Origin of the sequence: Oscillibacter valericigenes (assembly GCF_021531435.1) — a bacterium.
In the GTDB taxonomy this organism is placed as follows: domain Bacteria; phylum Bacillota; class Clostridia; order Oscillospirales; family Oscillospiraceae; genus Oscillibacter; species Oscillibacter valericigenes_B.
The window spans coordinates 1-54,479 of the sequence record NZ_JAFBIS010000011.1 but is presented as its reverse complement, the minus strand read 5'-3'; the positions used below and the strand labels follow the sequence as shown (position 1 = coordinate 54,479).

The window sequence follows — 54,479 nt, the reverse complement described above, 5'->3', positions numbered from 1 at the left end:
ATTGTACTGCGCTATTTTGGACTATTTGTCCTATTCTATACAAAAAAGAGGTGGCCCCCTCCGGGGTCACCTCTCGCTGTGCGCCAACCGCCACCGCAGGCCGGAATAGCGCTTCTGCTGCTTGTCGTTTGCCGCCATGGACCGGATGGCCGCGTCGTCGCCTACCACGATCAGCAGCTCCCGGGCCCGGGTCAGGGCGGTGTACAGCACGCCCCGCACCATCAGCGACTGGGCCGCGGGCATGGCCGCCATCACCACGCAGCGGTACTCGCTGCCCTGGGCCTTGTGGACGGTCATGGCATAGGCCAGGTCGATCTCGTTCAGCATCTCCACGCCGTAGGTCGCCGCCCGGCCGTCGAACTCCACCGCCAGCCACTCGCCGGAGGGGTCGATCTGCAGAATTTTCCCCACGTCGCCGTTGAAAATGCCGGTGCCGATGGTGCCGTCCTCCCGGCCCCAGACCACGTTGTAGTCGTTCCGGGTCTGCATGATGCGGTCGCCCTCACGGAACAGCCTGTCCCCCCATTGAATTTCCCGTTTGTCCGGTCCGGCGGGGTTCAGGGCCTCCTGAAGGCAGCGGTTGAGGCTGATGGTGCCGCTGGCCCCTTTCCGGGTGGGGGTCAATACCTGGATCTGGTCCGCCGGGATGCCCATTTTCTCCGGCAGGCGGGTCCTGCACAGCTCCACGATGGTAGATACCGTTCGCTCGCCGTCCCTGCGGCACATGAAGAAAAAGTCTCCCTGGTCGTTGGTCAATCGGGGCGGCTGGCCCAGATTGACGGCGTGGGCGTTGCGGATGATGGCGGACTTCTCCGCCTGGCGGAACACCTCCCGCAGGAAAACCGTCTCCACCCGCCCGCTGCGGATGAGGTCGGAGAACACGTTGCCCGCCCCTACGGAGGGCAGCTGGTCGGCGTCTCCCACCAGCACCAGCCGGGTGCCGGGCCGCAGGGCCCGCAGCAGGGCGGAAAACAGCGTCAGGTCCACCATGCTCATCTCGTCCACGATGACGGCGTCGGTCTCCAGCGGCTCCTTTTCCGTTTTGGTAAACGCCACCTGCTGGGTGGCCTCGTTCCAGCTCATCCCCAGCAGCCGGTGGACGGTCTGGGCCTCCCGGCCCGTCAGCTCGCTCATGCGCTTGGCTGCCCGCCCGGTGGGGGCCGCCAGCACGATGTCCAGCCCCATTTTTTCAAACAGCGCCACGATGCCCCGGACGGTGGTGGTCTTGCCGGTGCCGGGGCCGCCGGTGAGGATAACCACCCCGGTCCTCGCCGCCAGCTCCACCGCCTGCCGCTGCTGGGGCGCGTAGGTGATGCCCTGCTCCGCCTCGATTTCCGAGACGGTCTTGCCGGCCTGGGGGCTTCTGTCGGCGTCCACCGCCAGCAGGCCGTTTAAGCGCACGCAGGCGGACACCTCCGCCTCCCACAGCCGCCGGAGGTAGCAGGCCTCCACGTTGGCCACCGGCTCCTGCACCACGGCCCGGCGCTCGATAAGCTCGTCCAGGGCGCCCTCCACCAGCTCCTCGCCGCAGTCCAGAAGCTGGCAGGTGGCCGCCACCAGCTTTGACCGGGGCAGGAACACATGGCCGTTGTTCTCGTTGTGGCTCAGTTCAAAGGTCACCGCCGCCCGCAGCCGCTCGCCGCAGTCGGCGGAAAAGCCCATACTCATTGCGATCTCGTCGGTGGCGGAAAACTCCACGCCGCAGTCGTCGGAGGACAGGAGATAGGGGTTCTCCCGCACCTTCTCCAGCGCCGCGTCGCCGTAGACCTGCCGCAGCCGCATGGCCAGCACCGGGGGCAGCTGGTACTGGGCCAGGAAAGCCATCAGCCGCCGCAGCCCCATGGCCTGCCGGAAGCTGGCGGCGATCTCCTGGGCCTTCTTCTCCGTGATGCCGCGGATAGAGGTCAGCCGCCCCGGGTCCTGCTCCAGAATGTCCAGCGTCTCCGGACCGAAGCGGTCCACGATGCGCCGGGCGGTGGCGGGGCCCACGCCCTTGCACACCCCGGAGGACAGGTAGTCGAAGATCTCCTCCTCGTCCTCCGGCAGGCTCCGCTCCAGCTCCACCGCCCGCAGCTGCTCGCCGTGCTGGGGATGCTGCTCCCACACGCCGGAGACGGTCAGATGCTCCCCCGGCGCGGCGCAGGGGATGCATCCCACCACCGTGATCACCTCGCCCTCCTCGGTGAGGAGGCGGAGCACCGTATAACCGTTTTCGGCGTTTTGAAAAATGACGCTATGTACCGTGCCCTCCCAGGTGACCAGTTCTTCCATGTCTCATCCTACTTTACTTGAAATGTTTTCGCGTCCACCAGTTCCGCGTTTTTCTCCCGTTCGGCGAGATACGCCGCCAGCTCCCGGGCGTCCTCCGTCATGCCGCAGTCCGCCAGCACGATTTTGGCCCCCGGCAGCCGTCCCTGGACCCGCCGCAGCTCCCGCACGTCGTTCTCCATGGCCAGCGCCTCCCCTTTCAGGGGCAGCACCAGCAGGAGCCCCGGCACTGTGGGCCGCCCGGCGTGGAGCAGGGCTCCGGACAGCAGCCAGACCACGGTGGTCATGCCCACCGCCGAGAAAAACGCCAGAATGCCATCCTGTAACAATGTCATGCCGCATCACCTCGGGACAGTGTATGCGGATTTCAAAACAGAGGTTCCCCCGGCAGGGACAAGTTCACTTCTGAGATTCCTTCTCCTCCAGCAGCTTGTCCAGCTTCTTTTCCACTCTGTCCAACTTTACCAAATTGTATATGAGCAAAGCTGTCAGAACCGCAAATGGCAGGAGATTCAAAATGCTCTGAACCGGCCCCAAATCCGAAAAAAGCAGCAACAGCAATATCACCGCAGCGGCAATACCGATCCAGGTCACAACACGGCTTTTCATTGACAGGCCCTCCTCAGTTCTCCCGGGTGATGCCCAATTCCGCCAGAATCGCTTCTTCTCTCTCCCGCATCTGTTTCTTCTGCGGCCCCTCGTCCAGGTGGTCGTAGCCCAGCAGGTGCAGCACGGAATGGGTCACCAGGTACGCCAGCTCCCGGCGCTGGGAGTGGCCGTACTCTTTCGCCTGGGCCGCCACGTGCTCCATGGAGATGACCATGTCCCCCAGGGGCACCAGCCCGGTGCCGGGGTCCGCGTCCTCCTCCGTTGGCAGCTCGCCGGGGGCAAGGTCAAACTCCGGGAAGCTCAGCACATCCGTGGCCCGGTCCACCTCCCGCATCTCCCGGTTGATGGTGTGGATGTTCCCATCATCGGTCAAAAGCACGTCCACCTCGCAGGGGAAGTCCACCCCCTCCGCCGCCAGGGCGGTACGGATGACCTTGCGGATAAAGGCGCAGCGGCTCTCGCCGGCCGCTCCCGGCACATCGGCGGTAATGGGAATGTAATGCCGTTTCATATCGCTGCCTCCTCTGCCAGTTTGTCCAGTGTCTCTCCGGCCACCCGGTACACGGTCCAGTCCTCCATAGGCTCCGCGCCCATGCTTTTATAAAAGTCGATGCTGGGCTTGTTCCAGTCCAGGCACCACCACTCCAGCCGGCCGCAGCCCTCCTCCTTCGCGATGGCGGCAAGGCGGCACAGCAGGGCCTTGCCATAGCCCCTGCCCCGGTACTCCGGCAGGACGAACAGGTCCTCCAGATAGACACCGGAGCGCCCCAGAAAGGTCGAGAAATTATGGAAGTACAGGGCAAAGCCCACTTCCCTGCCGTCCTCCAGCACGAACAGCACTTCCGCGCCCTTCTTCTCAAAGATCCAGCGGCGCAGCGTCTCCTCGTCGGCCACCACCTGATCCTCCAGCTGCTCATAGGCAGCCAGTTCCCGGATAAAGCGCAGGATCAGCGCCGTGTCCTCCGGGCACGCCCCGCGAAACGCGGCCCGGCTCATTTTCTGCCCTTTCCGCCGTTTTTGGCGTTTTCGTAGTCCTCGTAGGCCTGCACGATGCGCTGGACCATGACGTGCCGCACCACGTCGGCGTTGGTCAGCTCGCAGATGCCGATGCCCTCCACGTTTTTCAGCACCCGCATGGCCTCCCGCAGACCGGAGGGCTTGCCGTCAGGCAGGTCGATTTGGGTCACGTCGCCGGTGATGACGATCTTGGAGCCGAAGCCCAGACGGGTCAGGAACATTTTCATCTGCTCCCGGCTGGTGTTCTGGGCCTCGTCCAAAATGATGAAGCTGTCGTCCAGGGTCCGGCCCCGCATATAGGCCAGGGGCGCCACCTCGATGTTGCCCCGCTCCAGGTATTTCTGGTAGGTCTCCGCCCCCAGCATGTCGAACAGGGCGTCGTACAGGGGCCGCAGGTACGGGTCGACCTTGCTCTGCAGGTCGCCGGGCAGGAAGCCCAGCCGCTCACCGGCCTCCACCGCCGGGCGGGTCAGGATGATGCGGTTCACCTGCTTGTCCCGGAACGCCTGGACAGCGGCGGCCACCGCCAAGTAGGTCTTGCCGGTACCCGCCGGGCCCACGCCGATCGTGACCGTGTTTTTCAGCACGGATTTGATATATTCCTTCTGGCCGATGGTCTTGGGCTTCACCGGCCGGCCCTTGGCGGAGATGCACAGCACGTCGCCGGTCAGCTCCGTGATCTGTTCCTCCTTGCCCGAGCGGACCAGGCCGATGACATAGCGCACGTTCTGTTCGCCGATGGCCTCGCCCCGGCTGGACAGGGTCAGCAGGGCCTGGATGGCCTTGCAGGCCAGCATAGTGTTCTCCGCATCGCCGTCCACCCGCAGTTCGCCGTCCCGGTTCACCACCGTGACGTCAAATTCCTGCTCCAGCAGGCGGATGTTCTCGTCAAACGAGCCAAAGATATTCACGGCCTGTTCCAGCCGCTCAATGCTGATCCTCTGTTCCAAAACTGTATCACTCCTGTGTATCTTCCGTATAGATAGGAACGCTCTCCCCGATCTCCTCCTCGCACTCCGCCGTCAGGGTGACGGTCAGGGTATCCCCCCGCTGACGGGAGGAACACAGCGTGGACCGCACGGTGCCGTAAGGCTCCACCATGCGCTGGAGCTGCTCCGTCAGCACCTGCTCCGCCGCCCGTTCCGCCTCCACCGGGGAGCGGGCCTGGGGCGCCGTCTCATAAAAGCGGCAGGTTTCCGTCACCACCGTCACCGGCAGCGGGATGCCAAAGAGGGACCAGGGATGCCTTTCGGTTATTTTATCATATTTCTCCCCTTCGATGCTACTGTTTCGGAAGAATTTTACGCGGCGGGTCCCCAGGATCAGGGAGACGCAGGTCTTTTCCTTTCCCGTGTACTGCTTTGTCCGGGCCGTCAGGGGCACTTCCGTGGTCAGAGTGTACCAGGTCCTGGCCCGCACCTTGCCCATGCCCGCCAGGATACGGGCGCCGAAGGTGTCCGTGTCCGCCACGCCGGAGATGAGGAGCTGTCCCTTTTCCACGGAGGTCCCCGGCAGCACACAGGTCACGCCGTCCAGCGCCCGGACCTCCAGCACCAGCCCCGCCCGCCGGGCCACTACGTTGCTGGGCGTCTTTTCGTCCACGATCTCCGGCGGCAGCACCCGCTCCCGCACCTGGACGTTGGCCCGGCAGCCGGAGACATTCACGGCGATCCAGCTCAGCTCCGGGATGTCCAGCAGCACATGGTTGCGGATGTCCTCCCCGTCCAGGGACAATCCGAAGGACCCCAGCCCCACGCCGTTTTTCTCCAGGGCCCGGAGGATGCGCTCGGTGGACACCGTCTCGTTGCCCTCCACCCGGAAATCCCACACGAAAAAGGAGCCCACGAACAGGCCCAGTCCGCAGGCCACCAAACCGGTGACCAGGGCCGTCCGGTGGCGGAACCGCCGGAGGAAGAAGGGCGCTCCCTCCCGGCCCACCACCGTCAGCTCACAGTCCAGCTTTTCTGCCGCCCGGCGGAGCTTCCCGTAGTCGCTGCGGCTCAGGCGGCAGGTAAAGGCGGTGGGGGATTCCCACTCCAGGTCCCAGAACGCCAGATCCCGGGCGCCGCACAGGTTCAGCACCCGCTCCGGGAACGCGCACTCCGCCCGGACGCGCACCTGTCCCCGGAGGCGGTTGATCAGTTCCTGCATCATCCGTCCGCTCCCAGCCACTCCACGGCGTCGATGCGGCCACCGATGCGCAGCTCCCCCGCCGTCATAGCCAGCAGCGTCAGGTTCGCCCCCCGGATGCGCAGCACGCCGGCGGAGGTATTGGCGTCCACCAGGTCCTGGCTGTACGCCAGGATGCCGGTGTGGTGCTCCAGGTAAAGCTGGCGGCTGCCCACCATCTCCAGCCGGGGCAGGCCCGCCACCACGTCCGCCGGCAGGTCGAACAGCTCCGCCACGGTGCTGAGAACGCCGCCCTCTTTGTCTCTCCGATTCCGTTCCATATACTCACCTCTGCTGCAACTCTATGACGCGGCAGTCCTAAACTTGCCCGGCGGCGCATAGAAATCTGGCGGTGATGTATATGAAAAACCGTTGGCGGCGGGACGCCTGCCTGGTGCTGTGCGGCGTGCTGCTGTGGCTTTTACGGGACGTGCAGCACGTCCGGACAGCGGCCGCCCGGGCCCTGTCTCTCTGCGCCGGGACGGTCATTCCCTCCCTGTTTCCCTTTCTGGTGATCTCCGGCCTCCTGATCGCCCTGGGCTTCGGGGAGTGGCTGTCGCCCTACCTGTCCGGGCTGATGACGCCCCTGTTCCGCCTGCCGGGGCAGGCCAGCGGTCCGCTGCTGCTGGGACTGGTGGGCGGCTACCCCATCGGCGCCCAGTCGGCGGCGGAGCTGTACCAACAGGGGCTTTTGACAAAGAACGAGACGGAGCGGCTGCTGGCCTTCTGCAACAACTCCAACCCCATCTTTCTCATCAGCGTCCTGGGCAGCGGCGTGTTCGGCAGCGTCCGGGTGGGGGTGTGGCTGTGGCTCATCCATCTGCTCTCCGCCCTGCTGACGGGCCTCCTGTTCCGGGGCGGCAAGGCCCCCGCCCGCAGGGAGAAAGTGCGGGCCGTCTCCTGCCGCACCGTGTCCCTGCCCGCCGCGGTGGTGTCCTCCGTCCGCTCCGCCGCCAATGGGATGCTGTCCGTCTGCGCCTTCGTCACCCTCTTTTACGTGCTGGTCAGCCCCCTGGCGGCCCGGGGAGGCCACCTGTCCGCGGTGCTGGTGGGAGCCGTGGAGTTGTTCTCCCTGACGCCCCTGCTGACGCCGGACGCCTTCGGCTTTGTTCTCTCCGCCGCCTGCGCGGGCTGGGGCGGGCTGTCGGTCCTGTGCCAGACGGCGGCGGTGCTGGACGGCACCGGGCTGCGCCTGGCCCCCTGCGCCCTGGGAAAAGCTCTTCAGGCCCTTTTCTCCGCAGGTCTGGCCCTGGCCCTCTCCGGCTATGTGCTGGGATAAAAAATACCCTCTGCCGTCATTTCCGACAACAGAGGGTATTTTTGATTGTGCGGTTTACACTTTGGAATAGCCGAAACTGTTCACCACCGCGTCCAGCGGGATACCCCTGCGGCAGAGCGGACAGGCTTCCGCCGGGTAGCTGGCGTAGTCCGGCAGGTCGGCGCAGTCAAACAGCGCCGACACCAGGATGCCGTCCAGCTCCGTCCGGTGGCTGTAAATGGCGGCGATCCCCGCCACAGTGCCGCCGTAGTAGCGGATGCACTCCATGCCCCGGCGGGCAGTGCCGCCGGTGGTCAGGGAGGCCGCCAGGATCAGCACGTTCTTCCCCTCGATCATAAAGCGGGCGTTGTCCCGGAAGAGGATCTTGCCGTCGGCGTTCACCTCCGCCCGGAGGATATAGATGTCCCGCCCCTCGTTGATGGAGCAGTACCCCGCCTGGGTCAGCTCCCGGGCCAGGCAGGTGCCGATGACCCTGGTGCCGTCCAGACACAGGATGGTATCCACCATCGTGTTAGACAGATGGTGCTCCACAAGCTGCTGGGCCACGGCCTCCGCCTCTTTCAGGCTGGCCTTCTGAGCCGTCACGTCGATGAAGTAGTTGGTATGGCTGTGGCTGGTGGCGAAGTGGCCCCGGGCCACATTCAGCGTCACATCACCCACACAGACGGGAAGCTTGAAAAATTTCGGTTCCATAAGCGGCTCCTTCCTGTTTTTTCAGCGCTGTCCCTTGTCGTAGGGAATACCCTCGGCTTTGGGAGCACGGGATTTTTTTGAGGTAAACGCCAGCACCACCAGGGAGATGATGTAGGGCAGCATGTTGTACACGGAGCTGGGCAGGTTCAGGGCCTTGAGGAAATCAAAGCCGGTGTACACATTGCCCAGGGCCCGGAAGAAACCGAACAGCAGCGCCGCCAGGGCGATGCGGGTGGGCTTCCACTGGCCGAAGATCATGACCGCCAATGCCAGGAAGCCGAAACCGGCCACGCCGTTTTCAAACTTCCACTCGCTGACGCCGGCGGTGATATACACGATGCCGCCCAGTCCGCCCAGCATACCGGAGATCAGCACGCCGGCGTAGCGCATCCTGTACACGTTGATGCCCACGCTGTCCGCCGCCTGGGGATGCTCACCGCAGGCCATGAGCCGCAGGCCGAAGCGGGTCTTGTACAGCACCACATAGGATACCACCAGGGCGATGAGGGCCATCAGCATGAACCAGTTGAACTCAAAGCCGCCGATGTTCACCAAAAACGCCTTTTTCGCGTTGATGTACTGGATAGTGGAGGACACGTTGTCCACGCTCTCGGCGGTGTTCATGGCCTTGACGAACACGGTGGCGGCGGCGGTGCCCAGCAGGTTCATAGCGGTGCCCACCAGGGTCTGGTCCGCCTTGAAGTTGATGGCGGCCACGGCCAGCAGCAGGGAGTAGATCATGCCCAGCAGGATGGCGGCCAGCACCACCAGCAGGATCATGGCGAAGGCGGGCGTGCTGTCCGGCAGGAACTTCATCATCAGCGCGCCGCCCAGGGCGCCCATGACCATGATGCCCTCGAGACCGATGTTGATGACGCCGGAGTGTTCGGAGAAGCAGCCGCCCAGTGCCACCAGCACCAGAACGGAGGCAAAGATCAGCGTATATTGCAGCAGCAGGATCATTTCGCCTTCCCTCCTTCCTCAGCGGCCTTCTTTTCCTCCCGGCGGTCCAGCCAGTTGTTCAGCGCGAACTTGAAGAACAGCACGAAGCCGCACAGGTAGATGATGAGAGCGGAGATAAAGTCGGAGATCTGGGCGGAATACATGGTCTTGTCCACGTAGGCGCCGCCGTTGGTGATGTGCTGGATGAAGTAGGAGGAGAGGATGGTCCCCAGGGGGTTCAGGCCGCCCAGGAAGGCGGCGGCAATGCCGTTGAAGCCCATGCCGGGGATGGAGGACTGGGTGCACTGCCACTGCTCGAACCCGGTGAGGAACAGCATGGCCGCGCCCATACCGGCAAGGCCGCCGGCGATGGCCATGGTCAAAATCAGGTTCTTGTTCTCCCGCATACCGCAGTATTTGGCGGCGAACTTGTTGCAGCCGGTGGCCTTCAGCTCATAGCCCAGCCTGGTCTTTTCCAGCAGCACCCAGATCGCCACGGCCGCCAGCACCGCCAGGGGGATGGCGATGGTCACATACTGGTTGTCGTTGAACCAGGCCATGCAGAAGGCGGGCAGCTCCGGGAGGATGGCGCCGGGATTGGTGCTGGCAAGCGTCATGGTATAGGGGCTGGCGCTCTCCTTCACCCGGGTCAGCAGGGTGTTGACCATGTAGAGGCTGATCCAGTTCAGCATGATGCAGGAGATGACCTCGTTGACGTTGCAGTAAGCCTTCAGCAATCCGGAGATGGCGCCCAGGACCGCGCCGGCTGCGACGGCCGCCAGCAGGCACACATACCAGGGCATATGCCAGGCCAGGGCGCAGTAGAGGCTGGCGCCCGCGCCCACCACATACTGTCCGGCGGCGCCGATGTTAAACAGGCCCACCTTGTAGGCGAAGAGGACGGACAGGCTGCACATCAGCAGCGGCGCCGTTTTCACCAGGGTGCTGCCCAGGTATTTCAGCTGGGCATTCCGGCGGGAATAGGTCATAAAGTTCTTGACGATGGTGGTGATGGCCTCGCCTGCTCCGGCGGGATTGATGAGCAGCAGCACCACATAGCCCACCAGCAGTCCGATGAGGATGCACAGCAGGGACGCCAGCAGCGACTGCACCGCGTTGTTCCGCAGCAGGGAACGCTTGTGTTCTTTCATGGCTTATGCTCCCTCCCTTTTCGCGCCTGCCATGTACAGGCCCAGTTCTTCTACGGTGGTGGTCTTGGGGTCCAGCTCGCCCACGATCTCACCCTCGTACATGACCAGGATGCGGTCGGACAGGGACATGACCTCGTCCAGCTCTAGGCTCACCAGCAGCACGCCCTTTCCGGCGTCCCGCTGGGCCACGATCTGCCTGTGGATATACTCGATGGCGCCCACGTCCAGGCCCCGGGTGGGCTGGACGGCGATCAGCAGCTCCGGGTCCTTGTCGATCTCCCGGGCCACGATAGCCTTCTGCTGGTTGCCGCCGGACATGCTCCGGGCGACGGTGACGGGGCCCTGGCCGGAGCGGACGTCATACTGGTCGATGAGCCGCTCGGCATAGTCCCGGATGGCCTTCCGCTTCAAAAAGCCCGCCTTGCTGACGAACTCCGGCTCGAAATACCGCTGGAGCACCATGTTGTCCTCCAGGGTGTAGTCCAGCACCAGGCCGTGCTTGTGCCGGTCCTCGGGGATGTGGCTCATGCCCATGGTATTGCGCTTGCGGATGGGGGCGCGGGTGATGTCCTGGCCCTCCAGGGTGATTCTGCCGCCCTTCAGGGGCTCCAGTCCGGTGAGGCCGTAGACCAGCTCCGTCTGGCCGTTGCCGTCGATACCTGCGATGCAGACGATCTCGCCCGCCCGGACCTGGAAGCTGACGTTTTTCACCGCGTTGTTGCCGTGGGATTTGGAGGCCACCGTCATGTCCTCCACCTCCAGGATGGTCTTTCCGGGCTTGGCGGGCTCCTTGTGGACCACGAATTCCACATCCCGGCCCACCATCATCCGGCTCAGCTCCTCCCGGGTGGTGTCCTTGATATTGACGGTGCCGATGTACTTGCCCTTGCGGAGGACGGAGCAGCGGTCCGCCACCGCCATGATCTCGTTGAGCTTGTGGGAGATGAAGAGGATGCTCTTTCCCTCCGCCGCCAGGTTCCGCATGATCTGCATGAGCTCCTCGATCTCCTGGGGCGTCAGCACGGCGGTAGGCTCGTCGAAGATCAGAATTTCGTTGTCCCGGTACAGCATCTTCAAAATTTCGGTGCGCTGCTGCATGCCCACGGTGATGTCCTCCACCAGGGCGTCAGGGTCCACGCGGAGGCCGTATTTCTCAGACAGGGCCAGCACCTTCTCCCGGGCCTCGGCCTTCTGGAGGAAGCCGTGCTTGCAGGGCTCCACGCCCATGATGATGTTGTCCAGAACGGTGAAGCACTCCACCAGCTTGAAGTGCTGATGGACCATGCCGATGCCCAGGGCGTTGGCGTCGTTGGGGTCCCTGATCTCCACGGCCTGCCCGTCCTTCTTGATGACGCCCTCCTCGGGTTGGTACAGGCCGAACAGCACGCTCATCAGCGTGGACTTTCCGGCGCCGTTTTCGCCCAGCAGGGCGTGGATCTCGCCCTTTTTCAGCTGCAGCGTGATATTGTCATTGGCCACGATGCCGGGGAAACGCTTGGTGATGTTCAGCATTTCAATGGCATAGGTCTGTTCCAATTTCCACGACCTCCCCCTGATTGCCTGACGGCAAATATGATGATATTTTATTGTACTATATCCGGCCCTATAATTCAAAAGAAATTTCCACTTTTGCACAAAAAAAGAGGACGGGAATGACTCCCGTCCTCTTTGACGCAGGGGTAACTTACTTGATGTTGCCGTACTCGTTGACAGTGATGGCAACGCCGGGCATGGCGGAGATGTCGTTGGAGACGGTGATCTTGCCGTCGAACATATCCTTCACCAGGGCCTTGTAGTCGTCCTGAGAGAAGCCGTCGCCCCACTGAGTGGAGGACATGGGGATCTGGACATAGTTGGCCTCGGGATCGTCGCCGGACACCAGGCCCAGGGTCTCGATCTTGCCGCCGTAGCTGCCCCAGTTGCCGGCAGCGACCTCAGAGAGCATGTGCTCCACGGTGGGAGCCAGGCCCTTCATGGCAGAGGTAACGGTCATGCCCTCGCCGTAGCCGCCGTCGATGATGCCGGCCTGGTCCACGTCAACGCCGATGACCTTGCCGTCAACCTTGGCGGCAGCCTCAGCAGCGGAGGAGTAGATGCCACCGCCGCAGGCGAACACGACTTCCACACCCAGGTTCTGATACCAGTTGTCCATGTAAGCGGTGATGTCGGCGTCGCCATAGAACTGGTTGCCGTATGCATACTCCACGGTAACGGCGGTGCCGGTCTCAGCGGCAGCGGCGTCAGCACCCTGGACGAAGCCGTAGCCGTAACGAACGACGGCGGGAACGGCCATGCCGCCCAGGAAGCCCAGGTGGGCATAGCCCAGCTTCACAGCGGCGTAGCCGGCCATGTAGCCGCACAGCTCTTCCTGGTAAACAGCGCAGTAGACATTGCCGGGCAGGGTGTAGTCACCCAGGTCGCCCTCGCCCACGTCCAGAGCGATAAAGGTGATGTCGGGATACTCGTCAGCCACCTGGGTGATGGTCTCACCGAAAGCGTAGCCGGGCATCACAACAACGGTGTAACCCTCGTCCACAGCGGACTCCACCATGGCGACACGCTCCGCAGTGGAGTCACCGGCGGGCTTGAAGTAGCTGAACTCCACGCCGTTGGCGTCGCAGTAAGCCTTGCAGGCCTCATAGGTGGTCTGGTTGAAAGACTGGTCGGTGATGTCACCGTAGTCGGTGATCATGGCCACGCTGAAATCAGCACCGGCTTCCTCGGCGGGCTGCTCGGTTTCGGCGGGCTTCTCTTCCGCGGGCTTCTCCTCCGTCTTGGAACCGCCGCAGGCGACCAGAGACAGGGACATGACCAATGCCAGAATCAACGCAAGAAACTTCTTCATTGGGATCTACCTTCCTTCAAAATAGTTTTCTCCGGCAGCGCCGGAGGACGACCCCGAAAGGTCGAGGCCATTATATCAATTCTCTACACCGATTTCAACAGGGTTTCCGGAATGTTTTCCCTTTTGTCATATTTTTGAAGCCTTCGCCATCTCCACGGCGGTCTCCAGCGCAATTACCATCATCTGGGTAAAAGTAGACTGCCGGTCGGCGGGGGGCAGCTCCTCGCCGGTGACCAGGCTGTCGGAGATGGTGCAGATGGTCAGCGCCCGCTTGCCCGCCTCGGCAGCGTTGCAGTAGAGGGCGGCGGTCTCCATCTCCACGGCCAGCACGCCCATGGCGCCCCAGTCCAGCGTCCGGCCCGCCTTGTTGTAAAACGCGTCGGAGGACAGCAGGTTCCCCACCGGCGGCTCCACGCCCATCCGCCGGGCCGCCGCCACAGCGGTCTCCAGCAGTCTGAAATCCGCGATGGGCGCAAAGGTGCCGGGCAGGCCGTACTGCTTTGCGAAATTGGAGTCTGTGCAGGCGCCCTGGGCCATCACCACATCCCGCAGCTTCAGCTTTGGGGAGATGGCCCCGGCGCTGCCCACCCGGATGATGTTGTCCACATCGTAGAAGTGGAACAGCTCATAGGAGTAGATGCCGATGCTGGGGATGCCCATGCCGGAGGCCATGACGGACACAGGGGTGCCTTTGTAGCTCCCGGTATAGCCCTGGATGCCCCGGACGTTGTTCACCAGCTCCGCGCCCTCCAGGAAGGTTTCCGCGATGAATTTGGCCCGCAGGGGGTCGCCGGGCATCAGAACGGTCTTGGCGAACGCGCCGGGCGCGGCTTCATTGTGGGGAGTACCCATGAATTTTCAACCTCCATACGTAAAATGCAATGAAATCTGTTTTCCGCCGCGACATGCGCGTGGCGGAAAACACCTCTCAGTCTGCAAGTGTGCGAGCGCAGCGAGTGCGCGCAGCAGACTGCATCCTTCAAAAAAGTGCTTACACTTTTTTGATGTTACTCCATGGCTTTAACGGCCTTCACGATGCGGCTGGTGCCCAGGCGGGAGGCGCCCAGAGCGATGAAGTCCTCCGCGTCCTGAATATTCGCAATACCGCCGGCGGCCTTGATCTTCACGTTGGGGCCGACGTGCTTGGCAAACAGGGCCACGTCCTCCCGGGTAGCGCCGCCGCCCCCAAAGCCAGTGGAGGTCTTGATGTAGTCCGCGCCGGAGGCGGTGACGATCTCGCACATTTTGACTTTCTCCTCGTCGGTGAGGAAGCAGCACTCGATGATGACCTTCAGCAGCTTTCCTTTGCAGGCTTCCTTCACGCCCTTGATCTCCGCCAGCAGGTCGTCCCACTTTTTGTCCTTTACCCAGCCGATGTTGATGACCATGTCCACCTCTTCCGCGCCGTTGTCCACAGCGTCGGCGGCCATGAAGCACTTGGCGGCGGTGGTGTCGTAGCCGTTGGGGAAGCCGATGACGGTGCAGATGGGCAGCTTGCCCGCCACATACTCCGCCGCCTGCTTCACATAGGAAGCGGGGATGCACACGCTGGCGCAGCCGTACTTCATGCCGTCGTCGCAGATGGCCCGGATCTCGTCCCAGGTGGCCGTCTGGGTCAGCAGGGTGTGGTCGCACTTGCTCAAAATGTCTTTCAGTTCCATTTGAGAAATCTCCTTTATCATAAAATAGCAGGTTTGGTCTGGTATCTTTCTGGAATCAAATTATAGCAGACCTTCCCCCCGCTGTCCAGCGCAGCGGCAGTTTCCGGCCTTGCCAAGCCGTTCCGCCGGTGTTAAAATAACGCTGTACTACATATTTGGAGGCATCCCCATGAAAAAACGCTTTTTTGCCCTGCTGTGCGCCCTGGTCCTGCTGGCAGGCGCCGTTCCCGCCGCTTCCGCTCTGGAGGGAGAGGCGGCCCGCGCCGCCGACACCCTGGCCGCTCTCAATATCGTCCGGGGAGACTACGCCCTGGACGCCCCCGCCACCCGTGCCCACGCCGCGGTGCTGCTGGTCCGTCTGGCCGGTGCCGAGCAGGAGGCCTCCCGGCAGGCCGTCACCGCCCGCTCTCCCTATTACACCGCCCCGGCTTACGCCCGTTCCTCCATCGCCTATGCCGCCGCCCGGGGCTGGATCACCAGCCTCACCGCCCAGTCCTACCGTCCCGACGAGCCCGTCACCGCCGACGCCTGGTGCTCCATGCTGCTGCGGATGCTGGGATACAGCGACAGATCCGGCGATTTCACCCCCTCCGGCGCGGCGGTCTTTGCCCAGCGCATCGGCCTGCTGTCCCAGCCTCTCTCCGGCGAGCTGACCCGGGGCCAGCTGTTCCAGTCCATCCGGGACGCCCTGACCTTCTCCTACAAGGACGGCTCCGCAACCGTGGCGGAGCGGCTGGTGGAGCGGGGCACCGCGTCCCAGGCCACTGTCAGCGCCCTGGGCCTGCTGGACCGGGAGCTGACCGCCCGGCAGGTGGCGGACCGCCACATGGCCGCCGTGTTCTGTCTGGACAAATATGACACCCAGGCGGAGATCGACAAGGGCACGCCCTCCGGCAACGCCAGCGGCTTCTTCATCTCCTCTGACGGCCTTGCCGTCACCAATTACCACTCCATTGACGGCACCATCTACGCCACCGCCACCCTCTCCACCGGCGAGACCTTCCCCGTGGAATCCGTGGTCTGGTACGACCCGGACATTGACCTGGCCGTCCTCCGCATCTCTCCCACCTCCACCGACGGCAAAACCGCCTCCGCCTTTGCTTACCTGGAGCTGGCGGGCACGGCGGACATCCGCTCCGGCGACACGGTGTACACCCTGGGCAACCCCCTGGGTCTGGGCCTGGCGGTCAGCTCCGGCATCATCAGCGCCACGAACCGGGATGTGTACCGGTACGCCCTGCCCTGCGTGATGAACACCGCCGACATCTCCCAGGGCAGCAGCGGCGGCGCCCTGCTGAACGTCTACGGCCACGTCATCGCCGTCACCTCCGGCGCCTATACATACGGCAACAACATGTATCTGGCTGTCCCGGCGGACCCTGTCATGGAAGCCGACCTCACCGTCCCCGGCCTGACGCTGGAAGAGGTGGCAAAAATCGAATACAGCGAATAACGGGCAAAAAGGGGCGTCCCCCACCACGGGGACGCCCCTTTTTTAATGGCTCAAAATAAACTGTTCCAGCTCCTCCGCCGTCCGCACCACCGCCACGGCGCCGGCCTCCGCCAGCTCGCCGGGGGCGGCGTAGCCGAAGAACTCCACGCCCACGCAGTCGATGCCGCACTCCTTGGCGCCCAGCACGTCGAACTTCCGGTCGCCCACCATCAGAACAGCGGGTTTGTCCGCCTCCGACAAGCCCAGGCGACGCATGGTCTCCCGGATGACGTCAGTCTTTTCCCAGTCGCCCACAGGCGGGCTGCCGGTGATGGTCTCCATGGAGGGGGCGAATCCGAACTTCTCACAGATCGACACGCAGATCTCCTCCAGCTTGGAGGACGCCAGGGCCAGCACATATCCCTTTTCCTTCAGCCGTGCGCACAGCTCCGCCATCCCCGGCGCGGCGGCATTTTCAAATTTGCCGATGGGCGCGTACCGCTCCCGGAACAATTCGATGCCCCGGATGGCTTTCTCCGTGTCAAAGCCGCAGTAGCGCATGAAGGAGTCCTGCAGCGGCGGGCCGATGAACTTGATGAGGATGTTCTCCGGCGGGACCGGCTCCCCCAGCTTCTCAAGGGCATACCGCAGGCAGTTGAGGATGCCCTCCTTGGAATCGGTCAAAGTGCCGTCCAAATCGAAAAAAATGTAATGATACATGATGATTCTCCCTTTCTGTCGGGGAGATTTTATCATCATTTCTGCGGCTCCGCAAGGGGGCGGCGGGCATTTTTCCACAGCCACGCCAAAACCAGAAGGATCCCCGTGGCCCAAAGGATGCCCTTTGCCGCGCCGTCCAGATCCATATGGGCATACAGCAGCAGAGCTCTCTTTCGCTCTCGCGAGAACGAATTGAGTGCCATGTACGCTTGCCACTTCGGCACCTCCAGGCACCACCGCAGCACACACAGCCCCGCCGAAGCGCACCAGCCCGCCAGGGTAATGCCAAAATATGGGCGGGGCAGTAGCGGCTCCCTCTCCCCGTACCGTTTCAGCAGCAGCCGCAGCACTCCGTACAGCACCGGCAGCAGCAGGAGCCAAAGGCTCCACATCCCCCGTTCCTTGAGGATTTGAAAAACCTCAAAATATGGCTGGTCATACATTTCCTCTTTCCACAGCAGATTTCCCAGCCACCTGAAATTTCCGAAACGATACACCGCCGCATACAGCAGAGCGGCTCCCATAGGCAGCAGCAGCCGCAGCCGCGGGGCCAGGCGGTATCCGCCGCTGCTCCAGCCCACCCAGACTGCCAGCAGGCTGGCCGCCATCAGCAGCGGGCAAAGCGTCCAGTCCCCCCGGTACCACACCGCAGCCATGGCGCACACCATCGACAGTGCGGCCCCCAGCCGGAACCGGAATTCGTCCCGGCGGTTCAGGTACTTCTGTACCTCCGTGGGGCCGCCGTTCTCCGGCTGTCCCCGTTTCACGCGCTCCCCTGCCAATATGTCGTCGGCGGTGACGCCGTACAGCTCCGCCAGGGCGGGCAGGACGGTGATGTCCGGAAATCCGCCGCCGGACTCCCACTTGCTGACGGTTTTGTTGGATACTCCCAGTTGGTCGGCAACCTCCTGCTGGGTCATCCCCCTTGTCTTTCGCAGCATTGCCAGATAGGTCCCGGTCTTTTGGGCGTCCACAGCCTCACGCTCCCTTTCGGTTTTCTGTTTTGATGATACACCACTCCGGGAGATATGGCCATCCCCCGTTCCGGGATTTTATCTACGAAGCGTGGATATTCCCGGAAAAGCCCCTTGTATTCTTTGAAACAAGCGGCTATAATCAAAGCGTTTTCGACGTCATTTTTGCAAAAGGAGTTTTTGCTGTGATCAGTCTTTTGCTGTTGAAACAGATCGCCCAGTTATTTCTGTCTATCTTCCTGGGCTGGGTGCTGGTCAAGACCAGGATCCTGAAGCCGGAGGACAGCCGCGTTTTCTCCCTGCTGTCCCTCTATGGCGTAATGCCCTGTATCATCATCAGCTCGTTCCAGCTGGACTACTCTCCGGAGATCGTACACGGGCTGCTGCTGGCTCTCGGCTCCGCGCTGGGAGTCCATATCATCTGCTTCCTGCTCACCGCCCTGCTGAAACGCCCCCTGCGCCTGAATACCATCGAACAGGCCACTTCCATCTACTCCAACGCCGGCAATCTGATCATCCCCATCGTCATCGCCCTCTTCGGCAAGGAGTGGCTCATCTACACCAGCGCCTTCACCATCGTCCAGATACCTCTGTTATGGAGTCATCTCCGCTTCCTCGTCAGCGGCGAGAAGTCCTTTTCCCTGAAAAAGCTTCTCTGCAATGTGAACATCATTTCCATTCTGATCGGCCTTTTCCTGTTCCTGTGCCGGGTCTCCCTGCCCTCCGTTCTGATTGGCGCCATGGATTCCATCGGCGGAACGGTGGGCCCCCTCTCCATGGTCATCGCCGGCATGCTGATCGCCGGCATGGACCCCCGGCGGCTTCTGACCCCCGGCGTCTGGAAAGCTACGGCCCTGCGTCTCGTGGGATACCCGCTGGTGGTCCTGGCCATTCTGAAGCTCGGCGGCTTTGCGGCCCTGGTCCCCAACGGGGAGACGATCCTCCTCATCAGTTTCCTGGCCGCCTGCGCCCCCTCTGCCGCCACGATCACCCAGATGGCTCAGGTCTACGGCCGCGACGCGGAATACTCCAGCGCCATCTACGCGGTGACGACTCTGCTGTGCATCATCACCATGCCGCTGATGGTAACGCTGTACCAGCTCTGAATACCGGCTCATACCAGACTCCCATGAAAAGTAGACAAAGTCTGCTTTTCATAGCGCGTCAGCGCGTCGGAGTCTGCATGAGACGGCATCTGCGCTCTTTGCGCAGATGGGCGGCGCTTTAAGCGGCGCCTTTCCAATAAAAAGTATCTGCTTTTTGTTGGAAAATAGTATCAAAAAAAGAGAGCAGGACGTTCGTCCTGCCCTTTTTATGTGCCTTTTGACTCTTGCTTAGAAGTACCGCTTCAGCAGGCCGGCGAAAGCCTTGCCGTGGCGGGCTTCGTCGCGGGCCATCTGTCTCGCCGACGGGCAGGCCGCTTCGCGTCCTATGGGGGAAGCCTTGAAAAATAAGGTTTTTTTCGTGTTTCTGTCTATTCAGTTTTCAACCTGAAATGCCGTAGCAATGTGGAAATCTTCCACATCAACTTCCACAGGAGGGCTTTGTTATGGCACAAAACGATACTGGTATTTATCAACTTGACGGCGGCGGATGGGGCTTTCGCTATACAGTTTCAGTCAATGGCAAAAGAAAAGATGTAAAAAGAGTTCGGGACGCAAACGGGAACCCAATGAAAACAAAGCGGTCTGCTATCCTCGCAAGAGCCGAAGCCATCAAAGAAGAGCAAACTCCAAAAGCAAAACAAATTAGCAGGAAAACCGTCAAAGAAGTGTATGAGGAATACTGTGGAAACGGCAGGAAAGACAGAGCCTACCGAACCAAACAAAAGCAGGACAGCCTTTGGAATAATCACCTTTGTGCGAAATACGGCAAGCGGTTCGTGGATGAAATTACGGCGGCGGAGGTCAATGATTATCTCTCCGATCTTTACTATGTGGAAGGTTTTTCGTATCAATACACCGAAGCCTTTTTGAAAATGTTTTACCTGATCTTCGGGCAAGCCTATTCCCGCAATTATCTGGAAGTAGATACCTACAACAAACTCTGTGTAAATAAAGACACCCGCATCAAAATGCCAAAGATGAAGACAGAGGATGATACCGATATTGTGGCGTTCAGCCGTGAGGAACTTGTTCTTCTGGATGATTATTTCAAAGGCACAAACGCAGAGACCGCTTACCTGCTGGGACGCTATTGCGGTCTGCGTATCAATGAAGCCTTTGGCCTGAAATGGGAAAATGTCGATTTGGAGAACGGCACAATTATCATCGACAGGCAAATGCAGTATCAGGATGGCCTTATCAAATTAGTTTCTCCCAAAACCCGCAATTCCAAACGGACGATCTTCCTTTGTCCCACGCTTCAAGAGCATTTGAAAAAGAAGTTCCAACAGAGGGCGGAAGACGAAAAGCAGTTTGCTGAATTGCGGAAGCAGAAAACACGGTTCATTGATGATCTGGACGGCAGGAAAATCCCCTCTACGGATTTGGTGGGCCGGGCGTAAAATTTTGTGTAAGCGATTTTCGACAAAGTCAAGAATGGTGCTGGAAAGCAGGGCGGATTCTGGCCTGAATCCCTTGATTACCGAAAGCCATGGCGGTCAGAACGGTATGCGCGCCGACGCGGCGTGAATGCCGGTCTGGCCGCTGTGGCATACTAGGACAAGGGAGTCAGCCTATAGCCCGGTCGGCGAACATGATCTCCAGCTGGCTGAGCACCAGATCCCAGTTCTGGTATCTGGCGTGCCAGTGCTTCACGATGCGCTGTGAGGCCAGATACAGCATCCGGCGCAGGGAGTCGTCATTCGTGAAGGAAGGCTTGTTCTTCGTGATTTGCCGGAACTGGCGGTTCAGGCCCTCGATGATGTTCGTCGTGTATATGATTTTCCGAATCTCCACGGGGTATTCGAAGAACGTGCTTAAAACCGGCCAGTTTTCCTCCCAGCTTTTCACGCAGGAGGGGTACTGCTTACGCCAGGTCTCCGCGAAGGTCTGCAGATTTTTTTCGGCTTCCTCCAGCGTGACGGCTCCGTAGATCTTCTTTAAATCCGCAACGACTTTTTTGATGTCCTTGTAGCTGACATATCTGGTGGAACTGCGCACCTGGTGGACGATGCAGCGCTGCAGCCGGCTTTTGGGGAAGACAGCCTCGATAGCCTGCATCATCCCACACAGGCCGTCCGTGCAGAACAGATATACATCCAAAACGCCCCTGCTTTTGAGGTCATTCAGCACATTCAGCCAGAATTTGCTGTTTTCGTGCTCTCCGATCCAGACGCCCAGGATGTCCTTCCTGCCGTCCATGGTGACGCCCAGGGCCACATAGGCAGCCTTGGTCACATACCGCCGATCCTCCCGCACTTTGTAGCGAATGGCATCCATGAACAAAAACGGATACACCGGCTCCAGAGGACGATTCTGCCAGGCTGTGACTTCCGGCATGATCTTTTCGCTGATCTTCGTTACCAGCTCCGGAGAGATCTCCACGCCGTACAGTTCCTTGATCTGCTCAGCGATATCCCGCTGGCTCATGCCGCAGGCGTACAGCGCCAGGATTTTATCTTCCATCCCGTCCGCATTCCGGTCATACTTGCCGATGATCTTGGGCTCAAAAGAACCGTTCCGGTCACGAGGAACCTTGATGTCTACCTCGCCCAGCTGGGTTTTGACGGTTTTCTTCGTGTAGCCATTGCGGTAGTTTCTGGGGGTGCCCTCCGGCTCGCCTGAACGCTCACAGCGCTCTCGACCAAGCTCCTCATCCATCTCCACTTCCATGACGGTCTGGATGACGTCCCGGAACATTTCCTTCATGGCATCCAAGATCTCCGTTGTGCTGGTAAAGTGCTGGCTCTGAACGTATTCCTTTAACAAATCCTGTGGTACTGGCTGCATAATCTTCGTCTCCTTCGTCTTGAATGTTTGTTCTCATTCTTGACGTAGTCGAAGATTTTCATACTGTCGAGGTTCGTCGATTACACAGAATTTTCGGCGGTCTCATTTGGTGAATTGTCTGCCCGACGGAACACTTCAAACCGTCAATTCTATGAAATACCCGTCCCGTGAAATCAAGGCCAAATTAGGCATCAATTTCAAATATCATTTTCTCCGGCATACTTACGGAACCTTAATGGCGGAAATGAATACTCCCACGCACTTGCTCTGTAATCAAATGGGACACGGACACATCCATACGACCCAGAGATATTACATTGCGGTTTCCAAAAGTGGAATTGAGATTTTACAGGGCAATTTGAATTGTCTTTGATTTGCGAGGAGCATCTTGGAACATCTTTTTACATCTACGAACAAAAGGGAAGGTGATTGAACACCTTCCCTTCATCTTTACTCGTCTTGATACATCTCCGCAGCCTTTTGAAGAAACTTTTTCATTCCCTCAACTGCTGGCTCCGGGCTTAATATCTTCATTGATTTTCCAAAAGTAGCAACCCACGCATAAAACGGTGGGCTTAACTCAACAGGCACATTGATGGTGAAATGGCTATCGTCATAGGGAACCATCATTGTATCCTTGCCAAATTGATCTATAACAGCATCCGCCAGCCGATTATGAACCCGTATCCTCACATTGTAGGCTTCTCCGTGATACATACTGAATACTTTTGCCCTTTGGTCGGTCAGGTTTTTCTTGTCGTATTCATCCTTGCCCTCTCGTTTATCCAATAGCGGGCGAGAAATACCCTCCATTCTATCCACTCGGTATGTCCTGAACTTTTTGCCGTCGTAGGCATAAAGATAATAATTGCCATCGTTCCACATCAGGGCGTAGGGGCTGACAATAATTCTTTCACCGCTCTTGGAATAGGTTTGCGGATTATCCTTGTTGGGGGTGTAATGGAAATAGCGGAACGCAATCTTGCGGTCTGCGGCAATCGCTTCGTGGATATGATCAGCGTCTTTCACAACGCTTTCATTTAGACTGCGGACACGCCCGGCAACATACGCCTGACGGTTCAGGGTGTCCTTTGTGTAGTTGTCCGCCATTTTCTTAATTTTGTTTGTGATCTCCCTTGCTTTTTCTTGCGTGATGAACTTGGAAGACTGAATGCTATCAACCATCAACCGCAATTCATACGGTTCAAATTGAGGCTTTGTGATGTAGTAGCCCCATTTCTTGGGATTGTATTCTACTGGAACGCCGAAGTCTATTTGAAGCCGTAAAATGTCATTATAGATGGTCTTTGGGGTGGCATCAATCCCCTTGGAGGCAAGATACTCAACAATGTGGTTTGCGTTCTTCGGATGCTCCTTATTGGTATAGGTATAGAGATAATCCCGGATGTAAAGCAGTTTCACCCCTTGTTTTGAGGATCATCCTTGCCCTTGTGCCATACTTTCCGCCTCCCATGCTGTTTTCACGATTATACCACGCCAACAGGAAAAAGAAAAAGGGCAGGATGAGCCTGCCCTTTAAGTATGATTTTCAATCTCTTCTTCTATCCTGGCAACCAGTTCGCTGGGCCGAATATCTAGAGCCAATGCGATTTTCCACAGCGTTTCAAAATTTGCCTGTTTCGTCCCATTTTCGATCATTGTCAGGTGGGTGCGTGCAATTCCCGCAAAGCCGCTCAACACATCTTGGGAAATTCCCTTTTCTTTGCGGAGGTCTCTAATTGCCTTTCCAACAGCAAAGTTATCGAACTGCACACAATCACCTCTTTTCTCTTCCATAGTTTAAGAGAAAAAGAAGTAATTTAAGTCTGCGATAATAGACATTTATGGAATAATATGCTATTATGATATTTACATCAACATAGGAGGTTTCGTCATGAAAAAGAAATTCTTGTGTCTTATGCTTACTCTTGTTATGGTTTTCAGTTTAGTTCCCTCTGCTGTTGCCGCAAATGATGAAGCAACACAGGCCGCCCAGACCCTGTACGAGCTGGGTCTGTTCAGGGGAACAGGCACCAATCCCGATGGCACCCCTATTTTTGCTCTGGAACAAACCCCCACCCGTAATCAGGCGGTTATCATGCTGGTACGTTTGCTAGGCAAGGAAGAAGAGGCTCTTGCCGGAAATTGGGAGCTTCCTTTTGCGGATGTAGCAAAGGGCTCCACAGCTTATCCTTACATCGGTTATGCTTACGCCAACGGCTTGACCAGTGGAACTACCGCAACTACTTACAGCGGCACAAATCCGATCAAGGCAAATCAGTATATTACCTTTGTTCTTCGTGCGCTGGGTTATGAGTCTGGCAAGGACTTCCAGGTAGGCACATCCTATCTGCTTTCCGACCAATTGGGCATCACCAGTGGTGAATATGCCAATGCCTCCGCTTTTACTCGAGGTGATGTGGCAAAAATTTCCCTGAATGCCCACGAGGTTCAGGAAGTAGTGGCGACCGCCCCCTACTGGGGTCTTCCCGCCAACATCCGCTGGATTTCCGAACCGAAGACGGAAGCGGATCTGGACAACAACATACTATATTCTTTCCTCTTCGGCAACTACTCCCTGAACTTCAGCAACATAGGTATTACAGAGGAAGCAGATGCTCGAACCCTAATCAATACCATGCGGACTCGCATCAAAGCACTGAGCATCACCTATCCGGAGCTGGCAGGTGTATTCTCCAACACCTTTATTGGCTGTGGAGCAAACCCTGACGGTGTATTTATTGACTTTCCTCAGTCTTCCCTGAGTATCGAGGAAATTTACGTCCAGCAGATAGGCGCTTTGGGTGCGGCGCAGGCAATCCAGAACGAGCTGCACGAAAGAGGAAAGATTACCGACGACATGACCCAAAAGCAGATCGCGCAGGTATATTATGACCATCTCAGAGGAATGAACGTATCCGTAGGCGGCGGTCCGGAGGCAGCAAAGCAGGGGAAAAGTGTCGAATTCGACTCTCCCTACGCCTGTCTGGTTCTCAAAAAGGCAGACTGCGTTGGCAAAGCGGGCGCATTCAATCTGCTGATGCATCTGGAAGGCATTTCTGCGCAGGGTGTCGTTGGCAGCATTAAGGGAGCCGACACCGGCCACGCGCTGAGCCGCGTTATCCTGGATGGCGAGACCTATTACTGCGACTGGGGCAACAATCATCCGCTGGCACAAAACATTGATTCCTGGTTTATCTTCGATTGATAGAACATGATAGAAGCAAGAAGACGGCAGAGGATTATCTCTGCCGCCTTTTTGCTTTTACCGTTCCAAAAGGCCAATGTATTTATAAACCGTTGTTCGGCTCAAATCGCACACCCTCGCCAACTCACTCAGATTCAACTGCTCATTTTTGTATGCGGGGTAGTGGCGGAGAAACACGGCGGGAATATCGTCTGCCGTTGCCTGCGGTCTGCCGATCTTGGCTCCCTTTGCCTTGGCGTTTGCCATTCCCGATCTGACACGCTCCCGGATGATACGCAACTCCAATTCGGCAAACACCCCGGACATTTGAATGAAAGCATTTGTCATAGGGTCAATTTCTCCGTTGGAGCAATCCACGGTAATGCTTCCCACAATCACCAACCGCAAATGCTTCGCCTTGATAATTTCGATGATCTCACACAACTGCTTTGTGCTTCTGGCAAGGCGGGACACCTCCAAAGTAATAATCGTGTCTCCCGGCTGTGCCTGTTCCAGAAGAGAAGACAACTGGCACTTCACGGCAGCGTCCCCGTGTTCGTATTCTAAAAAGATGTCCTCCGCCCCGGCCTGCTTCAATTCCCGCACTTGGCGGTCAATGTCCTGCTTGGTTTCGTTGGTAGAGCATCTTGCGTATCCGTGATTCATTTAATCTGTCTCCCTTCTGGATTGCTCCACGGGCTTTGTGCTGCCCGTGGAGCGTTTTTCTTATCAGCAGGATACGGAGAAACGGCGGCTGCTGACGGGCTTTGTGAAGTCCTTGTAGAGGTCAGCATACAGACGCTTGAAGGTGGTGCTGTCGAAGCGGTTGGAGATCACATTGGTAAAGCGGACGATGTAAGCCCCGGCAACCAACTCTTCGGTGTTCTGCCGAACCATCTCTTCTTTGATGGCCTCCCGGATGGCGTCGGCCTTGGCCTTTGCCTTGGAAGCCAGATCGTCGTAGTTGTTCATCGTCTCAATCATAGAAATCATTTCGTTCTTACTCATTTTTCATTTCTCCTTTTCTTTGTTTGATCGGGTGGATTATAGAGGGAATATCCGATTCGTCCTCGGCCCGTCCGTCGCAGCCACCCGATCTCTCTTAACTGTCTTTATTGTAGCACTAATACATAGTGCTGTCTATTGGCAAATAACACTAATTTATAGTGCTATTTTTGTGTAAAATTAGCACTTGTTTTTAGTGCTATTCTATGCTACAATAAGGACAATGGGAAAGGAGGCTCATTTTATGGCAATCCGCTACAAGGTCGATATAATGTCTGAACTAAAAAAGAAGGGGTATTCATCCACCAAAATCCGTGAAGAGAAGTTGATCGGGCAATCTTACCTCCAACAGATACGGCACGGAGAATTAGTGTCGTGGAAGACGATTAACACAATCTGCTCTCTGTTGGAATGTCAGCCCGGAGATTTAATTGAGTATGTGAAAGAGGACGGCGTTCAGGAAAGGGGCTAATCTGTTTCTTGGACGAAATCAGCCTGCTTTTGGCGGTCTTCTGCCCGGTTTTCTCTGCTCCAAAAGTGTGCGGGAAATCATTTGTTTTTCTGGACGGATGACCGGGGGCTATATTCCGTGAAAATCAAAAAATTGTTTGCCGTTTCATTTTTGGCGTGGGCTACGCTCCCGCTAAATGGCATTTTCAATCCAGAAAACGGTTTTGTTGGCTGTGATCGGCAGGGGAACCACTTGCCGTCGGGCGGCAGAAAACGAAAAAAGGCGGAAGTCGCTCTTTTCAGAACGGCTTCCGCCTTGATTATTTCCAGTCCTTGAAAATATCATCTAATGCCATATCCAAAGCCGTTTTCATACTTTTCTCCATAAAGCTGAAAATCTCGGCTTCCAATACGGATTTCTATTTCTTCTTTTTGTCTTTGTCTTTTATCTTCTTATTGCTCATTTTATTTTCACCTCACTGGTAAAGGTAAAATGTGGAACAACATCATCGGCATCGTTTTCTTCCGCAAGCCTATCGACCATTTCCTGACGCTGTTCCATCCAATTCTATTGAGCGGACTACCCGTTGATTTGATACCATACCCAATTCGGCACTAACCCACGCATCTTTGCGTATTTCATATAATTTGACATTTATTGTCCTCCTTTTACTCTTTACTTCTGGAAGAGTTATTTATAAAAGCCTGAGCCCGTAGAGCGAAGGATTTTATAAATAACTCCAATGGGGGTGAGGGGGCGAAGCCCCCACGGAGATTTTTAGGGGGAACCCCCTAAATATACTTCGCCTTTATAACCCCTTCACTTGTATATAAAATTTCCTCCTATTTGAAAATCCTGTTTTGTCCAAAGTTTTTACACTATCCGGCCTTTCGGCAAACAAAAAAAGATACCGCAGTTTCCATTCGTAGAAACAACGGTATCTGTGTATTGTCTTCATTGGTCTTTGCCTTTATCACGATGAAACTCTTTCCAATCAACGACGATGGCCACTGGCTCCATCTTCTGTTCCTCTTGGATTCTCTTGGCAATACAAAGAATGTATTCTTCGTCCAGATGGTCAAGAAATCGGTGTATTTCTTCATCTGTGTTGCCCCGTTCAACATAGTGCTGAAAGCATACTTCGTAGGCTCTCTTTCCATCCTCGGTGAAATTCATCATCACGCAACCCCCTCTTCCTTCTTCCGGGCGTTCTCTTCCGCCTCTTCTTTTGCCTGCTGGAAGAAAGGTGTAACCTCAATCACCTTAACCTCATTGTAGAGATAGAAGATGGGGTTCTTGCGGAACTCGGGGAACTGTGCCACAAACCAACGGCGGACGGCAGTATAGCGAGAGGTCAGAGGGAGGCTACCGCAGTTTTTCAGGAAAAGGTAGGGCTTCATATAATCTTCGCTGTTGGAAAGGCCATTGATGAAGCCCTCCATATTCTCGTATTTGAGGTTCTTAAACTGATTACAGTTAAAGGTTTCGCCCGTGCTCTTGGAAACATACTTTCGGGGGGTCTTGTGGGTCTTGTTGATAATCTTCATCTGGGGAAAATCCTTTTTGATGAGAGAAATCGTCTTATACTCGGCGGAGGTGGGGTCATTCATCTTCTTGGCGAAGTCTGCGGTAATGGTGATGGTGCTGGCGGTAAAATCAACCTTGTAGCCTTTCATTTTTATATCCTCCTAAAATTTATTGTCAGTTGGTTTGGTTAAGCAACTTTGCTCTGCTCGTTGGACTGATCTTCGTCATCCACGGCGGGAGCGGGGGTGGCACTGATAACAGCCTTGGCAATGCGATAATCGCTGATCTCCTTCTTGGCCTTTTCCATATCAAAGCCCTGCTTGTCGGGGTCGAACTCGCCCAGGAACCACTTCTTGGTGAGGGGATAAACGCTGATCTTGCTATCCTCGGCCTTCTTCTTAACAGCCTCATACTTTTCCATCAACTGCTTGGAGTTCTTTCGGGTGGAGATGTAAGCCTCCATAAAGTCGAAGTCCATACCGTAGTAGGTCTTCTTGGCTTTGGTGGTGTGCTTCTTCTGCTCCTTAACGATCAGAGCGAAGTCGGGATGCTTGGCAGCCTTCTCGGCCAATTCCTCGTAGATGGGGCCGAAACCCTTGCTGGCCTTGTCAAAACTGGCCTTGGTGCCGATGATCTGCTTCTCGATGAAGTTGATGGTGAAACGGACGGTGCTGGCGGTGTTCTTCATAATGTTTCCTTTCTTGTTCCTTTTGGAACGGTGGCTGTTATTCGGGAGCCAGACCCTTTAATTATTTAAGTGAGGTTTTTGTCTTGCTTCATCTCTCACTTTCTGGCTTTATTATAGCAAAAGGGGTATCCAATATTGCTGGATACCCCATAAAGATAATTCATATTCTTTTTCTTTATTTCTCTTGGAAGATGTGCGGTTTAAGTTCAAAGTTGTTCCGCACTTGTTCGTTGTTCTTCAAAGGCGATAAAAGATGTGCGAAGATGTATATTTTAGTTCAAACATCTGGTTTCCTGAACACCTAAAAGTTTATAATACAGACATCCACATTGCTGACTTCCACATCTGGCATTTTTAGAAGGAAAACAGAGATAGACTTCCACAGAAATTCCATTCCAACGGCGGAGGACACAAAAAAGAGGAGACCACTTTCGTGATCTCCTCTTGGAAAATCCTTACTGTATCAGGGATTTCAGCCGATCAGAAGTAACGCTTCAGCAGGCCGGCGAAAGCTTTGCCGTGACGGGCCTCGTCGCGGGCCATCTCATGGACGGTGTCATGGATAGCGTCCAGGTTGTACTTCTTGGCCAGCTTTGCCAGCTCGAACTTGCCGGCGGTGGCGCCGTTCTCGGCCTCGACGCGCATCTCCAGGTTCTTCTTGGTGGAGTCAGTCACGACGTCGCCCAGCAGCTCGGCGAACTTGGCAGCGTGCTCAGCCTCTTCCAGAGCGGCGCGGCGCCAATACTCACCGATCTCGGGATAGCCCTCGCGGTGAGCGACACGGGCCATGGCCAGATACATACCGACCTCGGTGCACTCGCCCATGAAGTTGGCGTTCAGGCCGTCGATGATCTCCTTCTGGACCTCCTCGGGCACATCGGCGCCGAAAGACTTGCCCACGCCCACAACGTGCTCGGCAGCCCAGCTCAGCTCGCCCTTCTGCTCGGTGAACTTAGAGGCGGGAACACCGCACTGGGGGCACTTCTCGGGAGGAGTCTCGCCTTCCCAAACATAGCCGCAAACCTGGCAAACCCACTTTTTCATAGTTGTATCCTCCTTATGTTGATTATAAAATCGAAAAAACGTTTTCGCATATCCCTCTCAGGATGGTATGATTATAGCAGACTAACCCCGCTTCGGCTAGTTGCTTATGCAACATATTGAAATTTTTTTCTGAAAAGTCCGGGGAGCTGCGCTCCCCGGACTTCTGGTTCATTTTACTCCTTCTCAGCCAGCGCCTTGGCCTCGGCAATGGCCTTCTCCTGGGCCGCGGGGGGGCAATCCTCATAGCGGACGAAGTGGAAGGTGAAGCTGCCGCGGCTCTGGGTCATGGACCGCAGGTCGATGGCGTAGCTGCCCATTTCGGCCATAGGCACCTCGGCGGAGATGACCTGGCTGCCGTCGCCGGTGGGATCCATGCCCATGACACGGCCCCGGCGCTTGTTCAGGTCGCCGATGACGTCGCCCATGTAGCTGTCGGGCACGGTGACCTTCAGCTCGCCCACAGGCTCCAGCAGGACGGGATTGGCCTCGGGCAGAGCGGCCTTGTAGGCCAGCTGGGCCGCGGTCTTGAACGCGATTTCAGAGGAGTCCACGGGGTGATAGGAGCCATCGTACAGGACGGCCTTCAGGTTCACCACGGGATAGCCGGCCAGAGGACCGTGGACGCAGGCCTCGCGCAGGCCCTTTTCCACGGCGGGGAAGAAGTTCTTGGGCACGGAGCCGCCGAACACTTCCTCGGCGAAGATCATGTCGTCCTGCTCCATCTGGGGCTCGAAGCGGATCCACACGTCACCGAACTGGCCGCTGCCGCCGGTCTGCTTCTTGTGGCGGCCCTGCTTCTGGACGGTCTTGCGGATCTTCTCACGGTAGGGCACGCGGACGGGCTTGAGCTCGGCCTCCACGTTGAAGCGGGTCTTCAGCTTGGAGATCAGCACATCGATCTGCATATCGCCGGCACCGGAGAGAACCATCTGGTGGGTCTCGGCGTTGTTGGCCACGGAGAAGGAGGGGTCCTCCTCGTTCAGGCGGGCAAGGCCCTGAGCGATCTTGTCCTCCTGGCCGCGGGTCTTGGGGGAGATGGCCACGGAGTAGCAGGGCTCCGCGAAGGGGATGTTCTTCAGAGCCACGACCTTGCGCTGGTCGCACAGGGTGTCGCCGGTCTTGACCTTGTCCATCTTGGCGATGGCGCCGATGTCGCCGCAGGTCAGCTCCTTGACCTCGGTGGCCTTCTTGCCCCGCATGGTGTACAGGCGGCCCAGCTTCTCAGTGGAGCCGGTGCGGGCGTTGACCATGGCCATATCGGGGGTGATGGAGCCGGAGAGCACCTTCACGAAGGAATACTTGCCGTACTGGTCGGAGACGGTCTTGAAGACGAAGGCGGTGGGCACGCCGCCGGGGGAGACCACGAATTCCTCGGTCTCGCCGTCGGACTTGGTGGCCTTGTGGTAGTTGCCCTCCATGGGGTTCGGCAGCAGGTCCACCATGTAGTCCATCAGCATCAGGCTGCCCATGCAGTTGACGGCGGAGCCGCACAGCACGGGGAACAGGCTCAGCTCCCGGACGCCCTGGCGCAGGCCCTGGATCATCTCGGCGTAGGTGAAATCCTCGCCGCCGAAGAACTTCTCCATGAACTCCTCGCTGGTCTCGGCCACGGACTCCTTCAGGGCGTCGTTGAACTCGGTGATGACGGCCTCCTTGTCGGCGGGGACCTCGATCTCCACCCGCTTGAGGTTCTGCATCTCGTAGGCGCGCTTGTTCAACACGTCGATGATGCCGGTGACCTTCTTGTTGTCGTCCCAGATGGGCACCACCAGGGGGGCGATCTTCTTGCCGAAGTGCTCACGCAGGGCCTCGAAGGTGGCGTTGTAGTCGCTGTTTTCCTCATCGGTCTTGGAGATATAGAGGAAGCGGGGCATATTCCGCTCCTCGCAGTATTTCCAGGCCTTCTCCAGGCCCACGGAAACGCCGTCCTTGGCGGAGCAGACGATGACGGCGGCGTCGGCGGCCCGCAGGGCCTCCATGACCTCGCCGGAGAAATCAAAAGCGCCCGGGGTGTCCAGCACATTGATGCGGCAGCCCGTGAACTCCAGGGGCGCCACAGAGGTAGACAGGGAGATCTGCCGCTTGGTCTCCTCGGGATCATAGTCGCAGACGGTGTTGCCGTCCGCCACACGGCCCATCCGGTCGATGGCGCCGGTCATATAAAGCAGGCTCTCCGCCAGGGCGGTCTTACCGCTGCCGCTGTGTCCCAGCAGGCAGACGTTGCGGATGTTCTGTACTGAATAGCTCATTGTTCATTCCACTCCTTATGTTGTGCTGTGGTCCGCGGCGGCGCCGCCGGCGCCGCCAGCCCTAATGTAGAAATTATACAACGTTCCCCTGCCCAATACAACATAAATTTTGGCAGGTTCAACATTTTGGGCAGGAGAGAGAAAAAAAGCCCCAAATTTTTGGCAAGGAAAGCAAAAAAAGAGGAGAGATGCATGTCCATCCCTCCTCTTTTTCTTTAAACCAGCAGCACCGGCACCAGCCACAGCAGCAGAAACACCACCAGCGACAGCGGCGTCAGCAGCTCGTAGGACCCCAGGAACACCAGGTAGAACGCCAGCAGCGTCCCCGCCGCGCTCCCCAGGATGCCCAGCACCGCCGCCAGATGGACGGACCTGCACAGCTTCCGGCTGCCCGTCACCGTCTCGGCGTAGGGCAGCAGGCCCTCCCGGAACAGCAGCGCCCGGGGCAGGTCCCGGTCGTTCTCCGCCTCGCTGAGGGCCACCCGGCTGGTGAGGTCGGGGTACTCCACCTTCACGCCCTTGTGGAACTTGCGCTTCAAAAGCGCCGGGGTGATGTTGGGGTCCCGGGCCGCCAGAATGGGGGTGATATGGCTGCGCCGCATCATCCGCAGGGCGTAGTCCACGTTCTCCGCCGGCTCGTACTTCACCGCGAAAATGGCGATGAGCTGGCGGTCCACCGCCAGGAACACGCCGGTTTTCAGGTTGACATCCCCCGGCAGCCGCACGTTCATCTTCCGCATGAAGGAGGCGGTGCCCATCAGCACGGACTCCCCGTGGATGGCCGCGGACCAGCCGCCCTCCTCGAAGAAGCTGAAGTCGTCGGCGGTCTCATGCCGGCCGTTCTCCTCCCGCAGCAGGGAGCTGAACAGCCGCTCCAGGCCGCTGCCGGCGCTCCGGGCCATGGCGGCGGCGTAGGCCACCGCCTTTCGCCGCTCCTCGCCGTAGAACCGTTCGCCGTTGAGCCGCAGGGTCCCCGGCGGGAACAGGTCGCCGTCCGTCACGATCATAGTCCGGCGGCGGCTGATCTTCTCCGCGCCGGCCCAGCCCGCCACGGCGCAGCCAGTCTGCTGCAGGTGGCGGGACAGCCGGGACCAGGACAGGGACCAGCAAAGGGGCAGGGCGAAGGTGCCCCCCGCCGCCAGGATAGCGGACCAGTTCAGCAGGAAATCGTTTCCCCGCCCCTGGCCCAATGAGCTGAGGCCCGCGAACACCACGGTGCCCACCAGCACCAGCGGCAGAAACGCCGTCTGCCAGAGGGTGGCCGCGTCGTCCTTCATGGAGGTGGTGTAGAACCCCGGCACGCTCCCCCGCTGCTTGCAGGCGCCCCGGTCGGTGTCCGTCACCAGATAGGGCGGCTCGTCGTCCAGAGACGCCGCCCGGAACATATCGTACATGCCCCGGCACTGGCGGCTGACGCCCCACTGGGCGAACACCAGGGCCAGACAGGCCGCGCCGCCGTAGGGCGGCACCGCCGTCCGCTCCGGCACAAGCAGGCAGGCGGCGCAGTCCGCCGCCGCCGCCAGGGCGGAGATGGAAATCAGAAGCTCGCTGACGCACCGCTTCCGGGCCGCCATCAAAAAGCCCTTTTTGAACACGCTCCGGCACAGCAGGATATTCAGTGCCAGGCAGGTCAGCACCACGATGCTCTGGAAGCGGATGTCCCCGCTCCACATGGGCACGGTAATGCCGTATTGCTCCACCGCCGCCAGAAGCGTAGGCACCAGGCCGATGAGCAGCGCCGGGACCAGGGTGCCCCGGGTCCTCTGATACCGCTCCCGCCAGTCCGCCGCCGCGTTGCACAGGTCCTCCTCCGGGCCGATGGGCTCCGGGTCAGGCTCCGGTTCCGGCTCCGGCGGACCGTACAGCGTCTCCGTCTCCTCCAGGGGCCGCCGGGAGAACAGCCCCCGCTTCGGCTTCATGATCGGCTCGCGGCTGTCCTCCATCACCGCGTCCACGGTACTGCCCACCACTTCCTCCAGGGAGACGGGCCGGGGCGCCCTGGGCAGATCTTTTTCCAGCTTCTCCAGGTCCACCGCCTGGGCCAGCAGCTTGTCCCGGGCCTCCTGCCGGGCCTGCTCCGCCGCCAGGGCGGGGTCCGGTGCGGGGTCCGGTTTTGGTTCCGGCTTTGGCTCTGGTTTTGGCTCCTCAGTCAGGAGCTTCGGCTCCCGCCGGTCGCCGAACTCCGCCAGGATCTCCTCCAGGGAGTAGTCCTCCCCCTCCGGCGGCACGTCGGTCAGCAGGGTGTCGTCCAGCCGCAGGTCGTCTTTTTTGTCAGCCATGACACGCTCCCCCGCTTATCCACGCTGCCGGACCGCCTCGTACAGCAGGATCGCAGCCGCGGCGGAGGCATTCAGAGAGTTCAGCTTTCCCCGCATGGGGATGCTCACCAGGAAATCGCAGTTCTCCGCCGCCAGCCGGGTCATGCCCTCGCCCTCGCTGCCGATGACGATGGCGGCGGGGCCTTTCAGGTCGGCGTCATACAGGTTCGTGGTGCCGTCCGCCGCCGTGCCGAAGACCCACACGCCCTGCTTTTTCAGGTCCTTCAGCAGGGCGGGGATGTTGGGCACCCGGGCCACGGGCACGTGAGCCACCGCTCCCGCGGAGGTCTTCGCCACCACAGCGGTGAGGCCCGCGCTGCGGCGCTTGGGGATGACGACCCCGTGGGCCCCGGCGCACTCGGCGGTGCGGATGATGGCGCCCAGGTTGTGGGGGTCGGAAATTTCGTCGCAGATGACCAGCAGGGGGTTCTCCCCCTTGTCGGCGGCGGCCTGGAGGATGCTCTCCACGCTGACGTACTCCCGCACCGCCGCCAGGGCGATGACGCCCTGGTGGGCGTGGGTGCGGCTCATGCCGTCCAGCTTCCGCTTGTCGGCCTCCACCACCACGACGCCCGCCGCCCGGGCCTTGGAGGCGATGTGCCCCAGCGTCTTGTCCGTCTCCCCCTTCTGGAGGTAAATTTTGTCAATGTTTTCCCCCGCCCGCAGGGCCTCGATGACGGCGTTGCGTCCCTCGATGATGCCGTCAGCCTCGGCGGTCAGTCCGTTTTTTCTCTGTTCGTCCATATCGTAACCCTCGCAGTCGAAAATTCTGTCATATTCTGTGTTAGTATACCACAGAGGCGGGGCACAATAAAGCATGAATTTACAGAAACTTCATCAAAAAAGCCGCCGCCGTCCTTGTGGCTCCGTTTCCTTTGTGGTATACTGCAACATAAATATTTTCAATGTTCGTTACCCTGAAAGGAGTTTTCATACATGGACCAGAACAACAAAAACAAGCCCAATAAACCCGGCGGAAACAAACCGGGCGGCAGCAATTGGCGGGGCGTCATCTCCCTGCTCTGCTGGGCGGTGATTTTGACCGCCATCATCAGTTACGCCGGGACCTACATGACCAGCGCCGGCCACTCGTCCTCCTCCGTGGAGCTGGTATACGGCGATTTCCTGGATATGGTGGAGGCCGGCCAGGTGGATTCCGTGGCCTTCGACAACGACGAGTCCATCCTGGTCATCACACCCAGGGACGGCTACACCTACACAGACAGCCAGGGCACCGTCTACACCAAGACCGGCGCGGATGACCGGGGAAATGTCCTCTATACCTATGACAACCCCATCGGCCAGGAGCAGCAGACCACCCTGCGCTTCTTCACCGTTCAGAAGGAGTCCAACGACGCCGCCATCGCCCGGCTGGAAGACGCGGACATTCAGATCATCACCGAGTATGAGCCTCCCATGAGCACCCTCATGGTCATCCTCCTGAACATCCTGCCCTTCATCATCATTCTGCTGGTGATGTCCCTGCTGATGAGCTGGATGGCGAAAAAAGGCGGCATGGGCGGTATCGGCGGCATCGGCGGCGTGGGCAAGGCCAACGCCAAGGTGTATATGGAGAAGTCCACCGGCGTCACCTTTGCCGATGTAGCTGGCCAGGACGAGGCCAAGGAATCCCTGACGGAGATCATCGACTTCCTCCACAATCCCGGCAAGTACACCGAGATCGGCGCCAAGCTCCCCAAGGGCGCGCTGCTGGTAGGCCCTCCGGGCACCGGCAAGACGCTGCTGGCAAAGGCCGTGGCCGGCGAAGCCAACGTGCCCTTCTTCTCCATCTCCGGCTCCGACTTTGTGGAGATGTTCGTGGGCGTGGGCGCCTCCCGTGTCCGCGACCTGTTCAAAGAGGCCTCCAAGGTGGCCCCCTGCATCGTGTTCATCGACGAGATCGACACCATCGGCAAATCCCGCGACAACCGCATGGGCGGCAACGACGAGCGGGAACAGACATTGAACCAGCTCCTGGCGGAGATGGATGGCTTCGACCCCACCAAGGGCATCATCCTGCTGGCCGCCACCAACCGGCCCGAGGTCCTGGACCAGGCGCTGCTGCGTCCCGGCCGGTTCGACCGCCGCATCATCATCGACCGGCCCAACCTGGCTGGCCGTCTCGCCACCCTCCAGGTCCACACCCGCAACATCAAGCTGGCGGAGGATGTGAACCTCAAGAAGGTGGCCCTGGCCACCGCCGGCTGCGTGGGTGCCGACCTTGCAAACCTCGTCAACGAGGCCGCCCTGCGGGCCGTCCGCAAGGGCCGCAAGCTGGTGACCCAGGAGGACCTGCTGGCCGCCTTTGAGCTGGTCATCGCCGGCACGGAGAAAAAGGGCAGCGTCCTCACCGAGTTCGAGAAGAAACTGGTGGCCTATCACGAGGTCGGCCACGCCATGGTCGCCTACAAGCAGAAGAACACCGAGCCGGTGCAGAAGATCACCATCGTCCCCCACACCCAGGGTTCTCTGGGCTACACCCTGCTGATGCCCGAGGAGGACAAGACGGAGCTGCGCACCCGTGACGAGCTGATGGCGAAGATCACCGTCTCCATGGGCGGCCGTGCCGCCGAGGAAGTGGTGATGAACACCATGACCAACGGCGCGTCCCAGGACATTCAGGACGCAACCAATGTGGCGAGAAACATGGTGGCCATGTTCGGCATGAGCGACGAGTTCGGCATGATGGCCCTGGCCTCCCGCCGCAACCAGTACCTGGACGGAGGCTACGGCATGGACTGCGCCCAGGACACCGCCGCCCGGATGGACCAGGCGGTGAAGGAGATCCTGGACAAGTGCTACCGGGAGGCCGTGGAAATTCTGAAGGCCAACCGGGAGGACATGGACAAGGTCGTGGCCTACCTGCTGGAAAAGGAGACCATCACCGGCGCCGAGATGGTGGCCATCATCGAGGGCCGGGACCCCGAGCTGGTGGAAGACTCCTACGCCTCCACCCGTTCCCAGGAGAGCGGCTTCCGCCCCTCCCAGCCGGAGGTCATTGAGGCTCCCGCCAAGAAGGTCCACATGATCTCCCAGAAGATCGAAGCCCCGGAGGAGCCCGCCGAAGAAGCGGCCGAACCTGATGCGGAAGCCGGCGAATCGCCGGATAGTCCCAAGGAGCCCAACGAATAAAACCAAACCAGGCGCGCCTTATCCGGGCGCGCCTGGTTTCACAAGGAGAGACGCCTATGACCATTCGACCCGCTGCCGCCGCCGACCTGCCCGCCATCGCCGCCGTCTACGACGCCATTTTGGACCGGGAGGAGACCGGACCCGTCTACACCAACTGGCAGCGGGGAAAGTACCCCACCGCCGATACCGCCCGGCAGTCGCTGGAGACCGGGACCCTGTATGTCGGGGAGGAGGACGGCTTCCTCTGGGGCGTGGCGACCCTCAACGGCATCCAGCCCCCGGAATACGCCCGCATCCCCTGGATCATCCCCGCCGAAGCGGAGCAGGTGGGCGTGCTCCATACGCTCTGCATCCATCCTGACCGAAGCGGCCGGGGCCTGGCCCGGCGGATGGTGGCCTTCTGCGAGGAGGAGGCCCGCCGCCGGGGTAAAGCCGTCATGCGGCTGGACACCTGGGAGGGCAATCTCCCGGCCAACCGCCTGTATCCCTCCCTGGGCTACCGATACGCCGGCGCTTCGGAATTCTTTTTCCAGGGCATCATTCGGGAAGTCCTGAACTGCTATGAAAAAAAGCTGTAAAAAATGCCTGGAGCACTGCTCCAGGCATTTTTTCATGTCATGCCCGCCGTCTCTTTCCGGTAGGCCCGGATAAAATACCAAATTTCCGCCGCCGCGGTGATGGCCCAGGAGAAGATGTACAGCAGATACAGCGACGTGATGGTCCCGAACCAGGCGAACACGGTGTACACCCAAATCACCCGGAACACGCAGGACCCCAGAATGACGATGACCATGGGGCCCAGGCTCCGGCCCAGTCCCCGGGAGGCGGCGATGGTGCAGTCCATGAAGGCGGAGAAGCCGTAGGACACGCTCATAATGGTCAGCCGCTTCATGCCCGCCTCCACCACCGCGGGGTCTTTGGTGAACAGGGACAGGAACTGGGGCCCGAAGGCCAGGAGCAGCAGTCCCAGCCCCAGGCCGAAGCCGAAGGAGTAGCCCATGCTGACGAGGTAGCTCCGCCGTATCCGCGCCTTCTTCCCCGCGCCGAAATTCTGGCCCATGAAGCTGCTGCACGCGGTGTAAAAGGCGGCCATGGTGTCGTAAACCAGGGCGTCGGCGTTGGTGGCGGCAGAGTTGCCCGCCACCATGACGGCGTCAAAGGTGTTGACGCCCGCCTGGATGAACAGGTTCGCCAGGGAAAAGATGGCACTTTGCAGTCCCGAGGGCACACCGATGGCCAGAATGGACTTTACCCGCTTCCGGTAAAGCCGCAGCTCGCCCACCCGCAGGCCGTAAGGCTCACTTCCTGCCCGGAACAGGGCCCGGACGATAAGCGCCGCCGAGATGTACTGGGATGTCACGCTGGCGATGGCGACCCCCGCCACATCCAGACGGCACACGATGACGAAGAACAGGTTCAGCGCCACATTCACCGCTCCGGCGACGGACAGATAGACCAGCGGCCGCCGGGTGTCGCCCACGGCGCTGAACACCGCGTTGCCAAAGTTGTAGACGCCCAGGGCGGGCATTCCCAGGAGGTAGATGCGCAGATACAGCACCGCGCCGCCGATGAGCTCCGGCTTGGTGCCCATCAGCGCCAGGATGCTCCGGGCGAACACCACGCCCACCGCTAGCAGCAGCGTCCCCGCCAGGGCGCACACCAGCGCCGATGCATGGACGGTCTCCGCCAGTTCCCGTTTCGCTTTCGCGCCGAAATGGAGGGCCGCCAGCACGTTCACGCCGCTGGAAAGGCCGATGAGCAGCCCGGTGAACAGGGACACCAGGATGGTAGTGGAGCCCACGGCACCCAGGGCGATGGTCCCGGCGAACCGTCCCACCACCGCCACATCCGCCATGTTGAACAGCACCTGCAGCAGGTTCGATGCGATCAGCGGGACGCTGAACACCAGCACCTGCTTTCCAAGAGGGCCTGTGGTCAGGTCCTTCTGCGCCGCCATATCCCTCACGCTCCTTTGCGTTTTTGCCGTTCCCCAGTGTAGCACGCCCCCCACGTCCCCGGCAACTGTGATTTCCCCCAAATTCCCTCCTTTTTCTCAGCCATTCACAAGTGAAAGCGCCCGGACTCACATCCGGGCGCTTTCGCGTCAGTCCAGCTCCAATTGGCCTGTATAAAGCTGATAGTATCTGCCGTGCTGGTCGATGAGGTCTTCGTGGTCGCCCCGCTCGATGATCTCGCCCTGTTCCAGCACCATGATGGCCTTGGCGTTGCGCACGGTGGAGAGCCGGTGGGCGATGACGAACACGGTCCGGCCCGCCATCAGGCGGTCCATGCCCTTTTCGATGAGCTTCTCCGTACGGGTGTCGATGGAGGACGTGGCCTCATCCAAAATCAGCACCGGCGGGTTGGCGCAGGCGGCACGGGCGATGTTCAGCAGCTGCCGCTCGCCCTGGCTCAGGCTGCCGCCGTCGCCGGAGAGCACCGTCTGATACCCGTGGGGCAGGTGGCGGATGAAGCCGTCAGCTCCCGCCAGCCGTGCGGCGGCTTCCACCTCCTCGTCGGTGGCCTCCAGCCGTCCGTAGCGGATGTTGTCCGCCACGGTGCCGGTGAACAGGTGGGTGTCCTGGAGCACCACGCCCAGGGAACGCCGCAGGGACTCCTTCTGGATGTCCCGCACGTCGATGCCGTCATAGGTGATGGTGCCGCTGCGGATCTCATAGAAGCGGTTGATAAGGTTGGTGATGGTGGTCTTGCCCGCGCCGGTGGAGCCCACGAAGGCGATCTTCTGGCCCGGCTTTGCGAACAGGGAGATGCCGTGGAGCACCGTCTGGTCCTCGTCATAGCCGAACACCACATGGTCGAACCGCACGTCGCCCCGCAGGGGCACCAGCTCCCCGCCCGGCTTCTTCCAGGCCCAGGCCCCGGTGTCGAAGTCCGCCTCGGCAAGGCTGCCGTCATGGTCCTCGGTGACCCGCACCAGGGTGACCTTGCCCCCGTCCACCTCCGGCTGGGCCTCCATGACCTCAAAGACCCGCTCCGCGCCGGCCACGGCGGAGAGGATGGTATTCACCTGCTGGGAAATTTGGGTGATGGGCTGGCTGACCTGGCGGGTGTACTGCAAAAAGGCCGCGAGACCACCCAGGTCGCCGCTGCGGATGGCCAGCAAACCGCCCACGCAGCAGGTGACGGCGTAGTTGATATAGCTGAGGTTGCCCATAATGGGCATCATCATGCCGGCGTAAATTTGGGCCCGAGTGCCCGCCTGACGGTAGGTCTCGTTCCGCTGGTGGAAGCCCTCCTTGGCGGCGCCTTCGTGGTTAAAGACCTTGATGACCTTCTGGCCCTCGATCATCTCCTCGATGTAGCCGTTGACCTCGCCCACAGCCTTCTGCTGCGCCGCGAAGTACCGCCGGCTCTGCCCTCCGACCACCTTCACCACCATCAGCATCGCCGCCAGGGCTGCGAAGGTGATCAGGGTCAGCAGGGGGCTCAGCACCAGCATCATAGCGATGGTACCCAGGAAGTTCAGCGAGCAGGAGATAACGCTGGCGAAGCTGTTGTTCAGCGCCTCGGACACTGTTTCAATGTCGTTGGTGTACCGGCTCATCAGCTCGCCGTGGGTATGGGCGTCGAAGTATTTCAGCGGCAGCGCCTGCATCTTGTCAAACAGCTCCGCCCGGATCTTCGCCACGGTGTTCTGGGAAACATGCACCATGATGCGGGCGTAACCGAAGGAACAGGCCGCGCCCAGGATGTAGACCGCCGCCATGACGCACAGCATTCTGGCGAGGCCCCGGAAATCGCCGGGCAGGATATAGTCGTTGATGAGGGGCTTGATCAGGTAGGAGCCGCCCACGGTGCAGGCGGAGCTGATGAACAGCAGGGCCACCACCAGCGTCAAATGGGCCTTGTACCGCCCCAGGTAGCGCATGAGCTTGCGCAGGGTGCCCCGCATATCCTTGGGCTTGCGGAAGCCGCCCTTGGGTCCGTGGCCGGGGCCGTGGGGGCCGGGAGGCGGCATGCCGGGGCCGGGATGTTTATTTTCAGCCATCGATGCTCGCTCCTTCCTGCTGGGACTGGTAGACCTCACGGTAAATATCGCAGTCCGCCATCAGCTCGCTGTGGATGCCCTGGGCCGCCACCCGGCCCTGATCCATCACCAAAATCAGGTCCGCGTCCATGACGGAGGTCACCCGCTGGGCAATGATGATCTTCGTCGTATCCTTCAGTTCATTGGCAAAAGCAGTTCGTATCTTCGCGTCGGTGGCAGTGTCTACCGCGCTGGTGGAGTCGTCCAGGATCAGCACCCTGGGCTGCTTCAAAATGGCCCGGGCGATGCACAGCCGCTGCTTCTGGCCGCCGGAGACGTTGACGCCGCCCTGTCCCAGGTCGGTGTCCAGGCCCTCGGGCATCCGCTCCAGAAATTCGTCGGCGCAGGCGGCCCGGCAGGCCGCCCAGAGCTGTTCCTCCGTGGCGTGGGGGTCGCCCCACAGCAGGTTCTCCCGGATGGTGCCGGAGAACAGGGTGTTCTTCTGCAGTACCACGCTCACCGCGTCCCGCAGGTGCTCCATCGTATAGTCCGCCACCGGACGGCCGCCCACGGAAACCGTGCCCTCCTGGGCCTCGTACAGCCGGGGGATGAGGGACACCAGGCTGGTCTTGCCGCTGCCGGTGCCGCCCAGAATGCCCACGGTCTGGCCGGAGCGGATGTGGATGTCCACATCCTGTAAAATCCACTCGGAGCTTTCCCCGTTGTATTTGAAGGACACATGGTCGAAGTCGATGCTGCCGTTTTCCACCACGGCGCCCTCCGCCGCCCGGTCATTCGTGATGGCGGGCTGTTCGTCCAGCACCTCCACGATACGGCGCGCGCAGGCCACGGAGCGGGTCAGCATCATAAACACCATGGACACCATCATCAGAGACATCATAATTTGAGTGATATAGGTGAAGAAGGTGATGAGCTTGCCGGTCTCCAGGGTCCCGGCGTAGACCATTTTGCCGCCGAACCACATGACGGCGATGATGGTGCCGTAGACAATGAGCATCATAATGGGCATGTTGACCACCACGGTGCCGAAGGCCCGCAGGGAGGTGCCCTTCAGGTCCTGGTTCCGCTTGGCGAATTTCTCCCGCTCATGGTCCTCCCGGACGAAGGACTTCACCACCCGGATGCCGGTCAGGTTCTCCTGCACCACCAGGTTCAGCGCGTCGGTCTTTTCCTGCAAAGAGCGGAACATGGGGCCCACCTTCACCAGGATGAGGGCCACCACCGCCGCCAGCAGGGGGATCGCCACCAGGAACACATTGCTGAGCTGGTAGCTGATGCGGACGGACAGCACCAGGGCGCTGATGAGCATGACCGGCGCCCGGACCAGCAGCCGCATCCCCATCATCAAGGACATCTGCATGTTGTTCACATCGTTGGTCAGCCGGGTCACCAGGGACGCGGTGGAAAACTTCTCGATGTTGGAGAAGGCAAACTCCTGGATATGCTCGTACTCCGCCCGGCGGAGGTTCGCGCCGAACCCCTGGCCCGCCACGGAGGAGCAGATCGCCGCCCCCACGCCGAAGCACAGGGACACCACGGCCATGACCACCATCAGCCCTCCCTTGCGCAGGATGAAGGACTGGTCGCCGGAGGCGATGCCGATGTCCACGATGTCGCTCATCACCAGCGGGATCAGCAGTTCAAAAATCGCCTCCGCCGCCGAGCAGCATACGCCGACGCCGATCCATTTGGCGTAGGGCCGGGCGTGAGGCCAAAGTTTTTTCAGCATAGGGTTCGGTCCTCCTCCAGATTGTGTATCACCCGTTCCAGCAGAGCCCGGAGCGTGTCCGTCTCCTCCTCCGTCAGGCCCTTGGCAATGAGCGCCTCCGCCTCCAGAAAGCTCTGCTTCGCCTGCTCCTCCCGCTCTCTGCCGGCAGGGGTCAGGGCCACCAGCCGCTGGCGGGCGTCGGCGCCGCTGACGGAGCGCTCCACCAGGCCCTTTTCCTCCATCCGGTCCAGAATGCCGTTTACCGTGGAGGGCTTCACCTTTAATTTTTCCAGCAGCGCCCGCTGGGGCATCTGCCCGCCGTTCTCCCGCAGGAACCGCAGGACATGGGTCTGGGCGGGCGTCATGCCAAACCGGGACATCCGGGCGTCCATCCGCTCCCGGGCCAGATGGGCGCAGCGCCCCAGCATGGGCCCCAGAGCATATCCGCAGTGCATGGCGGTCACCTCCTTTTTTATTTAGTACGCTAAATATTAGCACGCTAAATATTACCACGCTGGGGCCACCCTGTCAATGTGCAAAACCACGATATATTTTGAACGTTTTGTGAATGAAAATCCATAGAATTCCCATTCTTGTAAACAAATTGTGAAGGTTGGCTCCGGGCCGTTGACTTTCCTTTTTCAGCCTTGTATGATGAATACATCAAGCAGGAAGCTTGAAAGACACACACCATTTTCCCTCTCCTTTCTCTATATCAAACAGGAAAGCGGGCGGTCCCAACGGGCCGTCCGCTTTCCTGTTTTGTTTTGTCCGCCTCTTTCAATTTATTGTTTTTCGATAAATAATCATTGACAATCAATAACTCCCGTGGTACCATACAGGCAAAAGGAGGAGATTTCCATGCGGCCCACATCCGTCCGAACAATAGCCAAAGTGCTGAACATTCTGGTTTTGATCGCCTTTGCCAGCAGCCTCGTCATTTTGTACCTGATCCCAACCGCTGTATTTGTCAGCGGCGGCTGCGGTCTGTTGGAGGGTATCTGCTCCTATCTCAGCGGCCTTCTTCATCCCGGTGAGGATGACATCGTCATAGCCGCTGTCGCCGGAAGCGCGCTCATCTGGCTGACAGGCTGGTTCGAATTTGACGCTTACAGCCTGGTGCTGACCTTATTTCTTCTGTTTTCCGGCGTCTGTGTCGCCGGCATTCTCTGGCAGGGCCGCCGGGTGCTGAAAGCCATCCTCCGGGGCGAGCCCTTCTCCACGGAAAACGCCGTCAGTCTCCGCCGGGCCGCCGTCTGTGCCTTCCTGATCTCCGCCGCGGCCCTGATCCGGGTGGTGTTCGGCCTGTTCTATACCCGCTCCCTCCTGCCGCTGACCACCTATAACGCCCTGTTCGTCCCCATCTTCGCCATGGCGGGGCTGCTGTACCTCATCATGTCCGCCCTGTTCCGCCAGGCCGCGGAGCTAAAGGCGGAAAACGATCTAATCATTTGACGGGAGGCTGTGAAGCAAATGATTTCGAAAAACATCACGAAAATTCTGCGCGCATTGCTGCTGCTTGCCTTTATCTGCGATCTGCTCATCCTTCCACTGGTGCCGGTCCTGGTGGTTCTGGACGGAATAGAGCCTCTGGGGGCGTTGGCCGCTTCCGGAATGCCTGATATTTCCGCCTGGCTGCTGGCCATCTTCCTGATGTCCTGGAAGTATGTGTGGACCGCGGACGGCTATACGATGATGCTGACGCTGTTTTTGCTGTTTTCCGGCGTCTGCGCCGCCGTCATCCTCTGGCAGGGCCGCCGGGTACTGCGTACCATTCTCCGCAGCGAGCCGTTTTCACCGGAAAACGCCGTCAGTCTGAAACGAGCCGCCGTCTGCGCTTTTCTGATCTCCGCGGCTGCCCTGGCCCGGACCGTGTCCACAGTCTTTTTAAGAGGCGCCGGGGCCGCGCTGATGTCCTATACCGCACTGTTTGTCCCCCTGTTTGCTATGGCGGGTCTGTTGTTCCTTCTCATGTCCGGTCTGTTCGGTCAGGCCACGACCATGAAGGAAGAAAACGACCTGACGATTTAAGGAGGCGGCCCATGGCGATCATTGTAAACCTGGATGTGATGATGGCAAAGCGGAAAATGTCCCTCAGCGAGCTTTCCGAAAAAGTGGACATCACCCTTGCCAACCTGTCCATTCTGAAAAACAACAAGGCCAAGGCGGTGCGCTTCTCCACCCTGGAGGCCATCTGCGCGGCCCTGGACTGTCAGCCCGGCGACATTTTGGAGTACGCCCCCGACGGCGAAGAAATCTAAATTCTTCTCTGTCCCAAGCCCAAAATTTCGTCCGCCCACGGCGGACAGTGAATAGGAGAATTTGATATGGATGCTTTTAAAAACGCCCTCCCGCCGGAGGGTGGGGCGAAGCCTGCCCAAAATCCGGCAAAAATCATGGAACCCATCCCCCGCGGCCGCCTGTTCCTGGCCCTGACCGCCGTCTTCTGTTTGCTGTTGGTGGACACTCTGGTGTTCCACGGCCCCGCCGCCGGGCTGACCGCCGCCGTGTTCGCCTGGTACGCCCTGCTGCTGGCCTGGCTGGGCCCCGGCTTCCTGCTGCCGCCCTCCAGCCGGGTGCTGTTCCTGTTCGACCTGTTCCTGGGCCTGACCTTTGCCCTGGGCTCCAACTGGTATTTCCGCCTCTGGAACCTTTTGGCCCTGCTGGTGCTCCTGCCCCTCCACGCCCTGTCCGTGACGGGCCGGCTCCCCTGGTGGCGGCCCGCCATGCTGTGGGAACGGCTCCGGCTCCTGTTCCGGGGGCTGTTCGGCCGCCTGAGCGCCCCCTTCGCCGTCCTCACCGCCGGCAAAAGGGCGAAGGACAGCCGCCGCGCGTGGACGGTTGCCGCGGGCGTCTGCGGTGCCCTGGCGCTGGTGGCCCTGCTCCTGCCTGTTCTGGCCTCGGCGGACGCCCTGTTCGCCGCCGCCACGGAGGGCCTGCGGAGCTTCATCCGCCTCCACTTCACCACCGCCCTGTGGGAGCTCCTCTGGGGCCTGGTGCTGACGCCCTTCGTATTCGGCCTGCTGGTCAGTCTCCGCAGCCCCGGCCCGGACACCGCCGCCAAAGCGCCGAAAACCGACAGTCTGGCCTTTGTCCTGGTGCTGGCCGCCCTGAATCTCCTGTACCTCCTGTTTCTGGGCGTGCAGTCGGCGGGTCTGTTCGGTGGGCCGGACTACCTGGCCGCCCGGGGCATCTCCTACGCCGACTGGGCCCGCAGCGGATTCTTCCAGATGGTGGGCGTCACCATTTTGAATCTGTCGGTGCTGCTGTCCGCCCTCACCTTCTCCCGTCGGGAGGGCCGCGCCTGGAAAGCCCTCCGCCTCCTCTCCGCTTTGCTGGCGGTGGAAAGCCTGGTGCTGCTGGCCTCCGCCTGCTGGCGGATGACCCTGTATGTGTCCGCCTACGGCCTCAGCTTTAAGCGCCTGATGACCTACTGGGGCATGGTGATGATGGCCCTGTTCCTGCTGGCGGCTCTGCGAAAGGTCCAAAGGCCGGATTTCTCCTTCTGCCGCGCCGCCTTCCCCCTGGCCCTGGCGGGCTGGCTGGTCATCAACTGTGTCCCCGTGGACTATCTGGTGGCGAAGAATCAGGTAGACCGCTACCTCTCCGGGGAAAGCGCCGCCATCGACGCCGAATACCTGCTCTACGACCTGTCCTACGACACCCTCTCCCAGCTGGAGCGTCTGGACGGCAACCTGATCTGCCAGGACTGGCGAAACGGCGGTCAGCGCCGCCTGTCCGTCCTCGTCTCCCAGCGCCGCGCCGAAGCCGCCGCCGAGTGCGCCGACTGGCACACCTGGTCTCTCTCCGCCTGTCTCGCGGCGGGCCGAACATGAACGGAGGCCCCCATATGTCCAAAAAAGCCAAAATTCCGGCTGCCTGCTGTGCGCTGGTGCTCCTCCTCTGTCTTGCCCTCTCCCAACTCACCCCGGAAAAGCGGGTAGCCCGCTACGTGGCGTCCCACCAGACAGAGCTTCAATCGTCTATGGACGCCTACTTTGACCAGGGCCGGCCCCTCTCATATGACAGTGCCATTCCCGCCGTGAACCACTGGCCCGGACAGCACCCCATGGTGGAGTATATTCTTCTCACCGGCTTCGGCTATTACGGCTTCTACTATTCCCCGGACGATGTTCCCCTGGCCTTCCAGAATGTCCACGTTCCTCTGGAGGAATCCTCCAACGGCTGGCAGTGGCAGGCCGAAGGCGATGACCGCGGCTCCACCCACCGACTGTCCCCCGGCTGGTTCTATTTTGAAGCCCACTTTTGACCTGATTCAAGAAAAAAAGAGCTGCTTTCGCAGCTCTTTTTTGATGCTTATGGATTTTCCGAATCTTCTTCCGTCTCTGTTTCAGCAGGGGCCTCCGTCTCCGCCGGGGCCTCCGTTTCCCCCACGGGATGGGTCCGCAGGTACTCCAGCCACACCCGGCAGCCCTTCCCGTTCAGGTGGACGCCGTCGGAGTTCCACTCGGCCCGGAGGCAGCCGTTTTCGTCCGTCACTGCCTCCGCCACGTTCAAATAATCGCAGCCTTTTTCCTCGGCCAGCCCGTAAATGACCTCGTTGTATAGGCTGATGCGGCCGTTGTTGACGTAGCTTTTTTTCTCCTCCTGCTTGGCGCTGACCGGCAGGAGCGACTGCAAAACGATCTCCGCGTCGGGATGGTCGGCGCGCAGCCGGTCGATGACCTTGGCATACTGGTCGTGGAAGGTCTCCGTCTTGCTCCACCCCAGCTCGTTGACGCCCAGCATCACATAGATCTTGCCAAAATCCTCTTCCGCCATGGCGTCCAGCAGGGGCATTTTCCCCGCCGGAGTATCCACAGCCTTAGAGAACACGGACTCCACCGTGGCGCCCACGGAATAGTAATACGTCCCGGTCTTCAGCCCGCTGTACATCTGGAACCCCTCCGTCCGGGAATCCCCCAGAAACGCGATGTCATCGAAATATGTATCCTCCACCGGTTCGCTTTCCGGGACAGGGGCAAAGAGCGGTTTCTCCTCTGAAATCTCCGTCCCATCTCCGGTCTCCTCCGGGATGGCCCGTGTCTCCGGCGCGGTGCTCTCCGGCTGCTGTTCCAGCACCGGCTCCGCCGGGGACTGCAGGGGCGAATCCGCCGCCACGCCCCGGGAGCCCCCGGTGCCCAGCACCACCGTCACAGCCGCCAGCAGCGCCAGGACCGCCGGCGCCCTCATTCTCTTTTTCTGAACTCTTTTTCCCACCATGCCGCCGTGCCTCCGGGCCCTCTTTTCTTATCTACTATTATAGACGAAACCGGGCGGAAAAAGTCGAAACAAAATGCAAAAATTTCGGTAACAAATTCTATCAAAAATGACGGTGCCCTCTAAGGTGCTTTTCCATCAGGATATGCAATCCCGTGTTGTCCCGGATACGCCTTCTTTCCTCCCATGTCGTATCCGGATAAACAAAACGGCCGCTTCCGCGGCCGTTTTTGCGCTTATTTCTTTCTTTTGCTCCCGCAGTGGGGGCAAACCTCCTCCGATGCCGGAAACCATTTTCCGCACCACTCGCAGGGCTGGTCCCGCCGCGTTCCGCACAGCGGGCAGAAAGGGTCGTCCGCCGGGTGTTCCTTCCCACAAACGGGGCACTTGACATCCGGTCCGAAGCCAGGCGTATAGTATCCGGCGGTATCCACAGGATCCGGCTCCGCCGCCACGGGAAGATGCTCCTCCGCTTTGGATGAAAAGCCGGCCTGGAAAAATTCCAGTTTCCCACAGCCCGGACATCTGTAAACATCTATCTGGACCCAGTCAGGAACGCGAAAAATCATGCCTTCCTCCAGGTCCAAATACATATTCCGTTTCCAGCAAACCATGTCCCGCCCGCACCGCAGGCATTTCAGCGTTTCCTCCATGGCTCACTCCCGCAGGCTCTCGGGATAGGCACCCTCCGCATGGAGCCGCCGCAGCTCCGCCGCCACGGTCTCCCGGTCCTGCTGGTAGGTCATGCCGAACCAGCGGTCGGCGGAGTGGAGGACGGATACCTCCAGCTTGCCGGCGCGCATCTGGGCGTCTACCATCATGGGCAGCAGGCACTCGGCCTTGATGTTGTCCCCGGCCTCATTCCGCAGGAAATCCTCAAAATACGCCCGCAGCGCCGGGAAGATGGACGGAGCGAATCCCCAGAAATTCATGGACACCACCGTGTCCGGCGCCAGATCCCGGTCCTCCGCCAGGTCCTTTAAGGACCCGTCGGGGTAAAGCTGGACCTTCAGTGCTTCCCGCACGGACTGGAGCTTGCCGTCCTTCACGGTGCAGATGCCCCGGGACACGGTCCCATGGAGGCTGGCGGTATTCTTCAGCAGATACCCCACCATGGTAGCCCCGCCGTTCTCCGGCAGGCGCACCAGCTCGTCGTAGATGGTCTTGTAGGCGTCGATGCCGTAATAGTCATCGGCGTTGATGACGCAGCAGGGCTCATGCACCACATCCGCCGCGCACAGCAGGGCGTGGACGGTGCCGAAGGGCTTCGTCCGCCCCTCGGGGATGGTGTAAAAATCAGGCACGGAGGAAAAATCCTGGAACGCGTAGGCCACCTCCACGGGGCCGCCGTCCTTCGCCGTCTTGTTCCGCAGATAGCCGCCGCACAGCCGCTCCATCATCTCCTCCATCTCCGGCTTGATGATGAACACGATCTTGTTGAACCCCGCCCGGATGGCGTCGTGGATGGAGTATTCCATCAAGATCTCATGGTGGGGGCCGATGCCGTCCACCTGCTTGCTGCCGCCGTAGCGGGAGCCCAGGCCCGCCGCCATGATGACCAGTGAAACTTTCATGTAACAAGTCCCCGCTTTCTTTCGTGTGGTTTTATCATAGCTCTTTTTCGCGGGGTTTGCAACCGCTCTTGACTTTTTTCCGCCGGCGGCTATAATATGAAAACGATTCTCAATTTAAAAAAGGAGCGACCCATATGCCCTATACCACCAAACAGCGCCGGGCCATCCTCCAGTGCCTGGAGGACCGGGCCAGCGACGCCCTGACCCCCGGCGAAGTGGCGGAGGAACTGCGCCGGGCGGGCAGTCCGGTGGGCCTTGCCACCGTCTACCGCCAGCTGGAACAGCTGGAGTCCGCCGGGCTCCTCCACCGCATCCAGACCGGGGAGGGCGCGCTGTACCAATACTGCCCCCACCCGTCGGCGCCCCACGGCTGTTTTCTGCTGCGGTGCGAGCGCTGCGGCCGGGTGAGCCACCTGGACTGCGGCCACCTGCAGACCCTGTGCGACCATCTGGCAGTCGAACACCACTTCCGGGTGGACCCCCGGCAGACGGTACTGACGGGTCTTTGTCAAAGCTGCGCCGGAAAGGAGGCCCCCCATGGAGCAAGCTGAACTCATCGTCTGCCGGGACGTATCCCTGGGCTATGAGGGCCAGACCGTCCTGAGCCACCTGGACCTCACCGTCCGCTGCGGGGACTACCTGTGCGTGGTGGGCGACAACGGCTCCGGCAAATCCACCCTGATGCGGGGTCTGCTGGGCTTGCTGTCTCCCCAGTTCGGGGAAATCTGGCGTGCTCCGGAGCTGAAAAAAGGCGCCGTGGGGTATCTGCCCCAGCAGACGAAGGCCCAGCGGGACTTCCCCGCTACGGTGATGGAGGTGGTCCTCTCCGGCTGCCTGAACCGGAAGGGGATGCGGTTTTTCTACACCGCCGCCCAGAAGTCCGAGGCGCTGATGAACCTGGGCAAGCTGGGCATTCTGGAATTGAAGGACAAGAGCTACCGGGACCTCTCCGGCGGCCAGCAGCAGCGGGTGCTGCTGGCCCGGGCGCTGTGTGCCGCCAGCCGCCTGCTGATTTTGGACGAGCCCATCACCGGCCTGGACCCCGCCGCCGCCCAGGACCTGTACAAGACCCTGGCCTACCTGAACGAAAAGGAGGGCATGGCGGTGGTCATGGTGACCCACGACCTGCGCTCCGCCCTCCGCAGCGCGAAAACCGTCCTCCACATCGGCCGCCGGGGGGATCTGTTCTCTGGCACCGTGGCGGACTATCTGGCCTCCCCCCAGGGGCGGCGCTTCCGGGAGGTGGAGCCATGAATATCCTCACCATGTTCTCCTTCCCCTTCATGCAGCGGGCGCTGATCGCCGGCGTGCTGGTGAGTCTGTGCGCCGCCCTGCTGGGCGTGTCCCTGGTACTGAAACGGTACTCCATGATCGGCGACGGCCTGAGCCACGTCTCCTTCGGCGCTCTTGCCATTGCCGTGGCCCTGGGGGTGACGCCCCTGTGGTTCTCCATCCCGGTAGTCATTCTGGCGGCGTTTCTGCTGCTGCGGGTGGCGGACAACCCCCGCTGGAACAGCGACGCGGCCATCGCCGCCATGAGCGCCTCCTCTCTCGCCATCGGCATCCTGGTCATCTCCCGCACCACGGGCATGACTACCGACGTGGACAACTATATGTTCGGCAGCGTCCTTGCCATGAGCAAAGCGGATGTGGTCCTGTCCGTCATCCTGTGTCTGGCGGTGCTGGTGCTGTTCATCCTCTTTTACCACAAGCTCTTCGCCGTCACCTTTGACGAGAGCTTCTCCCGGGCCACAGGATTGAAAGTGGAGCGGTACAACACCCTCCTGTCCATCCTGACGGCCCTGACTATCGTGCTGGGGATGCGGATGATGGGCGCCATGCTGATTTCCTCCCTCATCATCTTCCCGGCACTGACCGCCATGCGGCTGTTCCGCAGCTTCCGGGGCGTGGTGGTGTGCGCCGCCGTCACCTCGGTGGCCTGCTTCTGCGCGGGGCTGACCATCTCCTTCGCCTTTTCCACCCCGGTAGGCGCCACGGTGGTGGCCGCCGACCTGACGGTGTTTCTGGTCTCCTGCCTGCTCGGTTTTCTCCGCCGGAGATGACCCCCCGTTTTCTTTGGGCCACGCCCGAAGGAAACGGGGGCCCAGTCCCCTTCCCTATACTAATTTTAATTAAATACGAAAATCCTCTTGCGTTTTCCATAAAACCGTGTTATATTGCATATATTAGAGAGTGTAAGTTACGGAGTGGGCCCCATGGTCCGCTCTTTTTGTTGGCCTTTTTCGATTGCTTAAAAATCGAAGATCCTGCCAGAGAAAGGGAGGAACCCCATGAAAAAAATCACGGAACTCACCGCCGAGCTGGCGGCCCCCGCCATCGCGGAGCAGGGCTGCACCCTCTGGGACGTAGAGTACGTCAAGGAAGCGGGCACCTGGTATCTCCGGGTACTGCTGGACAAGGAGGGCGGCGTGGACATTCTGGACTGCGAGGCCGTGTCCCGGAAGCTCTCGGACCTGCTGGACGAAGTGGACCCCATCGAGGGCAGCTACACCCTGGAGGTCGGCTCTGCCGGCGCCGAGCGGGCGCTGAAGCGTCCCTCTGATTTTCAAAAATTTCTGACGAGCCCCGTTCTGGTGAAGCTCTACCGTGCCCAGGACGGCCGCAAGGAGTTCGCCGGCACCCTCGCCGCCTACGACGAGGCCACCGGGAACGTCACCGTCACCGTGGGCAAGCAGGACATGACCTTCGCCAAGAAGGACATTGCCCTGGTCCGCCTCCGGGTGGAATTTTAACAAGTCACCAAACAGTCAGGAAAAGACGTATCGAAAAAAAGAATAAGGAGAATCGACATGAGAGGCAAAAAGCAGAAGGAACCCGCCGGCATGAACCCGGCGGAGATCTTTGCGGCTCTGGCTCTGCTGGAGAAAGAGCGCAACATTCCCCAGTCCTTTATGCTGGACAAGATCATCCAGGCCATCACCACCGCCTACAAGCGGGACCACGACGGCGTGGAGAACGTCATCGTGGATGTGGACGAGGAGCGCCAGACCCTGAAGATGTACGTCCAGAAGAACGTGGTGGACGAGGAGGACTACGTGGACCCCGCCAACGAAATGACGCTGGCCGAGGCCAAGGCCCTCTCCGCCAAGTATGAGATCGGCGACATCGTGAACATCCCCGTGGACAACACGGAGTTCGGCCGCATCGCCGCCGGCAACGGCAAGCAGGTCATCATTCAGGGCCTGCGGGAAGCCGAGCGGGGCCAGGTGTACGACGAGTTCAACTCCAAGCAGCATGAAATTCTGACCGGTGTGGTCACCCGCATCGACCCCCGGAACGGCAACGTGTCCCTGCGCATTGGCACCGGCACCGAGTCCACCGAGGCGCTGCTGATGGCGGGCGAACAGGTCCCCGGCGAGGAGCTCACCGAGGGGATGCACGTGAAGGTCTACGTGGTGGACGTCCGCCGCTCCACCCGCGGTCCCCAGATCCTGATCTCCCGGACCCATCCCGGCCTGGTGAAGCGCCTGTTCGAGCTGGAGGTCCCCGAAATCTACGACGGCACCGTGGAAGTCAAGTCCATCGCCCGGGAAGCCGGCAGCCGCACCAAGATGGCCGTCTGGAGCAACGACCAGAACGTGGACCCCATCGGCGCCTGCGTAGGTCCCAAGGGCCAGCGGGTCGGCAGCATCGTGGAGGAGCTGCGGGGCGAGAAGATCGACATCATCAAGTACAGCGAGGACGCTCCCACTTTCATCGCCGCCGCCTTGGCCCCCGCCGATGTGGTGGATGTCTGGATGGCGGACGAGGGCAAGGCCTGCCGGGTCATCGTGCCTGACGACCAGCTGTCTCTCGCCATCGGCAAGGAGGGCCAGAACGCCCGCCTGGCCGCCCGGCTGACCGGCTACAAGATCGACATCAAGCCCCAGAGCTACAAGGACCCCGAGGACGGCGTGGATGAGGACAACGTGGCTTTCCTGGACGAGGAAGCCGCCGAAGAGTAAGTCAGAAAGGCGGTCCGACAGATGCCGAAAGTGAAAAAAATTCCCCAGCGGCAGTGTGTGGGCTGCCGTGAAATGAAGGATAAAAAGGCCCTGCTCCGGGTGGTACGCTCCCCGGAAGGGGCCGTCAGCCTGGACTTTGGCGGGAAGAAGCCCGGCCGGGGCGCCTATGTGTGCCACAATGTGGAGTGCCTGAAAAAGGCCCGGAAATCCCGGGCGCTGGAGCGAGCCTTCGAGACGGCCATTCCCCCCGAGGTCTACGACGCCATGGAGGCGGAACTGGGAGGCGCGGATGGACAGTCATAACATCCTATCCCTCTTGGGCCTGGCCCTCCGGGGCGGACGGCTGGTGATGGGCGAGGAGCCTGTGGAAGCCGTGGCCCGTGCCCGGGACGCCCGGGTGCTGCTGCTGGCCTCCGACGCGGCGGACAACACCCGCCGCCGGGTGGAGCATTTCGCTGAAGCGGGCGCGTGCCTGTGGCTCCGTGTTCCCTTTACGAAGGCGGAGCTGGGCCGGCAGTTCGGCCGCACCTCCGTGGCCGTGGCCGCCGTCACCGACGTGGGCCTCGCCTCGGCGGTGGTGAACAAGCTGGCCGCGCTGGACCCGGAAGCCTACGGCGAAGCGGCCCAAAAGCTGGAGCTGAAAGCCAAGCGGGCGGCGGAGCGCCGCGCCGAGCAGGAGGCCCATGAGAAGAACATCCGCACCGGCAAGCGCAAGGTGAAAAAGGCCGCCCCGCCGGAGGAAGTTCCCC

General features: G+C 60.1%; 59 protein-coding genes. 22 read left to right on the top strand and 37 right to left on the bottom strand.

The genetic code is table 11. The features are described 5' to 3' along the window. Positions 1-66: 66 nt before the first annotated feature. The 8 genes from recD2 to JQM68_RS07805 all read right to left on the bottom strand — a co-directional run bounded on the left by recD2 (position 67) and on the right by JQM68_RS07805 (position 6,344). Positions 67-2,271 (bottom strand): SF1B family DNA helicase RecD2, encoded by a 2,205-nt coding sequence (gene recD2, locus JQM68_RS07840; RefSeq protein ID WP_235222449.1) that lies wholly within the window; start codon positions 2,269-2,271, stop codon positions 67-69. A gap of 8 nt (positions 2,272-2,279) precedes the next feature. Further along, entirely contained in the window at positions 2,280-2,603 is a 324-nt protein-coding gene (locus tag JQM68_RS07835) for a hypothetical protein (protein WP_235222448.1), read from the bottom strand. Positions 2,604-2,667: 64 nt separating this feature from the next. Next, positions 2,668-2,877, bottom strand: a complete 210-nt coding sequence (locus tag JQM68_RS07830; RefSeq protein WP_235222447.1) for a hypothetical protein — start codon at positions 2,875-2,877, stop codon at positions 2,668-2,670. A 13-nt stretch (positions 2,878-2,890) separates the two neighbouring features. Continuing rightward, positions 2,891-3,388 carry an rRNA maturation RNase YbeY gene (gene ybeY, locus JQM68_RS07825; protein WP_235222446.1) on the bottom strand — a complete coding sequence of 166 codons (498 nt, stop codon included), beginning with the start codon at positions 3,386-3,388 and terminating at the stop codon, positions 2,891-2,893. Continuing rightward, positions 3,385-3,873 (bottom strand): GNAT family N-acetyltransferase, encoded by a 489-nt coding sequence (locus JQM68_RS07820; RefSeq protein WP_235222445.1) that lies wholly within the window; start codon positions 3,871-3,873, stop codon positions 3,385-3,387. Before JQM68_RS07820 ends, ybeY begins: the two co-directional genes overlap by 4 nt. Beyond that, the gene (locus JQM68_RS07815) at positions 3,870-4,844 is read right to left on the bottom strand and encodes a PhoH family protein (RefSeq protein WP_235222444.1); all 975 of its coding nucleotides are present in this window, start codon (positions 4,842-4,844) and stop codon (positions 3,870-3,872) included. The genes JQM68_RS07820 and JQM68_RS07815 overlap by 4 nt, the downstream gene beginning before the upstream one ends. Before the next feature lie 7 nt (positions 4,845-4,851). After that, positions 4,852-6,048, bottom strand: a complete 1,197-nt coding sequence (locus tag JQM68_RS07810; RefSeq protein WP_235222443.1) for a sporulation protein YqfD — start codon at positions 6,046-6,048, stop codon at positions 4,852-4,854. After that, a complete protein-coding gene (locus JQM68_RS07805) occupies positions 6,045-6,344 on the bottom strand; it encodes a YabP/YqfC family sporulation protein (RefSeq protein WP_235222442.1) in 300 nt (99 codons plus the stop codon). The genes JQM68_RS07810 and JQM68_RS07805 overlap by 4 nt, the downstream gene beginning before the upstream one ends. Positions 6,345-6,424: 80 nt before the next feature. On the opposite strand from JQM68_RS07805, the gene JQM68_RS07800 reads away from it, so the two are divergent. Further along, a complete protein-coding gene (locus JQM68_RS07800; RefSeq protein WP_235222441.1) occupies positions 6,425-7,342 on the top strand; it encodes a nucleoside recognition domain-containing protein in 918 nt (305 codons plus the stop codon). Between the two features lie 54 nt (positions 7,343-7,396). Here JQM68_RS07800 and JQM68_RS07795 read toward each other — a convergent pair whose 3' ends face one another. The 7 genes from JQM68_RS07795 to deoC form a co-directional block, all read right to left on the bottom strand. Further along, a complete protein-coding gene (locus JQM68_RS07795) occupies positions 7,397-8,035 on the bottom strand; it encodes a type I phosphoribosyltransferase (protein WP_235222440.1) in 639 nt (212 codons plus the stop codon). A gap of 21 nt (positions 8,036-8,056) precedes the next feature. Then, positions 8,057-8,998, bottom strand: coding sequence for an ABC transporter permease (locus JQM68_RS07790; protein ID WP_235222439.1), 942 nt, complete (start codon positions 8,996-8,998; stop codon positions 8,057-8,059). Continuing rightward, positions 8,995-10,128, bottom strand: a complete 1,134-nt coding sequence (locus tag JQM68_RS07785; RefSeq protein WP_235222438.1) for an ABC transporter permease — start codon at positions 10,126-10,128, stop codon at positions 8,995-8,997. The genes JQM68_RS07790 and JQM68_RS07785 overlap by 4 nt, the downstream gene beginning before the upstream one ends. Before the next feature lie 3 nt (positions 10,129-10,131). Beyond that, positions 10,132-11,640, bottom strand: coding sequence for an ABC transporter ATP-binding protein (locus tag JQM68_RS07780; RefSeq protein WP_235222494.1), 1,509 nt, complete (start codon positions 11,638-11,640; stop codon positions 10,132-10,134). A 172-nt stretch (positions 11,641-11,812) separates the two neighbouring features. Next, complete coding sequence (locus JQM68_RS07775; protein ID WP_235222437.1) at positions 11,813-12,973, bottom strand: BMP family lipoprotein; 1,161 nt, start codon at positions 12,971-12,973, stop codon at positions 11,813-11,815. Between the two features lie 126 nt (positions 12,974-13,099). Beyond that, complete coding sequence (gene deoD, locus JQM68_RS07770) at positions 13,100-13,825, bottom strand: purine-nucleoside phosphorylase (RefSeq protein WP_235222436.1); 726 nt, start codon at positions 13,823-13,825, stop codon at positions 13,100-13,102. A gap of 155 nt (positions 13,826-13,980) precedes the next feature. Further along, a complete protein-coding gene (gene deoC / locus JQM68_RS07765; protein WP_235222435.1) occupies positions 13,981-14,634 on the bottom strand; it encodes a deoxyribose-phosphate aldolase in 654 nt (217 codons plus the stop codon). Between the two features lie 169 nt (positions 14,635-14,803). Between deoC and JQM68_RS13755 the strand changes: the two genes are divergently transcribed. After that, the gene (locus JQM68_RS13755) at positions 14,804-16,087 is read left to right on the top strand and encodes a S1C family serine protease (RefSeq protein WP_268821446.1); all 1,284 of its coding nucleotides are present in this window, start codon (positions 14,804-14,806) and stop codon (positions 16,085-16,087) included. Positions 16,088-16,129: 42 nt separating this feature from the next. Here the strand turns inward: JQM68_RS13755 and JQM68_RS07755 are convergent, their stop codons facing one another. Together JQM68_RS07755 and JQM68_RS07750 are read right to left on the bottom strand one after the other, a co-directional pair. Next, positions 16,130-16,786, bottom strand: a complete 657-nt coding sequence (locus tag JQM68_RS07755; RefSeq protein ID WP_235222434.1) for an HAD hydrolase-like protein — start codon at positions 16,784-16,786, stop codon at positions 16,130-16,132. Between the two features lie 35 nt (positions 16,787-16,821). Then, positions 16,822-17,760, bottom strand: a complete 939-nt coding sequence (locus JQM68_RS07750) for a helix-turn-helix domain-containing protein (protein ID WP_235222433.1) — start codon at positions 17,758-17,760, stop codon at positions 16,822-16,824. A 185-nt stretch (positions 17,761-17,945) separates the two neighbouring features. Between JQM68_RS07750 and JQM68_RS07745 the strand changes: the two genes are divergently transcribed. Together JQM68_RS07745 and JQM68_RS07740 are read left to right on the top strand one after the other, a co-directional pair. Then, positions 17,946-18,866, top strand: a complete 921-nt coding sequence (locus JQM68_RS07745; RefSeq protein ID WP_235222432.1) for an AEC family transporter — start codon at positions 17,946-17,948, stop codon at positions 18,864-18,866. A 443-nt stretch (positions 18,867-19,309) separates the two neighbouring features. Further along, complete coding sequence (locus JQM68_RS07740) at positions 19,310-20,266, top strand: site-specific integrase (RefSeq protein WP_235222431.1); 957 nt, start codon at positions 19,310-19,312, stop codon at positions 20,264-20,266. Between the two features lie 166 nt (positions 20,267-20,432). On the opposite strand, the gene JQM68_RS07735 is transcribed toward JQM68_RS07740, so the two are convergent. Beyond that, positions 20,433-21,653, bottom strand: a complete 1,221-nt coding sequence (locus JQM68_RS07735; protein ID WP_235222430.1) for an IS256 family transposase — start codon at positions 21,651-21,653, stop codon at positions 20,433-20,435. Positions 21,654-21,804: 151 nt separating this feature from the next. Between JQM68_RS07735 and JQM68_RS13945 the strand changes: the two genes are divergently transcribed. Beyond that, the gene (locus tag JQM68_RS13945; protein WP_412758462.1) at positions 21,805-22,026 is read left to right on the top strand and encodes a tyrosine-type recombinase/integrase; all 222 of its coding nucleotides are present in this window, start codon (positions 21,805-21,807) and stop codon (positions 22,024-22,026) included. A 77-nt stretch (positions 22,027-22,103) separates the two neighbouring features. Here JQM68_RS13945 and JQM68_RS07730 read toward each other — a convergent pair whose 3' ends face one another. Together JQM68_RS07730 and JQM68_RS07725 are read right to left on the bottom strand one after the other, a co-directional pair. After that, positions 22,104-23,075 (bottom strand): helix-turn-helix transcriptional regulator, encoded by a 972-nt coding sequence (locus JQM68_RS07730; protein WP_235222429.1) that lies wholly within the window; start codon positions 23,073-23,075, stop codon positions 22,104-22,106. Between the two features lie 114 nt (positions 23,076-23,189). Continuing rightward, positions 23,190-23,426 carry a helix-turn-helix domain-containing protein gene (locus tag JQM68_RS07725; protein WP_235222428.1) on the bottom strand — a complete coding sequence of 79 codons (237 nt, stop codon included), beginning with the start codon at positions 23,424-23,426 and terminating at the stop codon, positions 23,190-23,192. 121 nt (positions 23,427-23,547) lie between these two features. Here JQM68_RS07725 and JQM68_RS07720 point away from each other — a divergent pair, with 121 nt between their 5' ends. Beyond that, positions 23,548-24,861 (top strand): S-layer homology domain-containing protein, encoded by a 1,314-nt coding sequence (locus tag JQM68_RS07720; RefSeq protein ID WP_235222427.1) that lies wholly within the window; start codon positions 23,548-23,550, stop codon positions 24,859-24,861. A gap of 57 nt (positions 24,862-24,918) precedes the next feature. Here JQM68_RS07720 and JQM68_RS07715 read toward each other — a convergent pair whose 3' ends face one another. Both JQM68_RS07715 and JQM68_RS07710 read right to left on the bottom strand, forming a co-directional pair. Then, positions 24,919-25,506, bottom strand: coding sequence for a recombinase family protein (locus JQM68_RS07715; protein ID WP_235222426.1), 588 nt, complete (start codon positions 25,504-25,506; stop codon positions 24,919-24,921). A gap of 63 nt (positions 25,507-25,569) precedes the next feature. After that, positions 25,570-25,848, bottom strand: coding sequence for a hypothetical protein (locus JQM68_RS07710; RefSeq protein WP_235222425.1), 279 nt, complete (start codon positions 25,846-25,848; stop codon positions 25,570-25,572). 241 nt (positions 25,849-26,089) lie between these two features. On the opposite strand from JQM68_RS07710, the gene JQM68_RS07705 reads away from it, so the two are divergent. Together JQM68_RS07705 and JQM68_RS07700 are read left to right on the top strand one after the other, a co-directional pair. Then, on the top strand, positions 26,090-26,317 hold the full coding sequence (locus tag JQM68_RS07705) for a helix-turn-helix domain-containing protein (RefSeq protein ID WP_235222424.1): 228 nt from the start codon (positions 26,090-26,092) through the stop codon (positions 26,315-26,317). A gap of 117 nt (positions 26,318-26,434) precedes the next feature. Then, positions 26,435-26,632 (top strand): hypothetical protein, encoded by a 198-nt coding sequence (locus JQM68_RS07700; RefSeq protein WP_235222423.1) that lies wholly within the window; start codon positions 26,435-26,437, stop codon positions 26,630-26,632. A gap of 618 nt (positions 26,633-27,250) precedes the next feature. Here JQM68_RS07700 and JQM68_RS07695 read toward each other — a convergent pair. From JQM68_RS07695 to rlmB, 8 genes are all read right to left on the bottom strand, one after another. Continuing rightward, positions 27,251-27,475: a hypothetical protein gene (locus JQM68_RS07695; protein ID WP_235222422.1), complete on the bottom strand. Its 225-nt coding sequence runs from the start codon at positions 27,473-27,475 to the stop codon at positions 27,251-27,253. Further along, the gene (locus tag JQM68_RS07690) at positions 27,475-27,972 is read right to left on the bottom strand and encodes a hypothetical protein (protein WP_235222421.1); all 498 of its coding nucleotides are present in this window, start codon (positions 27,970-27,972) and stop codon (positions 27,475-27,477) included. Before JQM68_RS07690 ends, JQM68_RS07695 begins: the two co-directional genes overlap by 1 nt. Positions 27,973-28,010: 38 nt before the next feature. Continuing rightward, a complete protein-coding gene (locus JQM68_RS07685) occupies positions 28,011-28,511 on the bottom strand; it encodes a hypothetical protein (RefSeq protein WP_235222420.1) in 501 nt (166 codons plus the stop codon). 480 nt (positions 28,512-28,991) lie between these two features. Further along, positions 28,992-29,555 carry an NADH peroxidase gene (locus JQM68_RS07680; protein ID WP_235222419.1) on the bottom strand — a complete coding sequence of 188 codons (564 nt, stop codon included), beginning with the start codon at positions 29,553-29,555 and terminating at the stop codon, positions 28,992-28,994. A 173-nt stretch (positions 29,556-29,728) separates the two neighbouring features. Then, positions 29,729-31,804 carry an elongation factor G gene (fusA, locus tag JQM68_RS07675; RefSeq protein ID WP_235222418.1) on the bottom strand — a complete coding sequence of 692 codons (2,076 nt, stop codon included), beginning with the start codon at positions 31,802-31,804 and terminating at the stop codon, positions 29,729-29,731. Continuing rightward, positions 31,801-31,998 (bottom strand): hypothetical protein, encoded by a 198-nt coding sequence (locus tag JQM68_RS07670; RefSeq protein WP_235222417.1) that lies wholly within the window; start codon positions 31,996-31,998, stop codon positions 31,801-31,803. The genes fusA and JQM68_RS07670 overlap by 4 nt, the downstream gene beginning before the upstream one ends. Positions 31,999-32,019: 21 nt before the next feature. Further along, a complete protein-coding gene (locus JQM68_RS07665; protein WP_235222416.1) occupies positions 32,020-34,083 on the bottom strand; it encodes a hypothetical protein in 2,064 nt (687 codons plus the stop codon). Positions 34,084-34,098: 15 nt separating this feature from the next. After that, positions 34,099-34,866, bottom strand: a complete 768-nt coding sequence (rlmB, locus tag JQM68_RS07660; RefSeq protein WP_235222415.1) for a 23S rRNA (guanosine(2251)-2'-O)-methyltransferase RlmB — start codon at positions 34,864-34,866, stop codon at positions 34,099-34,101. 192 nt (positions 34,867-35,058) lie between these two features. On the opposite strand from rlmB, the gene ftsH reads away from it, so the two are divergent. Both ftsH and JQM68_RS07650 read left to right on the top strand, forming a co-directional pair. After that, complete coding sequence (ftsH, locus tag JQM68_RS07655; RefSeq protein ID WP_235222414.1) at positions 35,059-37,254, top strand: ATP-dependent zinc metalloprotease FtsH; 2,196 nt, start codon at positions 35,059-35,061, stop codon at positions 37,252-37,254. Between the two features lie 56 nt (positions 37,255-37,310). Further along, positions 37,311-37,832: a GNAT family N-acetyltransferase gene (locus tag JQM68_RS07650; protein ID WP_268821443.1), complete on the top strand. Its 522-nt coding sequence runs from the start codon at positions 37,311-37,313 to the stop codon at positions 37,830-37,832. 32 nt (positions 37,833-37,864) lie between these two features. On the opposite strand, the gene JQM68_RS07645 is transcribed toward JQM68_RS07650, so the two are convergent. The 4 genes from JQM68_RS07645 to JQM68_RS07630 form a co-directional block, all read right to left on the bottom strand. Continuing rightward, positions 37,865-39,211, bottom strand: coding sequence for an MATE family efflux transporter (locus JQM68_RS07645; RefSeq protein WP_235222413.1), 1,347 nt, complete (start codon positions 39,209-39,211; stop codon positions 37,865-37,867). 147 nt (positions 39,212-39,358) lie between these two features. Then, positions 39,359-41,263, bottom strand: a complete 1,905-nt coding sequence (locus tag JQM68_RS07640; RefSeq protein WP_412758461.1) for an ABC transporter ATP-binding protein — start codon at positions 41,261-41,263, stop codon at positions 39,359-39,361. Beyond that, entirely contained in the window at positions 41,256-42,992 is a 1,737-nt protein-coding gene (locus JQM68_RS07635; RefSeq protein ID WP_235222412.1) for an ABC transporter ATP-binding protein, read from the bottom strand. Before JQM68_RS07635 ends, JQM68_RS07640 begins: the two co-directional genes overlap by 8 nt. Beyond that, a complete protein-coding gene (locus JQM68_RS07630) occupies positions 42,986-43,426 on the bottom strand; it encodes a MarR family winged helix-turn-helix transcriptional regulator (RefSeq protein ID WP_235222411.1) in 441 nt (146 codons plus the stop codon). The genes JQM68_RS07635 and JQM68_RS07630 overlap by 7 nt, the downstream gene beginning before the upstream one ends. A gap of 406 nt (positions 43,427-43,832) precedes the next feature. Here JQM68_RS07630 and JQM68_RS07625 point away from each other — a divergent pair, with 406 nt between their 5' ends. From JQM68_RS07625 to JQM68_RS07605, 5 genes are all read left to right on the top strand, one after another. Then, positions 43,833-44,426: a DUF2975 domain-containing protein gene (locus tag JQM68_RS07625; RefSeq protein WP_235222410.1), complete on the top strand. Its 594-nt coding sequence runs from the start codon at positions 43,833-43,835 to the stop codon at positions 44,424-44,426. A gap of 18 nt (positions 44,427-44,444) precedes the next feature. Next, positions 44,445-45,002 carry a DUF2975 domain-containing protein gene (locus JQM68_RS07620; RefSeq protein WP_235222409.1) on the top strand — a complete coding sequence of 186 codons (558 nt, stop codon included), beginning with the start codon at positions 44,445-44,447 and terminating at the stop codon, positions 45,000-45,002. A gap of 11 nt (positions 45,003-45,013) precedes the next feature. Beyond that, positions 45,014-45,232, top strand: coding sequence for a helix-turn-helix domain-containing protein (locus tag JQM68_RS07615; RefSeq protein ID WP_235222408.1), 219 nt, complete (start codon positions 45,014-45,016; stop codon positions 45,230-45,232). 66 nt (positions 45,233-45,298) lie between these two features. Next, positions 45,299-46,807 carry a DUF4153 domain-containing protein gene (locus JQM68_RS07610; RefSeq protein ID WP_235222407.1) on the top strand — a complete coding sequence of 503 codons (1,509 nt, stop codon included), beginning with the start codon at positions 45,299-45,301 and terminating at the stop codon, positions 46,805-46,807. A 14-nt stretch (positions 46,808-46,821) separates the two neighbouring features. Further along, the gene (locus JQM68_RS07605; protein WP_235222406.1) at positions 46,822-47,241 is read left to right on the top strand and encodes a hypothetical protein; all 420 of its coding nucleotides are present in this window, start codon (positions 46,822-46,824) and stop codon (positions 47,239-47,241) included. Positions 47,242-47,288: 47 nt separating this feature from the next. Here JQM68_RS07605 and JQM68_RS07600 read toward each other — a convergent pair whose 3' ends face one another. From JQM68_RS07600 to JQM68_RS07590, 3 genes are all read right to left on the bottom strand, one after another. Further along, the gene (locus JQM68_RS07600; protein ID WP_235222405.1) at positions 47,289-48,194 is read right to left on the bottom strand and encodes a GDSL-type esterase/lipase family protein; all 906 of its coding nucleotides are present in this window, start codon (positions 48,192-48,194) and stop codon (positions 47,289-47,291) included. Between the two features lie 233 nt (positions 48,195-48,427). Then, a complete protein-coding gene (locus tag JQM68_RS07595) occupies positions 48,428-48,844 on the bottom strand; it encodes a zinc-ribbon domain-containing protein (protein WP_235222404.1) in 417 nt (138 codons plus the stop codon). Between the two features lie 3 nt (positions 48,845-48,847). Further along, complete coding sequence (locus JQM68_RS07590) at positions 48,848-49,765, bottom strand: nucleotidyltransferase family protein (RefSeq protein WP_235222403.1); 918 nt, start codon at positions 49,763-49,765, stop codon at positions 48,848-48,850. A gap of 134 nt (positions 49,766-49,899) precedes the next feature. Between JQM68_RS07590 and JQM68_RS07585 the strand changes: the two genes are divergently transcribed. From JQM68_RS07585 to JQM68_RS07555, 7 genes are all read left to right on the top strand, one after another. Then, complete coding sequence (locus JQM68_RS07585) at positions 49,900-50,316, top strand: Fur family transcriptional regulator (RefSeq protein WP_235222402.1); 417 nt, start codon at positions 49,900-49,902, stop codon at positions 50,314-50,316. Further along, a complete protein-coding gene (locus JQM68_RS07580) occupies positions 50,303-51,019 on the top strand; it encodes a metal ABC transporter ATP-binding protein (protein ID WP_235222401.1) in 717 nt (238 codons plus the stop codon). The genes JQM68_RS07585 and JQM68_RS07580 overlap by 14 nt, the downstream gene beginning before the upstream one ends. After that, on the top strand, positions 51,016-51,828 hold the full coding sequence (locus JQM68_RS07575) for a metal ABC transporter permease (RefSeq protein ID WP_235222400.1): 813 nt from the start codon (positions 51,016-51,018) through the stop codon (positions 51,826-51,828). The genes JQM68_RS07580 and JQM68_RS07575 overlap by 4 nt, the downstream gene beginning before the upstream one ends. 228 nt (positions 51,829-52,056) lie before the next feature. Then, complete coding sequence (locus JQM68_RS07570) at positions 52,057-52,518, top strand: ribosome maturation factor RimP (protein WP_235222399.1); 462 nt, start codon at positions 52,057-52,059, stop codon at positions 52,516-52,518. Positions 52,519-52,575: 57 nt separating this feature from the next. Then, positions 52,576-53,730 carry a transcription termination factor NusA gene (gene nusA / locus JQM68_RS07565; protein WP_235222398.1) on the top strand — a complete coding sequence of 385 codons (1,155 nt, stop codon included), beginning with the start codon at positions 52,576-52,578 and terminating at the stop codon, positions 53,728-53,730. A gap of 21 nt (positions 53,731-53,751) precedes the next feature. Next, positions 53,752-54,033 carry an RNase P modulator RnpM gene (rnpM, locus tag JQM68_RS07560; protein WP_235222397.1) on the top strand — a complete coding sequence of 94 codons (282 nt, stop codon included), beginning with the start codon at positions 53,752-53,754 and terminating at the stop codon, positions 54,031-54,033. Beyond that, the coding region (locus JQM68_RS07555) for a L7Ae/L30e/S12e/Gadd45 family ribosomal protein (protein ID WP_235222396.1) at positions 54,020-54,479 on the top strand (460 nt) is incomplete at its 3' end. The genes rnpM and JQM68_RS07555, both read left to right, overlap by 14 nt.

Excerpts from the sequence above, each read along its gene's own strand:
- JQM68_RS07625 (WP_235222410.1), top strand. The coding sequence starts at position 43,833 with ATGCGGCCCACATCCGTCCGAACAATAGCCAAAGTGCTGAACATTCTG.
- JQM68_RS07605 (WP_235222406.1), top strand. The coding sequence starts at position 46,822 with ATGTCCAAAAAAGCCAAAATTCCGGCTGCCTGCTGTGCGCTGGTGCTC.
- JQM68_RS13755 (WP_268821446.1), top strand. The coding sequence starts at position 14,804 with ATGAAAAAACGCTTTTTTGCCCTGCTGTGCGCCCTGGTCCTGCTGGCA.
- JQM68_RS07580 (WP_235222401.1), top strand. The coding sequence starts at position 50,303 with ATGGAGCAAGCTGAACTCATCGTCTGCCGGGACGTATCCCTGGGCTAT.
- JQM68_RS07705 (WP_235222424.1), top strand. The coding sequence starts at position 26,090 with ATGGCAATCCGCTACAAGGTCGATATAATGTCTGAACTAAAAAAGAAG.
- JQM68_RS07615 (WP_235222408.1), top strand. The coding sequence starts at position 45,014 with ATGGCGATCATTGTAAACCTGGATGTGATGATGGCAAAGCGGAAAATG.
- JQM68_RS07610 (WP_235222407.1), top strand. The coding sequence starts at position 45,299 with ATGGATGCTTTTAAAAACGCCCTCCCGCCGGAGGGTGGGGCGAAGCCT.
- JQM68_RS07755 (WP_235222434.1), bottom strand. The coding sequence starts at position 16,786 with ATGTATCATTACATTTTTTTCGATTTGGACGGCACTTTGACCGATTCC.
- JQM68_RS07670 (WP_235222417.1), bottom strand. The coding sequence starts at position 31,998 with ATGCATCTCTCCTCTTTTTTTGCTTTCCTTGCCAAAAATTTGGGGCTT.
- JQM68_RS07820 (WP_235222445.1), bottom strand. The coding sequence starts at position 3,873 with ATGAGCCGGGCCGCGTTTCGCGGGGCGTGCCCGGAGGACACGGCGCTG.
- JQM68_RS07650 (WP_268821443.1), top strand. The coding sequence starts at position 37,311 with ATGACCATTCGACCCGCTGCCGCCGCCGACCTGCCCGCCATCGCCGCC.
- deoD (WP_235222436.1), bottom strand. The coding sequence starts at position 13,825 with ATGGGTACTCCCCACAATGAAGCCGCGCCCGGCGCGTTCGCCAAGACC.
- JQM68_RS07775 (WP_235222437.1), bottom strand. The coding sequence starts at position 12,973 with ATGAAGAAGTTTCTTGCGTTGATTCTGGCATTGGTCATGTCCCTGTCT.
- JQM68_RS07780 (WP_235222494.1), bottom strand. The coding sequence starts at position 11,640 with ATGCTGAACATCACCAAGCGTTTCCCCGGCATCGTGGCCAATGACAAT.
- JQM68_RS07635 (WP_235222412.1), bottom strand. The coding sequence starts at position 42,992 with ATGCTGAAAAAACTTTGGCCTCACGCCCGGCCCTACGCCAAATGGATC.
- JQM68_RS07630 (WP_235222411.1), bottom strand. The coding sequence starts at position 43,426 with ATGCACTGCGGATATGCTCTGGGGCCCATGCTGGGGCGCTGCGCCCAT.
- JQM68_RS07710 (WP_235222425.1), bottom strand. The coding sequence starts at position 25,848 with ATGAGTAAGAACGAAATGATTTCTATGATTGAGACGATGAACAACTAC.
- recD2 (WP_235222449.1), bottom strand. The coding sequence starts at position 2,271 with ATGGAAGAACTGGTCACCTGGGAGGGCACGGTACATAGCGTCATTTTT.
- JQM68_RS07690 (WP_235222421.1), bottom strand. The coding sequence starts at position 27,972 with ATGAAAGGCTACAAGGTTGATTTTACCGCCAGCACCATCACCATTACC.
- JQM68_RS07585 (WP_235222402.1), top strand. The coding sequence starts at position 49,900 with ATGCCCTATACCACCAAACAGCGCCGGGCCATCCTCCAGTGCCTGGAG.
- JQM68_RS07575 (WP_235222400.1), top strand. The coding sequence starts at position 51,016 with ATGAATATCCTCACCATGTTCTCCTTCCCCTTCATGCAGCGGGCGCTG.
- JQM68_RS07800 (WP_235222441.1), top strand. The coding sequence starts at position 6,425 with ATGAAAAACCGTTGGCGGCGGGACGCCTGCCTGGTGCTGTGCGGCGTG.
- JQM68_RS07695 (WP_235222422.1), bottom strand. The coding sequence starts at position 27,475 with ATGATGAATTTCACCGAGGATGGAAAGAGAGCCTACGAAGTATGCTTT.
- rlmB (WP_235222415.1), bottom strand. The coding sequence starts at position 34,866 with ATGGACGAACAGAGAAAAAACGGACTGACCGCCGAGGCTGACGGCATC.
- JQM68_RS07740 (WP_235222431.1), top strand. The coding sequence starts at position 19,310 with ATGGCACAAAACGATACTGGTATTTATCAACTTGACGGCGGCGGATGG.
- fusA (WP_235222418.1), bottom strand. The coding sequence starts at position 31,804 with ATGAGCTATTCAGTACAGAACATCCGCAACGTCTGCCTGCTGGGACAC.
- JQM68_RS07805 (WP_235222442.1), bottom strand. The coding sequence starts at position 6,344 with ATGGAACGGAATCGGAGAGACAAAGAGGGCGGCGTTCTCAGCACCGTG.
- rnpM (WP_235222397.1), top strand. The coding sequence starts at position 53,752 with ATGCCGAAAGTGAAAAAAATTCCCCAGCGGCAGTGTGTGGGCTGCCGT.
- JQM68_RS07685 (WP_235222420.1), bottom strand. The coding sequence starts at position 28,511 with ATGAAGAACACCGCCAGCACCGTCCGTTTCACCATCAACTTCATCGAG.
- JQM68_RS07720 (WP_235222427.1), top strand. The coding sequence starts at position 23,548 with ATGAAAAAGAAATTCTTGTGTCTTATGCTTACTCTTGTTATGGTTTTC.
- deoC (WP_235222435.1), bottom strand. The coding sequence starts at position 14,634 with ATGGAACTGAAAGACATTTTGAGCAAGTGCGACCACACCCTGCTGACC.
- JQM68_RS07645 (WP_235222413.1), bottom strand. The coding sequence starts at position 39,211 with ATGGCGGCGCAGAAGGACCTGACCACAGGCCCTCTTGGAAAGCAGGTG.
- JQM68_RS07835 (WP_235222448.1), bottom strand. The coding sequence starts at position 2,603 with ATGACATTGTTACAGGATGGCATTCTGGCGTTTTTCTCGGCGGTGGGC.
- JQM68_RS07790 (WP_235222439.1), bottom strand. The coding sequence starts at position 8,998 with ATGATCCTGCTGCTGCAATATACGCTGATCTTTGCCTCCGTTCTGGTG.
- JQM68_RS13945 (WP_412758462.1), top strand. The coding sequence starts at position 21,805 with ATGAAATACCCGTCCCGTGAAATCAAGGCCAAATTAGGCATCAATTTC.
- JQM68_RS07715 (WP_235222426.1), bottom strand. The coding sequence starts at position 25,506 with ATGAATCACGGATACGCAAGATGCTCTACCAACGAAACCAAGCAGGAC.
- JQM68_RS07680 (WP_235222419.1), bottom strand. The coding sequence starts at position 29,555 with ATGAAAAAGTGGGTTTGCCAGGTTTGCGGCTATGTTTGGGAAGGCGAG.
- JQM68_RS07640 (WP_412758461.1), bottom strand. The coding sequence starts at position 41,263 with ATGGCTGAAAATAAACATCCCGGCCCCGGCATGCCGCCTCCCGGCCCC.
- JQM68_RS07735 (WP_235222430.1), bottom strand. The coding sequence starts at position 21,653 with ATGCAGCCAGTACCACAGGATTTGTTAAAGGAATACGTTCAGAGCCAG.
- nusA (WP_235222398.1), top strand. The coding sequence starts at position 52,576 with ATGAGAGGCAAAAAGCAGAAGGAACCCGCCGGCATGAACCCGGCGGAG.
- JQM68_RS07795 (WP_235222440.1), bottom strand. The coding sequence starts at position 8,035 with ATGGAACCGAAATTTTTCAAGCTTCCCGTCTGTGTGGGTGATGTGACG.
- JQM68_RS07570 (WP_235222399.1), top strand. The coding sequence starts at position 52,057 with ATGAAAAAAATCACGGAACTCACCGCCGAGCTGGCGGCCCCCGCCATC.
- JQM68_RS07590 (WP_235222403.1), bottom strand. The coding sequence starts at position 49,765 with ATGAAAGTTTCACTGGTCATCATGGCGGCGGGCCTGGGCTCCCGCTAC.
- JQM68_RS07595 (WP_235222404.1), bottom strand. The coding sequence starts at position 48,844 with ATGGAGGAAACGCTGAAATGCCTGCGGTGCGGGCGGGACATGGTTTGC.
- JQM68_RS07810 (WP_235222443.1), bottom strand. The coding sequence starts at position 6,048 with ATGATGCAGGAACTGATCAACCGCCTCCGGGGACAGGTGCGCGTCCGG.
- JQM68_RS07620 (WP_235222409.1), top strand. The coding sequence starts at position 44,445 with ATGATTTCGAAAAACATCACGAAAATTCTGCGCGCATTGCTGCTGCTT.
- JQM68_RS07785 (WP_235222438.1), bottom strand. The coding sequence starts at position 10,128 with ATGAAAGAACACAAGCGTTCCCTGCTGCGGAACAACGCGGTGCAGTCG.
- ybeY (WP_235222446.1), bottom strand. The coding sequence starts at position 3,388 with ATGAAACGGCATTACATTCCCATTACCGCCGATGTGCCGGGAGCGGCC.
- JQM68_RS07665 (WP_235222416.1), bottom strand. The coding sequence starts at position 34,083 with ATGGCTGACAAAAAAGACGACCTGCGGCTGGACGACACCCTGCTGACC.
- ftsH (WP_235222414.1), top strand. The coding sequence starts at position 35,059 with ATGGACCAGAACAACAAAAACAAGCCCAATAAACCCGGCGGAAACAAA.
- JQM68_RS07830 (WP_235222447.1), bottom strand. The coding sequence starts at position 2,877 with ATGAAAAGCCGTGTTGTGACCTGGATCGGTATTGCCGCTGCGGTGATA.
- JQM68_RS07600 (WP_235222405.1), bottom strand. The coding sequence starts at position 48,194 with ATGGTGGGAAAAAGAGTTCAGAAAAAGAGAATGAGGGCGCCGGCGGTC.